Source organism: Citrobacter sp. CK185 (assembly GCF_030333565.1).
In the GTDB taxonomy this organism is placed as follows: Bacteria; Pseudomonadota; Gammaproteobacteria; order Enterobacterales; family Enterobacteriaceae; genus Citrobacter_B; species Citrobacter_B koseri.
In genome coordinates this window covers 57,672-115,342 of record NZ_JAOWFR010000001.1, presented here as the reverse complement: position 1 = coordinate 115,342, position 57,671 = coordinate 57,672, and the positions used below count along the sequence as shown (strand labels likewise).

At 54.5% G+C, this 57,671-nt stretch carries 52 protein-coding genes (2 of these 52 cut by a window edge); 19 read left to right on the top strand and 33 right to left on the bottom strand.

Annotation, left to right across the window (positions count from 1 at the left end; genetic code table 11):
• The 4 genes from lpxC to mutT all read left to right on the top strand — a co-directional run.
• Positions 1-38: the end of a UDP-3-O-acyl-N-acetylglucosamine deacetylase gene (gene lpxC / locus OGV79_RS00515; RefSeq protein ID WP_012134068.1), read on the top strand. The gene continues 880 nt to the left of window position 1, outside the view; 38 of the gene's 918 nt are visible here — the last part of the coding sequence; its start codon lies off the left edge, out of view; the stop codon is at positions 36-38.
• Positions 39-439: 401 nt separating this feature from the next.
• On the top strand, positions 440-946 hold the full coding sequence (gene secM / locus OGV79_RS00510; protein ID WP_024130709.1) for a secA translation cis-regulator SecM: 507 nt from the start codon (positions 440-442) through the stop codon (positions 944-946).
• A gap of 61 nt (positions 947-1,007) precedes the next feature.
• Complete coding sequence (gene secA / locus OGV79_RS00505) at positions 1,008-3,713, top strand: preprotein translocase subunit SecA (RefSeq protein ID WP_047458916.1); 2,706 nt, start codon at positions 1,008-1,010, stop codon at positions 3,711-3,713.
• A gap of 58 nt (positions 3,714-3,771) precedes the next feature.
• Positions 3,772-4,161, top strand: a complete 390-nt coding sequence (gene mutT, locus OGV79_RS00500) for an 8-oxo-dGTP diphosphatase MutT (RefSeq protein ID WP_115609614.1) — start codon at positions 3,772-3,774, stop codon at positions 4,159-4,161.
• 95 nt (positions 4,162-4,256) lie between these two features.
• Here mutT and yacG read toward each other — a convergent pair whose 3' ends face one another.
• From yacG to coaE, 3 genes are read right to left on the bottom strand one after another with little or no spacing between them, the layout of a single operon-like run.
• Complete coding sequence (gene yacG / locus OGV79_RS00495; protein WP_047458910.1) at positions 4,257-4,451, bottom strand: DNA gyrase inhibitor YacG; 195 nt, start codon at positions 4,449-4,451, stop codon at positions 4,257-4,259.
• A 9-nt stretch (positions 4,452-4,460) separates the two neighbouring features.
• A complete protein-coding gene (gene zapD, locus OGV79_RS00490) occupies positions 4,461-5,204 on the bottom strand; it encodes a cell division protein ZapD (protein ID WP_200076028.1) in 744 nt (247 codons plus the stop codon).
• The gene (coaE, locus tag OGV79_RS00485) at positions 5,204-5,824 is read right to left on the bottom strand and encodes a dephospho-CoA kinase (RefSeq protein ID WP_058668570.1); all 621 of its coding nucleotides are present in this window, start codon (positions 5,822-5,824) and stop codon (positions 5,204-5,206) included. The genes zapD and coaE overlap by 1 nt, the downstream gene beginning before the upstream one ends.
• A 225-nt stretch (positions 5,825-6,049) precedes the next feature.
• Here coaE and OGV79_RS00480 point away from each other — a divergent pair, with 225 nt between their 5' ends.
• Positions 6,050-7,093, top strand: coding sequence for a GMP reductase (locus tag OGV79_RS00480; protein WP_058668571.1), 1,044 nt, complete (start codon positions 6,050-6,052; stop codon positions 7,091-7,093).
• Between the two features lie 33 nt (positions 7,094-7,126).
• Here OGV79_RS00480 and hofC read toward each other — a convergent pair whose 3' ends face one another.
• The 4 genes from hofC to nadC form a co-directional block, all read right to left on the bottom strand.
• Entirely contained in the window at positions 7,127-8,329 is a 1,203-nt protein-coding gene (gene hofC / locus OGV79_RS00475) for a protein transport protein HofC (RefSeq protein ID WP_286466650.1), read from the bottom strand.
• Positions 8,319-9,704, bottom strand: coding sequence for a type II secretion system protein GspE (gene gspE, locus OGV79_RS00470; protein WP_200076026.1), 1,386 nt, complete (start codon positions 9,702-9,704; stop codon positions 8,319-8,321). Before gspE ends, hofC begins: the two co-directional genes overlap by 11 nt.
• A gap of 10 nt (positions 9,705-9,714) precedes the next feature.
• Positions 9,715-10,152: a prepilin peptidase-dependent pilin gene (ppdD, locus tag OGV79_RS00465; RefSeq protein ID WP_047458901.1), complete on the bottom strand. Its 438-nt coding sequence runs from the start codon at positions 10,150-10,152 to the stop codon at positions 9,715-9,717.
• A gap of 300 nt (positions 10,153-10,452) precedes the next feature.
• Positions 10,453-11,346: a carboxylating nicotinate-nucleotide diphosphorylase gene (gene nadC / locus OGV79_RS00460; protein WP_012134056.1), complete on the bottom strand. Its 894-nt coding sequence runs from the start codon at positions 11,344-11,346 to the stop codon at positions 10,453-10,455.
• A gap of 87 nt (positions 11,347-11,433) precedes the next feature.
• On the opposite strand from nadC, the gene ampD reads away from it, so the two are divergent.
• Positions 11,434-11,997 (top strand): 1,6-anhydro-N-acetylmuramyl-L-alanine amidase AmpD, encoded by a 564-nt coding sequence (ampD, locus tag OGV79_RS00455; protein WP_012134055.1) that lies wholly within the window; start codon positions 11,434-11,436, stop codon positions 11,995-11,997.
• Positions 11,994-12,848 carry a beta-lactamase regulator AmpE gene (ampE, locus tag OGV79_RS00450; RefSeq protein WP_200031222.1) on the top strand — a complete coding sequence of 285 codons (855 nt, stop codon included), beginning with the start codon at positions 11,994-11,996 and terminating at the stop codon, positions 12,846-12,848. The genes ampD and ampE overlap by 4 nt, the downstream gene beginning before the upstream one ends.
• A 98-nt stretch (positions 12,849-12,946) precedes the next feature.
• On the opposite strand, the gene OGV79_RS00445 is transcribed toward ampE, so the two are convergent.
• From OGV79_RS00445 to aroP, 3 genes are all read right to left on the bottom strand, one after another.
• The gene (locus tag OGV79_RS00445) at positions 12,947-13,897 is read right to left on the bottom strand and encodes a glycoside hydrolase family 43 protein (protein ID WP_115626358.1); all 951 of its coding nucleotides are present in this window, start codon (positions 13,895-13,897) and stop codon (positions 12,947-12,949) included.
• On the bottom strand, positions 13,897-15,303 hold the full coding sequence (locus tag OGV79_RS00440; RefSeq protein ID WP_101744240.1) for a glycoside-pentoside-hexuronide (GPH):cation symporter: 1,407 nt from the start codon (positions 15,301-15,303) through the stop codon (positions 13,897-13,899). Before OGV79_RS00440 ends, OGV79_RS00445 begins: the two co-directional genes overlap by 1 nt.
• A gap of 155 nt (positions 15,304-15,458) precedes the next feature.
• Complete coding sequence (aroP, locus tag OGV79_RS00435) at positions 15,459-16,832, bottom strand: aromatic amino acid transporter AroP (protein ID WP_012134051.1); 1,374 nt, start codon at positions 16,830-16,832, stop codon at positions 15,459-15,461.
• A gap of 539 nt (positions 16,833-17,371) precedes the next feature.
• On the opposite strand from aroP, the gene pdhR reads away from it, so the two are divergent.
• The 4 genes from pdhR (at position 17,372) to lpdA (ending at position 24,542) form a co-directional block, all read left to right on the top strand.
• A complete protein-coding gene (pdhR, locus tag OGV79_RS00430; protein WP_012134049.1) occupies positions 17,372-18,136 on the top strand; it encodes a pyruvate dehydrogenase complex transcriptional repressor PdhR in 765 nt (254 codons plus the stop codon).
• A 163-nt stretch (positions 18,137-18,299) separates the two neighbouring features.
• Positions 18,300-20,963 (top strand): pyruvate dehydrogenase (acetyl-transferring), homodimeric type, encoded by a 2,664-nt coding sequence (gene aceE / locus OGV79_RS00425; protein WP_012134048.1) that lies wholly within the window; start codon positions 18,300-18,302, stop codon positions 20,961-20,963.
• A 14-nt stretch (positions 20,964-20,977) separates the two neighbouring features.
• Entirely contained in the window at positions 20,978-22,915 is a 1,938-nt protein-coding gene (aceF, locus tag OGV79_RS00420; protein ID WP_286466644.1) for a pyruvate dehydrogenase complex dihydrolipoyllysine-residue acetyltransferase, read from the top strand.
• Between the two features lie 202 nt (positions 22,916-23,117).
• Positions 23,118-24,542 (top strand): dihydrolipoyl dehydrogenase, encoded by a 1,425-nt coding sequence (gene lpdA, locus OGV79_RS00415; RefSeq protein ID WP_047463778.1) that lies wholly within the window; start codon positions 23,118-23,120, stop codon positions 24,540-24,542.
• 125 nt (positions 24,543-24,667) lie between these two features.
• Here lpdA and OGV79_RS00410 read toward each other — a convergent pair whose 3' ends face one another.
• Together OGV79_RS00410 and OGV79_RS00405 are read right to left on the bottom strand one after the other, a co-directional pair.
• Complete coding sequence (locus OGV79_RS00410) at positions 24,668-25,459, bottom strand: DUF2950 family protein (RefSeq protein WP_114847951.1); 792 nt, start codon at positions 25,457-25,459, stop codon at positions 24,668-24,670.
• 12 nt (positions 25,460-25,471) lie between these two features.
• On the bottom strand, positions 25,472-27,034 hold the full coding sequence (locus tag OGV79_RS00405; protein ID WP_114847950.1) for a DUF3300 domain-containing protein: 1,563 nt from the start codon (positions 27,032-27,034) through the stop codon (positions 25,472-25,474).
• 400 nt (positions 27,035-27,434) lie between these two features.
• Between OGV79_RS00405 and acnB the strand changes: the two genes are divergently transcribed.
• Positions 27,435-30,032 (top strand): bifunctional aconitate hydratase 2/2-methylisocitrate dehydratase, encoded by a 2,598-nt coding sequence (acnB, locus tag OGV79_RS00400; RefSeq protein WP_047458888.1) that lies wholly within the window; start codon positions 27,435-27,437, stop codon positions 30,030-30,032.
• 176 nt (positions 30,033-30,208) lie between these two features.
• Complete coding sequence (yacL, locus tag OGV79_RS00395; RefSeq protein WP_012134038.1) at positions 30,209-30,571, top strand: protein YacL; 363 nt, start codon at positions 30,209-30,211, stop codon at positions 30,569-30,571.
• 33 nt (positions 30,572-30,604) lie between these two features.
• Here the strand turns inward: yacL and speD are convergent, their stop codons facing one another.
• The 3 genes from speD to OGV79_RS00380 form a co-directional block, all read right to left on the bottom strand.
• On the bottom strand, positions 30,605-31,399 hold the full coding sequence (gene speD / locus OGV79_RS00390) for an adenosylmethionine decarboxylase (protein WP_012134037.1): 795 nt from the start codon (positions 31,397-31,399) through the stop codon (positions 30,605-30,607).
• A 15-nt stretch (positions 31,400-31,414) separates the two neighbouring features.
• A complete protein-coding gene (gene speE, locus OGV79_RS00385) occupies positions 31,415-32,281 on the bottom strand; it encodes a polyamine aminopropyltransferase (protein ID WP_012134036.1) in 867 nt (288 codons plus the stop codon).
• Between the two features lie 118 nt (positions 32,282-32,399).
• Complete coding sequence (locus tag OGV79_RS00380; RefSeq protein WP_012134034.1) at positions 32,400-32,747, bottom strand: YacC family pilotin-like protein; 348 nt, start codon at positions 32,745-32,747, stop codon at positions 32,400-32,402.
• Between the two features lie 167 nt (positions 32,748-32,914).
• On the opposite strand from OGV79_RS00380, the gene cueO reads away from it, so the two are divergent.
• Complete coding sequence (cueO, locus tag OGV79_RS00375) at positions 32,915-34,480, top strand: multicopper oxidase CueO (RefSeq protein ID WP_286466641.1); 1,566 nt, start codon at positions 32,915-32,917, stop codon at positions 34,478-34,480.
• 91 nt (positions 34,481-34,571) lie between these two features.
• On the opposite strand, the gene OGV79_RS00370 is transcribed toward cueO, so the two are convergent.
• A complete protein-coding gene (locus OGV79_RS00370) occupies positions 34,572-36,962 on the bottom strand; it encodes a glucose/quinate/shikimate family membrane-bound PQQ-dependent dehydrogenase (protein ID WP_286466639.1) in 2,391 nt (796 codons plus the stop codon).
• A 205-nt stretch (positions 36,963-37,167) separates the two neighbouring features.
• Between OGV79_RS00370 and hpt the strand changes: the two genes are divergently transcribed.
• Positions 37,168-37,704, top strand: coding sequence for a hypoxanthine phosphoribosyltransferase (gene hpt, locus OGV79_RS00365; RefSeq protein ID WP_024130701.1), 537 nt, complete (start codon positions 37,168-37,170; stop codon positions 37,702-37,704).
• 86 nt (positions 37,705-37,790) lie between these two features.
• Here hpt and can read toward each other — a convergent pair whose 3' ends face one another.
• Entirely contained in the window at positions 37,791-38,453 is a 663-nt protein-coding gene (gene can / locus OGV79_RS00360; RefSeq protein ID WP_012134030.1) for a carbonate dehydratase, read from the bottom strand.
• Between the two features lie 232 nt (positions 38,454-38,685).
• On the opposite strand from can, the gene OGV79_RS00355 reads away from it, so the two are divergent.
• The 3 genes from OGV79_RS00355 (at position 38,686) to OGV79_RS00345 (ending at position 40,923) form a co-directional block, all read left to right on the top strand.
• Positions 38,686-39,612, top strand: coding sequence for an ABC transporter ATP-binding protein (locus OGV79_RS00355; RefSeq protein ID WP_012134029.1), 927 nt, complete (start codon positions 38,686-38,688; stop codon positions 39,610-39,612).
• On the top strand, positions 39,609-40,379 hold the full coding sequence (locus OGV79_RS00350) for an ABC transporter permease (protein WP_012134028.1): 771 nt from the start codon (positions 39,609-39,611) through the stop codon (positions 40,377-40,379). The genes OGV79_RS00355 and OGV79_RS00350 overlap by 4 nt, the downstream gene beginning before the upstream one ends.
• Before the next feature lie 103 nt (positions 40,380-40,482).
• On the top strand, positions 40,483-40,923 hold the full coding sequence (locus tag OGV79_RS00345) for a PTS sugar transporter subunit IIA (RefSeq protein ID WP_012134027.1): 441 nt from the start codon (positions 40,483-40,485) through the stop codon (positions 40,921-40,923).
• Positions 40,924-40,978: 55 nt separating this feature from the next.
• On the opposite strand, the gene OGV79_RS00340 is transcribed toward OGV79_RS00345, so the two are convergent.
• The 16 genes from OGV79_RS00340 to thpR form a co-directional block, all read right to left on the bottom strand.
• Positions 40,979-42,094 carry a fimbrial protein gene (locus OGV79_RS00340; RefSeq protein WP_286466637.1) on the bottom strand — a complete coding sequence of 372 codons (1,116 nt, stop codon included), beginning with the start codon at positions 42,092-42,094 and terminating at the stop codon, positions 40,979-40,981.
• Positions 42,095-42,102: 8 nt separating this feature from the next.
• A complete protein-coding gene (locus OGV79_RS00335; protein WP_012134025.1) occupies positions 42,103-42,711 on the bottom strand; it encodes a fimbrial-like protein in 609 nt (202 codons plus the stop codon).
• A gap of 18 nt (positions 42,712-42,729) precedes the next feature.
• Positions 42,730-43,296: a fimbrial protein gene (locus tag OGV79_RS00330; protein ID WP_012134024.1), complete on the bottom strand. Its 567-nt coding sequence runs from the start codon at positions 43,294-43,296 to the stop codon at positions 42,730-42,732.
• A 26-nt stretch (positions 43,297-43,322) separates the two neighbouring features.
• Positions 43,323-43,955, bottom strand: coding sequence for a fimbrial protein (locus tag OGV79_RS00325; protein WP_115181982.1), 633 nt, complete (start codon positions 43,953-43,955; stop codon positions 43,323-43,325).
• Between the two features lie 27 nt (positions 43,956-43,982).
• Complete coding sequence (locus tag OGV79_RS00320; RefSeq protein ID WP_047458871.1) at positions 43,983-46,583, bottom strand: outer membrane usher protein; 2,601 nt, start codon at positions 46,581-46,583, stop codon at positions 43,983-43,985.
• Positions 46,584-46,647: 64 nt separating this feature from the next.
• Positions 46,648-47,391 (bottom strand): fimbrial chaperone, encoded by a 744-nt coding sequence (locus tag OGV79_RS00315; RefSeq protein WP_047458866.1) that lies wholly within the window; start codon positions 47,389-47,391, stop codon positions 46,648-46,650.
• 80 nt (positions 47,392-47,471) lie between these two features.
• Entirely contained in the window at positions 47,472-48,062 is a 591-nt protein-coding gene (locus OGV79_RS00310; protein ID WP_024130696.1) for a fimbrial protein, read from the bottom strand.
• Positions 48,063-48,483: 421 nt separating this feature from the next.
• Positions 48,484-48,864: an aspartate 1-decarboxylase gene (gene panD / locus OGV79_RS00305; protein ID WP_012134019.1), complete on the bottom strand. Its 381-nt coding sequence runs from the start codon at positions 48,862-48,864 to the stop codon at positions 48,484-48,486.
• Positions 48,865-48,956: 92 nt separating this feature from the next.
• Positions 48,957-49,811: a pantoate--beta-alanine ligase gene (panC, locus tag OGV79_RS00300; protein ID WP_286466634.1), complete on the bottom strand. Its 855-nt coding sequence runs from the start codon at positions 49,809-49,811 to the stop codon at positions 48,957-48,959.
• A gap of 118 nt (positions 49,812-49,929) precedes the next feature.
• Entirely contained in the window at positions 49,930-50,721 is a 792-nt protein-coding gene (panB, locus tag OGV79_RS00295; RefSeq protein ID WP_047458863.1) for a 3-methyl-2-oxobutanoate hydroxymethyltransferase, read from the bottom strand.
• Between the two features lie 120 nt (positions 50,722-50,841).
• Entirely contained in the window at positions 50,842-51,321 is a 480-nt protein-coding gene (gene folK / locus OGV79_RS00290) for a 2-amino-4-hydroxy-6-hydroxymethyldihydropteridine diphosphokinase (protein WP_112001173.1), read from the bottom strand.
• Positions 51,318-52,715: a polynucleotide adenylyltransferase PcnB gene (gene pcnB, locus OGV79_RS00285; protein WP_204267647.1), complete on the bottom strand. Its 1,398-nt coding sequence runs from the start codon at positions 52,713-52,715 to the stop codon at positions 51,318-51,320. The genes folK and pcnB overlap by 4 nt, the downstream gene beginning before the upstream one ends.
• A 69-nt stretch (positions 52,716-52,784) precedes the next feature.
• Positions 52,785-53,681: a tRNA glutamyl-Q(34) synthetase GluQRS gene (gene gluQRS, locus OGV79_RS00280; protein ID WP_012134014.1), complete on the bottom strand. Its 897-nt coding sequence runs from the start codon at positions 53,679-53,681 to the stop codon at positions 52,785-52,787.
• Positions 53,682-53,826: 145 nt separating this feature from the next.
• Positions 53,827-54,282, bottom strand: a complete 456-nt coding sequence (gene dksA / locus OGV79_RS00275; protein WP_001155232.1) for an RNA polymerase-binding protein DksA — start codon at positions 54,280-54,282, stop codon at positions 53,827-53,829.
• Between the two features lie 177 nt (positions 54,283-54,459).
• A complete protein-coding gene (sfsA, locus tag OGV79_RS00270) occupies positions 54,460-55,164 on the bottom strand; it encodes a DNA/RNA nuclease SfsA (RefSeq protein WP_012134013.1) in 705 nt (234 codons plus the stop codon).
• Positions 55,165-55,198: 34 nt separating this feature from the next.
• The gene (gene thpR, locus OGV79_RS00265) at positions 55,199-55,729 is read right to left on the bottom strand and encodes an RNA 2',3'-cyclic phosphodiesterase (RefSeq protein ID WP_047458852.1); all 531 of its coding nucleotides are present in this window, start codon (positions 55,727-55,729) and stop codon (positions 55,199-55,201) included.
• A gap of 73 nt (positions 55,730-55,802) precedes the next feature.
• Here thpR and hrpB point away from each other — a divergent pair, with 73 nt between their 5' ends.
• On the top strand, positions 55,803-57,671 hold the 5' portion of the coding sequence (gene hrpB / locus OGV79_RS00260; protein WP_286466631.1) for an ATP-dependent helicase HrpB. It continues 561 nt past the right edge of the window; the window shows 1,869 of its 2,430 coding nt (coding positions 1-1,869); the start codon lies at positions 55,803-55,805; its stop codon lies off the right edge, out of view.

Below are 57,671 nucleotides of genomic sequence, written 5' to 3'. Positions count from 1 at the left end.
CGTTGGCTTTCAAAGCGCCTTCGACTGTACTGGCATAATAGCTATACACAAAATCATTCAAGTTGCATCAAGGCGGCAACTGAGCGAATTCCCGGAAACGTACGACCAGTACGTGACTGGGGTGAGAGAAGGCAGCCAACAAAGAGGCAGCTTGAAGGATGAAGTGTATACCTGTCGCATAAATTCGACTGGTTAATCTGGCACCCTCTCCGGCCAGGTAAGCCAGTCGTTTTTTTATCTCTTCCGTCCGGCGTTTGCCTTCGCCTTTTTCTCTGCCACTGAACCGAAATACAGTGCGTTCGCTGCTTTCTTAAGCATTTTTATCCTCAGCGCCATGTCATTACTGCTGTAGAGCGTACGCTTTAATGGTAAGATTTGTGCGCAAAAAACGTTTTGAATTCGTAAGCCCACATGCCGGGCATATCAGGGTGGCAATGACGTGAGTGGAATACTGACGCGCTGGCGACAGTTAGGTAGACGGTACTTCTGGCCGCATCTCTTATTGGGGATGGTCGCGGCTAGCTTTGGTCTGCCCGCTCTCAGTAACGCAGCCGAGCCTAATACGCCGGCGAAAGCGACCGCCAGTAATCACGATCAATCCGTTAAGGTTAACTTCAGCCAGCTCGCGCTGCTGGAGGCGAGTAACCGCCGCCCGAATTTTACCGTCGACTACTGGCATCAGCATGCGATTCGCACGGTTATCCGCCATCTATCTTTTGCCATGGCGCCGCAAACGCTGCCGGTTGTTGAAGAGTCTTCGCCACTTCAGGCGCACCATATTGCGTTACTGAACACGCTCAGCGCGATGCTGACGCAGGAAGGCACACCGCCAACGATTGTACGTCGCGTCGCCCGTGCGCACTTTACGCCTCAGGCCTCATTTAGCGTTCCCGCCTGGATAAGTCAGGCGCAGGGAATCCGCGCTGGCCCTCAACGCCTCAGCTAAAAACAAAAAACCTTCAACTAATTATAGAGACTCCGCATCGCGGGGCGTTTGAGATTTTATTATGCTAATCAAATTGTTAACCAAAGTATTCGGTAGTCGTAACGATCGTACCTTGCGTCGTATGCGTAAAGCGGTCGGCATCATCAATGCCATGGAACCGGAGATGGAAAAACTCTCCGATGACGAACTAAAAGGGAAAACGGCAGAGTTTCGCGCGCGTCTGGAGAAAGGCGAAAGCGTTGAAAGCCTGATCCCGGAAGCGTTCGCCGTGGTTCGTGAAGCGAGTAAGCGCGTATTCGGCATGCGTCACTTTGACGTCCAGTTGCTGGGCGGTATGGTGCTGAACGATCGCTGTATCGCGGAAATGCGTACCGGTGAAGGTAAAACTCTGACCGCAACGCTGCCTGCTTACCTGAACGCGTTAAGCGGTAAGGGCGTACACGTCGTCACAGTGAACGACTATCTGGCGCAACGTGATGCTGAAAACAACCGCCCGCTGTTTGAATTCCTCGGGATGAGCGTCGGTATTAACCTGCCGGGCATGCCTGCCCCAGCAAAACGTGAAGCTTACGCCGCCGACATCACTTACGGCACCAACAACGAATACGGCTTTGACTACCTGCGCGATAACATGGCATTCAGCCCGGAAGAGCGCGTACAGCGTAAACTGCACTATGCGCTGGTGGATGAGGTCGACTCCATCCTGATCGATGAAGCGCGTACGCCGCTGATCATTTCCGGCCCGGCTGAAGACAGCTCGGAAATGTACAAGAAAGTAAACAAGATCATCCCGCACCTGATTCGCCAGGAGAAAGAAGACTCTGATACCTTCCAGGGTGAAGGCCATTTCTCCGTTGATGAGAAAGCGCGTCAGGTCAACCTGACGGAACGCGGTCTGGTGCTGATCGAAGAACTGCTGGTGAAAGAAGGCATTATGGATGAAGGCGAGTCCCTGTACTCTCCGGGCAACATCATGCTGATGCACCACGTAACCGCCGCGCTGCGTGCGCACGCGCTGTTTACCCGCGACGTGGATTACATCGTTAAAGATGGCGAAGTGATTATCGTTGACGAACACACCGGTCGTACCATGCAGGGTCGCCGCTGGTCCGACGGTTTGCACCAGGCTGTGGAAGCGAAAGAAGGCGTGGAAATCCAGAACGAGAACCAGACGCTGGCATCCATCACCTTCCAGAACTACTTCCGTCTGTATGAGAAACTGGCCGGTATGACCGGTACAGCGGATACGGAAGCGTTCGAATTCAGCTCCATCTATAAGCTGGATACCGTTGTGGTTCCGACCAACCGTCCGATGATCCGTAAGGATATGCCGGATCTGGTCTACATGACCGAAGCGGAAAAAATTCAGGCGATCATTGAAGACATCAAAGAGCGTACCGCGAACGGCCAGCCGGTGCTGGTGGGTACGATCTCGATCGAGAAGTCTGAAGTGGTCTCTAATGAGCTGACCAAAGCGGGCATCAAGCATAACGTTCTGAACGCCAAATTCCACGCCAACGAAGCGGCGATTGTTGCACAGGCTGGCTACCCGGCTGCGGTCACTATCGCCACCAACATGGCCGGTCGTGGTACGGACATCGTGCTGGGTGGTAGCTGGCAGGCTGAAGTGGCGGAGCTGGAAAACCCAACGCCAGAGCAGATCGCGCAGATCAAAGCGGACTGGCAGGTTCGCCATGAGGCGGTGCTGGCGTCTGGCGGTCTGCACATCATCGGTACTGAGCGCCACGAATCTCGCCGTATCGACAACCAGTTGCGTGGTCGTTCCGGTCGTCAGGGCGATGCGGGCTCTTCCCGTTTCTACCTGTCAATGGAAGATGCGCTGATGCGTATTTTCGCCTCTGACCGTGTGTCGGGCATGATGCGTAAACTGGGTATGAAACCAGGTGAAGCCATTGAGCACCCGTGGGTGACTAAAGCGATTGCTAATGCGCAGCGTAAAGTTGAAAGCCGTAACTTCGATATTCGTAAGCAACTGCTGGAATACGATGATGTCGCGAACGATCAGCGTCGCGCCATTTACACCCAGCGTAACGAACTGCTGGATGTCAGCGATGTCAGCGAAACCATCAACAGCATTCGTGAAGACGTCTTTAAAGTGACGATCGATGCGTACATTCCGCCGCAGTCGCTGGAAGAGATGTGGGATATTCCGGGTTTGCAGGAACGTCTGAAAAACGACTTCGATCTGGATATGCCAATTGCCGAGTGGCTGGATAAAGAGCCGGAGCTGCACGAAGAGACGCTGCGTGAGCGTATTCTGGCGCACTCAATCGAAGTGTATCAGCGTAAAGAAGAAGTGGTTGGCGCAGAGATGATGCGTCACTTCGAAAAAGGCGTCATGCTGCAAACTCTTGATTCGCTGTGGAAAGAGCACCTGGCGGCGATGGATTACCTGCGTCAGGGTATCCACCTGCGTGGCTATGCGCAGAAAGATCCGAAGCAGGAATACAAACGCGAGTCCTTCTCCATGTTTGCAGCAATGCTGGAATCGCTGAAGTATGAAGTGGTCAGTACGCTGAGCAAAGTTCAGGTTCGTATGCCTGAAGAAGTAGAAGCGATGGAACAACAGCGCCGCGAAGAAGCCGAGCGTTTAGCGCAGATGCAGCAGCTTAGTCATCAGGATGACGACAGCGCAGCGGCTGCTGCTCTGGCAGCGCAAACGGGCGATCGTAAAGTGGGTCGTAACGATCCTTGCCCTTGCGGTTCCGGTAAAAAATACAAACAGTGCCACGGCCGTCTGAGCTAAGGTCTGAATAAAGACAATGAGGCGCAGGTGACTGCGCCTTTTTTATGGATGTAACCGTATGAAAAAACTGCAAATCGCTGTCGGGATTATTCGCAACCCGAACCACGAAGTTTTTATTACCCAACGTGCGGCCGATGCCCATATGGCCAACAAACTGGAGTTTCCCGGCGGGAAAATCGAAGCGGGCGAAACGCCGGAGCAGGCGCTGATCCGGGAGTTGCAGGAAGAAGTGGGGATTACCCCGCGTGAAGCGACGCTATTTGAAAAGCTGGAATATCAGTTCCCGGACAGGCACATCACACTGTGGTTCTGGTTAGTTGATCACTGGGAAGGGGAGCCGTGGGGAAAAGAGGGGCAACCGGGGCGGTGGATTGCGCAAAATGCTCTGAATGCGGAAGATTTCCCGCCCGCGAATGCGCCAGTAATTGAAAAGCTGATTGCTGGCTAATGGTGTTCGTAGTTCGTAGGCCGGATAAGGCAACGCCGCCATCCGGCAAATTATGGCGGGGGCGCTACGCTTGCCCGCCCTACGTTTTAGTTGAATTACTTCTGCTCTTCACTCCAGTCGTCGCTTTCTGACAAGTCGCCAGAGCTTGGAATACGCTTCTCTTCAGCGGCCCACTCGCCGAGATCGATCAACTGGCAGCGTTTAGAACAAAATGGACGGAACGGACTCACTTCGCCCCAGACAACGGTTTTCCCGCAGGTTGGGCAGCTAACGGTGATAGTTTCTGACATCTTTACTCCTTAACAACATGCCAGTTCGAAATCGAGGCGCTCAGGCACCAGCCCATTTTCGCTATCCAGCGGCATAAAGCGAATCGCAAAGCGGCTCTTATGCCCGGAAATTTGTGGATAGAGCTGTGAATCAAGCGCCAGTTGCAAACGCAGCAGGTCGGCATCATCGCCATTGTCCTGATAAAAACCATTCAGGCTGGTTTGCTTACGGAACGGCGAGGAATTACGAATCAAATCCAGGATCAGCGTTAATGCCTGATTGAGCGGGTTCAGGCTGGCAATCCAGGTTTCAACCTGCGCATCACGCTGTTCCTGCGGCAAATGCAGCCAGATATGCAGGGTCGGCAAATCAAAACTACAACAACCGCCAGGAATACTCAGGCGCTGACGAACCAGAGCAATCAGGCGATCTTCACGTAACTGCTGCCCGATACGCGGAGCAGAAATCAGAATGCTGCCCGCTGTCTTCAATTGCTGGCGCAGAGCCTCAATTCGACTCTGGTCAACCCCCGGCACTTCAACCCAGGCCTGAAGTTTGCGCTGCTGACGCTCAAGCTCTTTTAGCAACTCGGTCCGCACTTCACCACGTTCGAACACATCCAGCAAATCCCCGATGTTACGGAAAAAATGCAGAGCGCCCGCATGATCTGCAAGGGGCAAATTGACGGAGAGTTGCTGAATCAGAAACTCAATGCGCAGCCATGTACGCATCTTCTCATTGAGAGGGTGTTCAAAAAGGACCTGGGTGTGCATTACGGTTTTTCCTGTGAGACAAACTGCGACGCAAGCTGTAAATAGCGCGCGTGCAGGCGGGCGACATCCGACGCGATAGCGTCCGGTGCGCCATTATTATCAATAACATCATCTGCCACGGCAAGGCGTGCTTCACGCGTTGCCTGGGCAGCCAGAATTTGTTCAACATGTTCACGCGTCACATCATCGCGCTGCATGGTTCGCAAGAGCTGCGTTTCGGGCGTCACGTCGACCACCAGAACGCGATTGGCTTGTTTATACAGCGCATTTTCGACGAGCAGGGGCACAACCCATAGCACGTAAGGGGACGTTGCCTGCTGAAACTGACGCCGGGTTTCCTGCTGAATTAACGGATGGAGCAGGGCATTCAGCCAGGATTTCTCTTCAGGACTGGCAAAGATACGTTCGCGCAACATCCGGCGTTGTAGCGAACCGTCTGGCGCGATAAGTGCAGAACCAAAATGTTCAGCGATCGCCATAAGGGCGGGTTGACCGGGTTCAACCACCTGACGCGCAATAATATCGGCGTCGATAACGTTTATTCCGAGGTCAGCGAATGCATTCGCAACGGTGCTTTTACCACTGCCAATGCCGCCGGTTAAGGCTACTGTATACCTCATAAGTCCAGATCCTGGGATTTAGGTTTGATAATCAAATGGTTAAAAGTTGAGCGCGCGAAGGCGATATTACTGTAGGCATTATCTACTATTCGCCAGGTAAATTTATGGGATTGTAGCGTAAAAAAAGAGAATTTCGCAGTCTTGCGCAAGCCTGATTAGTGCGTATGATAACGTCACTGGAGTTGTGAGTTTCGCTTTTTTGCCATTAACCCCAGGAATCCGCACATGCGTATCGAAGAAGATCTGAAATTAGGTTTCAAAGACGTTCTTATCCGCCCTAAACGCTCTACCCTCAAAAGTCGTTCTGATGTTGAACTGGAACGTCAATTCACCTTTAAACATTCAGGTCAGACCTGGTCCGGCGTGCCGATTATCGCGGCAAATATGGACACCGTCGGGACTTTCGAGATGGCAAGCGCTCTGGCATCGTTCGACATTCTGACTGCCGTACATAAGCACTATTCCGTTGAGGACTGGAACGCCTTCACCAGTACCGCCTCTGAGGATGTTCTCAGGCATGTGATGGTTTCAACAGGCACCTCCGATGCTGATTTCGAAAAAACCAAACAGATTCTGGCGCAGAGCCCGGCACTGAACTTTGTTTGTATTGATGTGGCAAATGGTTACTCCGAACACTTCGTGCAGTTTGTTTCAAAGGCGCGTGAAGCATGGCCGACAAAAACCATTTGTGCCGGTAACGTGGTGACCGGTGAAATGTGTGAAGAGTTGGTTCTCTCCGGCGCGGATATTGTAAAAGTCGGGATTGGTCCTGGCTCCGTATGTACCACGCGTGTGAAAACCGGCGTGGGCTATCCGCAGCTTTCTGCGGTGATTGAATGCGCCGATGCCGCGCATGGTCTGGGCGGTATGATTGTCAGCGATGGCGGTTGCACCATGCCTGGCGATGTCGCAAAAGCGTTCGGCGGCGGCGCGGATTTCGTGATGCTGGGTGGTATGCTGGCAGGCCATGAAGAAAGCGGCGGTAAAATTGTTGAAGAGAATGGCGAGAAATTTATGCTGTTCTATGGCATGAGTTCTGAATCCGCTATGACCCGCCACGTTGGCGGCGTTGCGCAATATCGTGCAGCAGAAGGGAAAACCGTTAAGCTGCCGCTGCGTGGCCCGGTGGAATACACCGCGCGTGATATCCTCGGCGGTCTGCGTTCAGCCTGTACCTACGTTGGCGCCTCCCGTCTGAAAGAGCTGACGAAACGCACGACGTTTATTCGGGTACAGGAACAAGAAAACCGCATTTTCAATAGCCTGTAATCCCGTGCGCTGGCGCAGCACAATGCGCCAGCATTATCCCATACCGCTCATTGCATCCCCCAGATGGAAAACGGGCAAATACATTGCCACGACCAACGTACCAATAATGACCCCTGTGATAACAAGCAAGGCGGGTTCCAGTAGCGCCGCCAGGTTATCCGCCAGCGATAGCGTATTCTCACCGTGGTGCCGGGCAAGGTTATGCAACATTGCATCCAGCGCGCCGGAAGTTTCACCGGTCATGACCAACTGTATGCACAATGGGCTGAACTCACCGGCATTTTTAAGCGCCTGCCAGACCGGTTTTCCGGCATGAATATCGCGATGAACCTGAGCTAAACGCTGAGACCAGTAAGGGCAATTCAGGGTTTCTGCGACACTTTCCAGCCCTTGTGAAAAGGGGATTCCGGCGCGTTGCGTTAATGCCAGGATGGTGAAAATCTGCGTGAGTTTTTGGCCTCTGACCAGGCGTGCAATAACGGGACAGCGCAGCAGAAGACGCTGGCGTTGAATCTGCCAGTACGGTTTTTTTATTATCAAACCGTAGATTACCCCCGTTGCGATACCGAGCAGCGCCATCAGCCAGCCCCATTGGGCACTCCACTGCGCCAGTGTGATGATGCCCTGCGTCAGTGCCGGTAACGGCGTATTGAATGTCCGGTAGATAGCGGCAAACTCTGGCAGGACAAAGTGCAGCATGGCGAAAACAACCATCACGGCCATCGTCAGAATCATGATGGGATAACGCAGCGCTTTTTTGACTTTGTCAGCAAGCTGTTTTTGGGCATTTTGCTGACGCGCCAGCTCAAAGCAGCATTCATCGAGTTTTCCGGTAAGTTCCCCGGTACGGATCATCGCCTGATAGAGTGGAGGAAAGACCTGCGGCCATTGCGCCAGCGCGGAAGAAAGCGGGGCGCCTTGCTCCAGGTTATGGGCCAGCGTTTGCAACAGCGCCTGCCATTGTCTACTGGGATGCTGCCCGGCAAGCAACGTCAGTCCTTCGGAAAGCGTAAGCCCCGCTTTGAGAAGCGTCGCCAGTTGGTGGATGATCTCCGCGCTTTGCTCTGCGCGCCAGTGTGCCGCTTTAACGCTCAAGCGTTTTGCGCGTATCGGCATGATGTGCTGATGTTCCAGAGCAACGAGCAGTGCGGCACGATCGTCAGCCCATAAGGCCCCCTCTTCCGAATGGCCCGTGGCGTTAATCCCTTGCCAGCGCCAAAGCTGTTTAGCTGACATGGGGTAGCCCCAGAACGCGCAGGAGTTCTTCAAAGGTCGTCAATCCTTGTTCAACCGCATGACAGCCGTTCTCAAAAAGCGTACTCATCCCTTCCTGTCGGGCGCAGGACTCCAGCGCCTCAACGGTTGCATTGTTGATTAGCAACTGTCGCAATGCGGGCGTAACAGGCAAAACCTCGAAGAGTGCGGTACGCCCATAAAATCCGTGGTAGCAACGTTCGCAACCGGGCGCTTGCCAGCGGGGAAGCGTGGTAGGCCATAGCGCGGCGGGAAGCGAGACAGGCTCTGCGGCAAGATGACGGCAGTACGGACATAATTTTCTGACCAGTCGCTGGGCGACGACCAGCGTCAGGGCGGATGAGATCATCCAACGCGCGACGCCCATCTGTTGTAAACGTATCAGCGTTTCACTGGTGGAGTTGGTATGCAGCGTGGACAGCACCAGGTGGCCGGTTTGCGCGGCTTTAATCGCAATTTCTGCCGTTTCGCCATCACGGATTTCGCCCACCATTATAATGTCGGGGTCCTGACGCAGCAGCGCGCGTAATACGCTCTGAAAGGTAAGTCCGGCGCGCGGATGAATTTGTGTCTGATTAAGGCCCTCGACAGGGATTTCGACCGGGTCTTCTACGCTACAGAGATTCACATCCTGGGTGTTGCGCGCCTGTAGCGCGCTGTAGAGCGTTACGGTTTTTCCACTGCCGGTAGGGCCTGTCACCAGAACCAGTCCCTGCGGTTGCCGTAGCGCCTGCATGAGCAGGGCGAGTTGCGTATCAGGCATGCCTAACGCGTTGAGATCAAGCGCCTGCTCGACCTGGTGAAGTAACCGCAGTACCACTTTCTCACCGTCCCGGCAGGGGAGGATCGCGACACGAAATGAAACCGCATTACCCGCAATCGTCACGGTAAATTGCCCGTCTTGCGGGAGTCGATGTTCGGCAATATCCAGATTGCCCAGTACCTTTAACCTTGCCGTCAGTGCCGCGCCGGTGACGGATGACACGCCGGGCAAGGCATGAAGTACGCCATCCACGCGCAGCCTGATTCGGTAGTGGTTTTCCGCAGGTTCAATGTGGATGTCGGAAGCGCGTTTTGCCAGCGCGGATTCCAGCGTCTGCTGCAAAAGTTCCGCCGCCGTGCGGCTATCGTCGGCGATGACGGCCGGGAGCATTTTCCGCGGCTTATGCATATGGCCTTCCATTTGCTGACGAGTCCAGCAGACAATGTCGATCCGCTTTGTTGTGGCAAAGTGCAGGGCGTCCAGCAGTTCATGGGACGGTGAATCCACGACAGCGACGTGAACCACCTCGTTATCGGCATCGAGCAATATTCCCTGATGACGCAGGCACAGTGCCGTAAGTTGCGTGATGTTCATCGCGTTCTCCTTAGCTGGCGTCAAAGCGGAAAACATCTTCACAGGCCTGTTGCAGCGCGCTGTCGCTCTGGATGTTGCAACTGCGCGTCCAGCCGGTGATGCCGTTGGCGTTATCCCAGTTGGGCGTCATGGTGATGCTCAGACCGTTGAGGCTCTCCTGCCCGGTGAGCATTACCACGCCTTTTTCTATGCTCATGCCAGAGACGTAGCGGGTGGTGGTCGGAGAGGGGATGCCGTTGCTGCTGGCGTCGCAGGTTGCAATGCCGCCGTGTTCCAGCGCGCAGAGTTCGACGGCGGTACGGTAAGGTACGAATGTCTGCAACATATCCGTCAGTGCGGCTTTGCGCAGGTAGTTCTGGTAGGCCGGAATGCCGATGGCGCTCAGGATGGCGATAATGCCGATCACCACCATTAGTTCGATAAGCGTAAATCCGCGTTGTTTGTCCATTGTCTGCTCCTTGAGTTAACAGGCGCTACTTTGGCAAACGTAGGGGATAATTCGCGAGCGGCAAAAATCGAAACGGGAAAGGGTATTCAGAAGATTGTTAGCGGGTTGCATAGCAGGGCAGCAGGTTTGCGAGGCCGCCCGAAAAAATGTGCCGGATGGCGGCGTAAACGCCTTATCCGGCCTACGGATTTACATCATTTGTAGGCCCGATAAGCGGAGCGCCATCGGGCATTATCGGCAGGGATTTGCATCATTTGTAGGCCCGATAAGCAAAGCGCCATCGGGCATGACAATCCGGCGTTAGCGAAAACGCATAGAGAGATCGAGCGCTCTCACATGTTTGGTCAGCGCGCCAACGGAGATAAAATCCACGCCGGTTTCGGCAAATTCGCGCAGGGTTTCATCAGTGACATTGCCGGAAACTTCCAGCCGCGCCTGTCCGTTGGTGCGTTTCACCGCTTCACGCATCTGATCCGTTTCGAAGTTATCCAGCATGATGATGTCTGCGCCCGCTTTCAGCGCGTCGTCCAGCTCATCCAGATTCTCAACTTCAACTTCAACCGGCACATCAGGATGCAGCCAGAAGGCTTTCTCGACCGCCTGGCGCACTGAGCCGGAAGCGATGATGTGGTTCTCTTTAATCAGAAAGGCGTCGGAAAGCCCCAGACGGTGATTCGCGCCGCCGCCGCACAATACGGCGTATTTTAATGCGGTTCGCAGACCCGGCAGGGTTTTGCGGGTGTCCAGCAGTTGCGTTTTTGTCCCCGCCAGTAAATCAACGTATTTACGGACTTCGCTTGCGACGCCGGAAAGCGTCTGAACAAAGTTCAACGCGGTGCGCTCGCCGGTCAGCAGGATGCGAGACGGGCCGTCCAGTTCAAACAGCGGCTGGTTGGCTTTAATGCTGTCGCCGTCCTGTACGCGCCAGGTGATGCTGACATCATCGCCGGCCAGTTGAATAAAGACCTCTTCTACCCAACGTTTTCCGCAGAATACGCCATCTTCACGGGTAATCACCGTGGCGTGAGAACGGGTGTTCTCCGGTAAAAGCTGCGCGGTAATATCGTTATTTGCGTCAACTTCTCCGCCTAAATCTTCACGCAGCGCCTGGGCGACAGCGGTGGGGATATCCAGATTTATGCGTTCCAACAGCGCGTCACGTCGGTAGTCAGGGTTGTAGCGGCGAGGCGGCATGATAAAACTCCAAATTGGTAACGAATCATAAGGTAGAAACATGCTACTCTGAACCGGATAACTGCACCATATAAAAGGAGGTTCTGTATGCTGTTAGACAAGGGCTGGCTGGCGGAGGCGCGACGCGTCCCCTCTCCCCATTTTGACTGCCGCCCGGATGACGAAACCCCTTCTTTGCTGGTGGTGCACAATATCAGCCTGCCGCCAGGCGAGTTTGGCGGTCCGTGGATTGATGCGCTATTCACCGGAACACTCGATCCCGCTGCCCATCCTTTTTTTGCCGAGATTGCCCATTTGCGCGTTTCGGCACATTGTCTGATTCGCCGTGATGGCGAAATTGTGCAGTATGTCCCTTTCGACAAGCGTGCCTGGCATGCGGGCGTGTCGAACTATCAGGGGCGTGAGCGCTGTAATGATTTTTCCATTGGTATCGAGCTGGAGGGAACGGACACGCTGGCTTATACCGATGCGCAGTATCAGCAACTGGCCGCCGTGACGCGCACGCTGATTGCGCTTTACCCGGCGATAGCCGACAACATGACCGGACACTGCAATATTGCGCCTGAGCGTAAAACCGATCCCGGTCCGTCTTTCGACTGGGCGAAGTTTCGCGCGCTGGTCACCGCCTCGTCACACAAGGAGATGACATGACGCTGTTTACGACATTACTGGTGCTGATTGTTGAGCGCCTGTTCAAGCTGGGTGAGCACTGGCACCTCGACCACCGACTGGAGGTCCTGTTCCGCCGGACGACGCATTTTTCGATGGCGCGTACGCTGGGGATGACGATTGTTGCGATGGCGGTGACGTTCCTGCTGCTGCGTGCGCTGGAAGGTTTACTGTTTAACGCTCCCACGCTGGTGGTCTGGATACTGATTGGTGTGTTGTGTATTGGCGCAGGGAAGGTTCGTCTGCATTATCACGCGTACCTGAACGCGGCTTCCCGTAATGATGCCCATGCCCGTGAAGCGATGGCTAACGAACTGACGCTGATCCACGGCGTGCCGCCAGACTGCAATGAACGGGAGTTTTTGCGCGAGCTGCAAAATGCGCTGCTCTGGATAAATTTCCGCTTCTATCTGGCGCCGCTGTTCTGGTTTATTGTCGGCGGCCCGTGGGGGCCGGTGACGCTGGTCGGCTATGCGTTTCTGCGCGCCTGGCAGTCCTGGCTGGCGCGTTATCAAACGCCGCATCAACGTTTGCAGTCCGGCATCGACGCGATTCTTCATGTTCTGGACTGGATTCCGGTGCGTCTGGCTGGCGTGGTTTATGCGCTGCTGGGGCATGGCGAGAAAGCGCTGCCCGCCTGGTTTGTTTCGCTGGCGGATCTGCGCACGTCTCAGTACCAGGTGTTGACGCGTCTGGCACAGTTCTCGCTGGCCCGCGAGCCGCACACGGATAAGGTCGAAACGCCGAAAGCCGCTGTTTCAATGGCGAAGAAAACGTCTCTGGCGGTGGTGGTGGCGATCGCATTTCTGACCATTTACGGAGCGCTGGTGTAATGTCGTTTTGCCGGATGGCGCTGCGCTTATCCGGCCTACGGCATCACTCATTTATAGGTTTATAGGCCCGGTAAGCGCAGCGCCGCCGGGCAACGTGCTCAGACGGTATCCGCAGGCGGGATGCCAAAATCTGGCATTCCGTTTTCGTCCCAGCGAATCAGCTTCAGGCGGGTATGACGGTTCGGATCGTACAGCGGATCGCCTTCAATCTCCGTATAATTTCGCGCATGGTAGACCAGTACATCATCGCCTTCCGGCGTTTGGGTAAAGCTGTTGTGCCCTGGCCCATACTGGCGGTTTTCATTGCTGGTGGTAAAGACCGGACGCGGTGATTTGTGCCAGTTTTCCGGATTTTGCGGATCGGCATGCATATCAATCCACAGCAGACCCATACAGTAGTTTTCGTCGGTGGCGCTGGCGGAATAGCTGATAAACAGCTTATCGCCGTGCGTTATAACCGCAGGCCCTTCATTGACGCGAAAACCCCGGCACTCCCAGTCATATTCCGGCTTGCTGAGCATCACCGGCGCGCCTTTGATCGTCCACGGATTTTCCAGCCCGGCAAGATAGATATTGGAATTTCCGGCGATATCCGGCGCTTTCTGCGCCCACAAATACCACTGTTTTCCCTGATGGCTAAAAGTCGTGGCATCCAGCGCGAAGGTATTAAATGGTGTTTTGATCTGACCTTTTTCTTCCCAGACGCCGCTGAGCGGGTCGGCATCTGTACACTCCAGGACAAACATGCGGTGCTGGAACATTCCCAGTTTGTCGAGCGCCTGGGTATGCGCGGCGGCGAAATAGATGTACCACTTGCCGTCGATGCGGTGAATCTCTGGCGCCCAGATAAGCTCGCACATCGGGCCGCTTTCAGGTTTACGCCAGACGACGACAGGGGAGGCGGTGCGTAAGTTTTCCAGCGAGTTTGCCCGACGGATCTCCAGCCGGTCATACTCCGGCACCGAGGCGATAAAGTAATAATGGTTGCCGTCGCGAAGAATAAACGGATCGGCGCGTTGTTCAATAAACGGGTTGGGCCAGTTTTGCATCAGGCTTTCCTTACTGTTTCAGCGACGTTAAATTGCGGGTCATCGTTGAGCTCGCGGTAGCTGGCGCGGCGTTTTTCCAGGTCCTTCTGAATCTGTTTCATCAGTTCGCGATCCACTTTCAGCAGGCGAACCACGCCGGCGGTGATCAGATAGCCGACGCCGGGGATCACCGTGAAGAGCAGAACAATACCGCCGATTGCCGTGTCGCTCTGCGCTTTGGCGCCAGCGTCGTAGCCATACCAGGATAACAGGAAACCGACCATTGCTCCGGCAATCGCCAGACCCAGTTTCAGGAAGAACAGGTTGCCGGAAAAGCTGATGCCGGTGATGCGCTTGCCGGTTTTCCATTCGCCGTAGTCATCGACGTCTGCCATCAGCGACCAGTGCAGCGGGGAAGGGATCTGATGCAGGATGTTTAGCAGGAAGTAGAGCACCACGATAAGCGTAGTGGCTTTTGGATCGAAGAAGTAAAAGGCGCAGGAGAACAGCGCCAGCGCGATATTGGTCCAGAAGAAGACCTTCAGTTTGCACCAGCGGTCGGTCAGCACTTTCGCCAGCATACTGCCGATCATCATTCCCACCACGCCGAGGCTAATGAAAAGGGTGGCGAAGTGAGTGCTTTGCCCCATTACCCAGGTCACGTAATACATGGTTGCCGCCATGCGGATAAACCCCGGACAGACGTTGCACAACGTCAGCAGCAGGATGCGTACCCATTGATCGTTTTTCCATACGTCTTTGAAATCGTTCTTCATGTCATCATGGGTAGGAACGGCAGGACGAATGCGTTCACGAACGGTGGCGAAGCAGAACAGGAACATGCACATGCCGATAATCGCCAGTACGGTCATCGCCATCTGGTAGCCTTTGGCTTTATTATCGCCGCCAAACCACTCCACCATCGGCAACAGCGTTAATGACAACAGCAGAGTGGCAATCCCGACCAGCACAAAACGGTATGACTGGCAGGCCACGCGCTCTTGCGGATCGTTGGTGATGACGCCGCCCAATGAGCAGTAGGGAATATTGATGGCGGTGTAGGTAATCGACAGCAGAAAATAGGTGACAAACGCATAGATAACCTTGCTGTTATATGTCCATTCCGGGGTGGTGAACATCAGGATGCTGAACAGCGCATAAGGGAAGGCAATCCACAGCAGCCAGGGACGAAATCGCCCGTATTTGCTTTGGGTACGATCGGCGATTGCGCCCATAATCGGGTCGGTAACGGCATCAATCACGCGAACGGAGAGGAGTAATACGCCGACCAGAGCGGGAGCCAGCCCAAAAATATCTGTATAAAAATAGTTAACAAACAGCATTATGGCGCCAAAGATGATGTTGCATCCGGCGTCACCCATGCCATAGCCGATTTTTTCTTTTATCGACAGCTTACCCTTTTCCATTGAAACGTCTCCCATCAGATGATGTAGAGAATTATTCTGCGCAAGTGAAGTAATTGCGTTGCAGGATAACGCCGCTGATATGGATAAAATGGCTATACAGAGGAAAATGTGAGGCAGGTTGCAACCCTCACTCTTGCGAGTGAGGGCTGTGGGGATTAATGCGCTTTAACGGTTTTTGCGGTTTTCTGTTTACACAGATAGCCTACGCCCAGAATGACAATCCACACCGGAATCAGGTAGACCGAGATGGCCATGCCTGGCGTCATCAGCATAATGACCAGCACCGCCGCCATAAACAGCAGGCAGACCCAGTTACCCAGCGGGTAGAACAGCGCCGGGAAGCGAGTTTTCACTCCCTGCTGCTGTTTGGCGCGACGGAACTTTATGTGCGCGAGGCTGATCATTGCCCAGTTGATCACCAGAGCAGAGACCACCAGCGCCATCAGCAAGCCGAATGCCGAGTCCGGCGCCATATAGTTAATCAGCACGCAGAGCGCGGTAACCAGTGCGGAAACCAGAATGGTGTTCACCGGTACGCCGCGTTTATCCACGCTTAAAAACACTTTCGGCGCGTTGCCCTGCTGAGCCAGGCCGAACAGCATACGGCTGTTGCAGTATACGCAGCTGTTATAGACGGACAGCGCCGCGGTCAGTACCACGATATTCAGCGCGTTGGCTACGAGGGTATCGCCCAGTTCGTGGAAGATCAGGACAAACGGGCTGGTATCCGCCGTTACGCGCGTCCACGGCAGCAGAGAAAGCAGCACCGCCAGCGAACCAATATAGAAAATCAAAATACGGTAGATAACCTGGTTCGTCGCTTTCGGAATGCTTTGCTCTGGGTTGTCCGCTTCCGCCGCCGTGATCCCGACCAGCTCCAGTCCACCGAAGGAGAACATGATAATCGCCATCATCATGACCAGCCCGGTGAAACCATGCGGCAGAAAGCCGCCCTGTTCCCACAGGTTACGCACGGTCGCCTGCGGGCCGCCGTTGCCGCTAAACAGCAGCCAGCCGCCGAAGAGGATCATCGCCACCACTGCGATAACTTTAATGATGGCAAACCAGAACTCCATCTCACCAAACACTTTCACGTTGGTCAGGTTGATGGCGTTGATGAGCACAAAGAAGGCCGCAGCGGAGACCCAGGTGGGGATTTCAGGCCACCAGAACTGAATGTATTTCCCGACCGCCGTCAGTTCCGCCATCGCAACCAGCACATACAGCACCCAATAGTTCCAGCCGGAAGCGAAGCCTGCAAATCCGCCCCAGTATTTATAGGCGAAGTGGCTGAACGAACCGGCAACCGGCTCTTCAACCACCATTTCACCTAACTGACGCATGATCAGAAAAGCGATAAAGCCCGCGATGGCATAACCCAGAATAATCCCTGGCCCTGCTGACTGGATAACGGATGCGCTGCCCAGAAACAGCCCGGTACCGATTGCGCCCCCCAGGGCGATTAGCTGGATATGGCGGTTTTTAAGACCGCGCTTTAGCTGCTCGCCATGCTGTTGACCTTCCATCATGAAACCTCGTGTGTGGTTATTTTTGAACTACGCAGTGACGCGTGTGTAAGTTTGCAATTCCATTTGTTGTATTAATATGTTTACGCTGATGAAATCTTAATTGTTACCGAAAGTCTTTCGTCGGCTAAAGAATAATGGTATGCGGGCGTTAATGCACCTGCTTTATGAAGGGACGATGACGAGTTGAATAAAAAGAAACCATTTGTAAATACCACCTCTCCCACCTCAAATTTTAGCTGATAAATATTTATTCATTATTTATGAATATAAAAGCATTAAATAAGCAGTTGAATCGGTTCAGATAAAATTTTTCCTCGTTTCAATTACGTTAAATCTACTCCCAGGGGAGTAAATTTAACATTTGTGCATAGTTACATCTTTGAAACGTTATTTCTGTAATCTTGTTAAAATGTGCGTGGTTTACTGATTTCAATCAAAACCTGTATGGACAGAAGGTGAATACTTTGTTACTTTAGCGTCACGAACGTGAAATTGGTAAGACCAATTGACTCCGGGCAAATGGCTTAAGACAGGAAATCATGGCCTACAGCAAAATCCGCCAACCAAAACTATCCGATGTGATTGAGCAGCAGCTGGAGTTTTTAATTCTTGAGGGGACTTTGCGCCCCGGCGAAAAACTCCCACCGGAACGTGAACTGGCTAAACAGTTCGACGTCTCCCGCCCCTCTTTACGCGAGGCGATCCAACGTCTCGAAGCGAAGGGTTTGCTGCTTCGTCGCCAGGGCGGCGGAACTTTTGTGCAGAGCAGTCTGTGGCAGAGCTTTAGCGACCCACTGGTAGAACTGCTCTCCGATCATCCTGAATCCCAATTTGACCTGCTTGAGACGCGCCATGCGCTGGAAGGCATTGCCGCTTATTACGCGGCATTGCGTAGCACGGATGAAGACAAAACCCGCATTCGTGAACTCCATCATGCCATCGAGCTTGCACAACAGTCCGGCGATCTGGATGCCGAATCCGACGCGGTTCTCCAGTATCAAATCGCTGTCACCGAAGCGGCGCACAATGTGGTGCTGCTCCATCTGCTAAGGTGTATGGAGCCGATGCTGGCGCAAAACGTTCGTCAGAACTTTGAATTGCTGTATGCGCGCCGGGAGATGCTTCCGCTGGTGAGCAGTCATCGCACCCGTATTTTTGAAGCGATCATCGCCGGTAACCCGATCGATGCGCGTGAAGCGTCGCATCGTCACCTGGCGTTTATCGAAGAGATTCTCCTGGACAGAAGCCGTGAGGAAAGCCGTCGTGAACGCGCCTTACGCCGTCTGGAGCAACGAAAGAATTAGTGATTTTTCTGGCAGAACGTTAACCAGAAGATGTTGTAAATCAAGCGCAAATTATAGCGCGCGGCAACTAAACGCAGAACCTGTCTTATTGCGCTTTCTGGCGAAAGCTCAATGGGACAGGTTCCAGACAAATCAACGTATTAGATAGATAAGGAATACCCCCATGTCAGAACGTTTCCCAAATGACGTGGATCCGATCGAAACTCGCGACTGGCTACAGGCGATCGAATCGGTCATCCGTGAAGAAGGTGTTGAGCGTGCTCAGTATCTGATTGACCAGCTTCTTTCTGAAGCCCGCAAAGGCGGCGTGAAAGTAGCGGCAGGTGCAGGGGCTAGCAACTATGTAAACACTATTGCCGTTGAAGATGAACCGGAATACCCGGGCAATCTGGAACTGGAGCGTCGTATCCGTTCAGCTATCCGCTGGAACGCCATCATGACCGTACTGCGTGCGTCTAAAAAAGACCTCGAACTGGGTGGCCACATGGCTTCCTTCCAGTCTTCCGCAACTGTTTATGATGTTTGCTTCAACCACTTCTTCCGCGCACGCAATGAGCAGGATGGCGGCGACCTGGTATACTTCCAGGGCCACATCTCCCCGGGCGTGTATGCACGCGCATTCCTGGAAGGCCGTCTGACTGAAGAACAGATGGACAACTTCCGTCAGGAAGTTCATGGCAAAGGCCTCTCTTCCTACCCGCACCCGAAACTGATGCCGGAATTCTGGCAGTTCCCGACCGTATCTATGGGTCTGGGCCCAATCGGCGCGATCTACCAGGCTAAATTCCTGAAATATCTGGAACACCGTGGTCTGAAAGACACGTCCAAACAGACCGTTTACGCTTTCCTGGGCGACGGCGAGATGGACGAGCCGGAATCCAAAGGGGCTATCACCATCGCCACCCGTGAGAAACTGGACAACCTGGTCTTCATCATCAACTGTAACCTGCAACGTCTGGACGGCCCGGTAACCGGTAACGGCAAAATCGTTAACGAACTGGAAGGCATCTTTGACGGCGCTGGCTGGAACGTGATCAAAGTGATGTGGGGCGGTCGTTGGGATGAGCTGCTGCGTAAAGACACCAGCGGTAAACTGATCCAACTGATGAACGAAACCGTTGACGGCGACTACCAGACCTTCAAATCCAAAGATGGCGCTTACGTACGTGAGCACTTCTTCGGTAAATATCCAGAAACCGCAGCCCTGGTTGCTGACTGGACTGATGAGCAGATCTGGGCACTGAACCGTGGTGGTCACGATCCGAAGAAAGTCTACGCTGCACTGAAAAAAGCGCAGGAAACCAAAGGCAAAGCAACGGTAATCCTGGCCCATACCATCAAAGGTTATGGCATGGGTGACACTGCCGAAGGTAAAAACATCGCGCACCAGGTTAAGAAAATGAACATGGACGGCGTTCGTTACGTCCGCGATCGTTTCAATGTGCCGGTATCCGATGCTGACATCGAAAAACTGCCGTACATTACCTTCCCGGAAGGTTCTGAAGAGCACACTTATCTGCACGCACAGCGTCAGAAACTGCACGGCTACCTGCCGAGCCGCCAGCCGAACTTCACTGAGAAGCTGGAACTGCCGACCCTGGAAGACTTCGGCGCGCTGCTGGAAGAGCAGAACAAAGAGATCTCCACCACTATCGCTTTCGTTCGTGCCCTGAACGTGATGCTGAAGAACAAGTCGATCAAAGATCGTCTGGTTCCGATCATCGCTGACGAAGCGCGTACTTTCGGTATGGAAGGTCTGTTCCGTCAGATCGGTATTTACAGCCCGAACGGCCAGCAGTACACCCCGCAGGACCGTGAGCAGGTTGCTTACTACAAAGAAGACGAGAAAGGTCAGATTTTGCAGGAAGGCATCAACGAGCTGGGCGCAGGTTCTTCCTGGCTGGCCGCTGCGACCTCTTACAGCACCAACAACCTGCCGATGATCCCGTTCTACATCTACTACTCCATGTTCGGGTTCCAGCGTATCGGCGACCTGTGCTGGGCAGCAGGTGACCAACAGGCGCGCGGCTTCCTGATCGGTGGTACTTCCGGTCGTACGACGCTGAACGGCGAAGGTTTGCAGCACGAAGATGGCCACAGCCACATTCAGTCTCTGACTATCCCGAACTGTATCTCTTACGATCCGTCTTACGCGTACGAAGTTGCGGTCATCATGCACGATGGTCTGGAGCGTATGTACGGTGAGAAACAAGAGAACGTTTACTACTACATCACCACGCTGAACGAAAACTACCACATGCCAGCCATGCCGGAAGGTGCTGAGGAAGGTATCCGTAAAGGTATCTACAAACTCGAAACCCTCGAAGGTAAGAAAGGTAAAGTTCAGCTGCTGGGCTCCGGTTCTATCCTGCGTCACGTTCGTGAAGCAGCAGAGATCCTGGCGAAAGATTACGGCGTAGGTTCTGACGTTTACAGCGTCACCTCCTTCACTGAACTGGCGCGTGATGGCCAGGATTGTGAGCGCTGGAACATGCTGCACCCGCTGGAAACTCCACGCGTTCCGTACATTGCTCAGGTAATGAACGACGCGCCGGCAGTGGCATCGACTGACTATATGAAACTGTTCGCCGAGCAGGTTCGTACTTATGTACCGGCTGATGATTACCGCGTACTGGGTACTGACGGTTTCGGCCGCTCTGACAGCCGTGAGAACCTGCGTCACCACTTCGAAGTGGATGCATCTTATGTGGTTGTTGCGGCTCTGGGCGAGCTGGCTAAACGTGGCGAAATCGATAAGAAAGTGGTAGCGGAAGCCATCACTAAATTCAACATCGATGCAGATAAAGTTAACCCGCGTCTGGCGTAAGAGGTAAAAGAATAATGGCTATCGAAATCAACGTACCGGACATCGGGGCTGATGAAGTTGAAATCACCGAGATCCTGGTCAAAGTGGGCGACAAAGTTGAAGCTGAACAGTCGCTGATCACCGTAGAAGGCGACAAGGCCTCTATGGAAGTTCCATCGCCGCAGGCGGGCGTCGTTAAAGAGATTAAAGTCTCTGTTGGCGACAAAACCGCGACGGGCGCACTTATCATGATTTTCGATTCCGCCGACGGTGCAGCTGACGCTGCGCCTGCTCCGGCAGAAGAGAAGAAAGAAGCCGCTCCGGCAGCCGCTCCTGCTGCTGCTGCTGCGGCAGCGAAAGACGTACACGTACCAGATATCGGCGGCGACGAAGTTGAAGTCACCGAGATCCTGGTCAAAGTGGGCGACACCGTTGCGGCTGAGCAGTCGCTGATCACCGTAGAAGGCGACAAAGCTTCTATGGAAGTGCCGGCGCCGTTCGCGGGTACGGTTAAAGAGATCAAAGTCAACGCTGGCGATAAAGTGTCTACCGGCTCTCTGATCATGGTCTTCGAAGTGGCGGGCGCTGCGCCTGCTGCTGCGCCCGCTCAGGCGGCAGCACCAGCAGCGGCGGCTCCGGCAGCAGCGGCTGGCGCGAAAGACGTTAACGTACCGGACATCGGCGGCGACGAAGTTGAAGTCACCGAAGTGATGGTTAAAGTCGGCGATAAAGTGGAAGCTGAACAGTCGCTGATCACCGTAGAAGGCGACAAAGCCTCTATGGAAGTGCCGGCACCGTTCGCGGGCGTGGTTAAAGAGCTGAAAGTTAACGTTGGCGACAAAGTGTCTACCGGCTCTCTGATTATGGTCTTCGAAGTGGAAGGCGCTGCCCCTGCCGCGGCTCCGGCTGCTGCTCCGGCACCTGCCGCTGCCCCTGCCGCGGCTCCGGCTGCTGCTCCGGCACCTGCCGCTGCACCTGCTCAGGCCGCTAAACCGGCCGCTGCGCCTGCGGCAAAAGCGGAAGGCAAATCTGAGTTTGCTGAAAATGACGCTTACGTTCACGCGACCCCGCTGATTCGCCGCCTGGCGCGCGAGTTCGGCGTTAACCTGGCGAAAGTGAAGGGTACTGGCCGTAAAGGTCGTATCCTGCGCGAAGACGTTCAGGCTTACGTGAAAGACGCTATCAAGCGCGCTGAATCCGCGCCAGCGGGCGCAACCGGCGGTTCTCTGCCAGGTCTGCTGCCGTGGCCGAAAGTGGACTTCAGCAAGTTTGGTGAAGTGGAAGAAGTTGAACTGGGCCGCATCCAGAAAATCTCTGGTGCTAACCTGAGCCGTAACTGGGTGATGATCCCGCACGTTACGCACTTCGACAAAACGGATATCACCGATCTGGAAGCGTTCCGTAAGCAGCAGAATGCGGAAGCTGAAAAACGTAAGCTGGACGTGAAATTCACGCCAGTGGTCTTCATCATGAAAGCCGTTGCCGCTGCTCTGGAACAGATGCCGCGCTTCAACAGCTCTCTGTCTGAAGACGGTCAGCGCCTGACGTTGAAGAAGTACATCAACATTGGTGTCGCGGTCGACACGCCGAACGGTCTGGTTGTTCCGGTGTTCAAAGATGTGAACAAGAAGAGCATTACTGAGCTGTCCCGTGAACTGACGACCATCTCTAAGAAAGCGCGTGATGGTAAGCTGACCGCTGGCGAAATGCAGGGCGGTTGCTTCACTATCTCCAGCATCGGCGGCCTGGGCACCACCCACTTCGCGCCGATTGTGAACGCGCCGGAAGTGGCTATCCTCGGCGTTTCTAAGTCCGCAATGGAACCGGTGTGGAATGGTAAAGAGTTTACTCCGCGTCTGATGATGCCGATTTCTCTCTCCTTCGACCACCGCGTGATTGACGGTGCTGATGGTGCTCGCTTTATCACCATCATCAACAACACGCTGTCTGACATTCGCCGTCTGGTGATGTAAGCAAGCAAAAAAGTCGGCCTGACGGCCGGCTTTTTTCTGGTAATCTCATGAAGTGAGTGAGGTTATCGTGCGAAAGACAAATCGGTTGCCGTTTGTTGTTTCAAAATTGTTAACAATTTTGTAAAATACGGGCGGATAGAACGACCCGGTGGATGATGGGCGACAAGACCAGGGATCGCCGGGAATAAATTAAGAGGTCATGATGAGTACTGAAATCAAAACTCAGGTCGTGGTACTTGGGGCAGGCCCGGCAGGTTACTCTGCTGCCTTCCGTTGCGCTGATTTAGGTCTGGAAACCGTAATCGTAGAACGTTACAACACCCTCGGCGGTGTTTGTCTGAACGTCGGCTGTATCCCTTCTAAAGCTCTTCTGCACGTAGCAAAAGTTATCGAAGAAGCCAAAGCACTGGCTGAACACGGTATCGTTTTTGGCGAGCCGAAAACCGATATCGACAAAATTCGTACCTGGAAAGAGAAAGTTATCACTCAGCTGACCGGCGGTCTGGCTGGTATGGCGAAAGGCCGTAAAGTGAAAGTGGTAAACGGTCTGGGTAAATTCACCGGGGCCAACACCCTGGAAGTGGAAGGCGAGAACGGCAAAACCGTGATCAACTTCGACAACGCGATTATCGCAGCAGGTTCCCGTCCGATCCAACTGCCGTTTATTCCGCACGAAGATCCGCGCGTCTGGGACTCCACCGACGCACTGGAACTGAAATCCGTACCGAAACGCCTGCTGGTTATGGGCGGCGGTATCATCGGTCTGGAAATGGGTACGGTGTACCATGCGCTGGGTTCAGAGATCGACGTGGTTGAAATGTTCGACCAGGTTATCCCGGCGGCAGACAAAGACATCGTTAAAGTCTTCACTAAACGCATCGGCAAGAAATTCAACCTGATGCTGGAAACCAAAGTGACTGCCGTTGAAGCGAAAGAAGACGGTATTTACGTTTCCATGGAAGGCAAAAAAGCACCAGCAGAAGCACAGCGTTACGATGCGGTGCTGGTGGCTATCGGCCGTGTGCCGAACGGTAAAAACCTCGATGCTGGCAAGGCTGGCGTAGAAGTTGACGACCGTGGCTTCATCCGCGTAGACAAACAGCTGCGCACTAACGTACCGCACATCTTTGCTATCGGCGATATCGTCGGTCAGCCGATGCTGGCGCACAAAGGTGTTCACGAAGGTCACGTTGCCGCTGAAGTTATCGCCGGTAAGAAACACTACTTCGATCCGAAAGTTATTCCGTCCATCGCCTACACTGAGCCAGAAGTTGCATGGGTAGGTCTGACGGAGAAAGAAGCGAAAGAGAAAGGCATCAGCTACGAAACCGCCACCTTCCCGTGGGCAGCGTCTGGCCGTGCTATCGCTTCTGACTGCGCAGACGGTATGACCAAGCTGATTTTCGACAAAGAATCTCACCGTGTTATCGGTGGTGCGATTGTCGGCACCAACGGCGGCGAGCTGCTGGGCGAAATCGGTCTGGCGATCGAGATGGGCTGTGATGCTGAAGACATCGCGCTGACTATCCACGCTCACCCGACTCTGCACGAGTCCGTTGGCCTGGCAGCCGAAGTGTTCGAAGGCAGCATCACCGACCTGCCGAACCCGAAAGCGAAGAAGAAATAATCTTCTGAGTTGATAAAGAAAAAGCGGCTTAGCGGCCGCTTTTTTATTGGGTCAAATCCTGCCCCGGGTTTTGCCGGATGGCGGCATCAACGCCTTATCCGGCCTGTAATCTTTGATAACCGCTTTTACTCAACGGTCTGCCAGTGGGCATCGGCATTGAATTTATTGATTGTCGCGACGTTCTTCTCCGTCCCTTTTCCCAGGTTCGCCTGATACACCTTATCGTCCTGATTCACCATAAAGCTCATGACGCCCGTCTTCCCCCAAATTACCGGCCAGGCCAGCAGGGCGAAACCGTTCTCTGTGCTATCGGGAATAATGCGGAAATGGTAGCCGTGATAACCCTCACCGGGTGCCGAAGGACTGAATGCCGGGCCTAACGGGCTGGGCATCTCGCCGGGTTGTGCCGGCCAGTACAGTCCATCCTGCTGACCTTTGCTACTGATGAGTTTTGTCGCGAACCTCTGTTTGCGTTGCCAGTAATCGTATTGGGCATCCACATAGGCACGCATCGCTTCTATCGCCGACAGTTCATTGCGGCCGATGGCGCGGGTGAGGATCTCGTCCTGTGCGGCCGCCATATCAAAATGCCAGCCATCAGCATCTTTCATCATCGGTACAGGCAGTTGCCACTCGTCGCGCCCGACGTTCAGGTGCGCGGTATCGTCTTGCTGTACGATACGGTGGCTGATTTTCCAGTCGCGGTTAAAGCGGGCAACGGCTTCGGGGTCGGCGCCTTCCTGCGGCAGAAACTGTCGCCAGTTGTCGCCCAATAGCGCCGTCAACTGCGCCTCGTTTTGTGTGGCGACTGCGGTCGCGAACGCCGTTGCCGCGTCGTCAGGCGAAGGGAAGCGTTGTTGCGCGTAGCTCAACAACGGCAGCGACAGCAGCAGGGTGCTTAACAGGATTTTTTTCATCATCGACTCCGGTTAACGACGGCGAAATTCATGGCGCTCGGAAAGGTGTTCACGCGCAGCGGCACGCTGTTCAGTATTGAGATTGCCGACGTGACGACTCTGCTGGCCGCGCTGCTGCTGGGATTGCCAGGAGGGCGAACGGCTGTCGTTACCGCTGAACACATTGGCATGGTTCTGCCGGAAGGTCTGACGCTGCTGCGGCGTGGCGGATGCAACGCGCTGGTGAACGGTCTCCCGTTGCGGCTGTGACAGTGAATGTGACTGAGCCGACTCTCTGTGAACGCTGTCTTGCCGGGTGTCGTAGCCGCGATAGTTATTCCGCTGGGCAATCTGGTTTAGCTGCTGCGAGGCCGCTTTGCGCTGAGCATCGCGGGACGTCGCGCCAGGTGGTTGGGTTCGCGTGGCGGGAGACGCGTGGCTATGCTGCTGGAATTGCGCCATCGCCGCCTGACGCTGGCCGTCGCGGGAGGCTGGCGTCTGTTGAGTAGCGCTTAACCCGCCGCTGACATCGGTTTGATGAAAACGTTGGGACACCGCGTTGTTCTGATAGGGCACGCCGTTGCGATACGCCGGGTTGTGCTGCCAGGCCATTGTCTGCCCTTTGAGATTTTGCCCGGTAATGTGATTGAAGTTATTCACATTGATATTGATGTTATCCCCGTTGTGCTGGTAGCCATTGCCGCCGTGATGGTCGTTATCATCGTGGTGGTGATGGTCATCGTCGTGGTGATGATGATCGTCGTCCCAGTCGATGCTGCTGAACAACGCGTAGGTGGTGGCGACGCCGAGGCTATAACCAAAGCCTTTCACGAAACTGTCGGCGAATTGCTGTCCGGGAGGCGGCGGCAGATACACGGGCGGGTAAGCGGTGTTCGGCCAGGCGCCGTAAACGGTCGCGGGATTATAGTTGGGAACATAGACGACCTGTGGATCGGCGGGCTCAATTTTGATCACCGTCGGCGTCGTGCTCTGTACGTTAGCGGCGGCGGTCGCCTGCGTAGCTGCGGCGCTCTGCTTCGGCGTGCTGCTGACCGTTTGCTGCGGCGTGGATTTCAGCGAGCCGGTTTGCTGCGCCAGTAAACGCAGCCGTTGCACCGCGTCCATGACGTCCTGCGGCTGGGCCAGAAAAGCGTCGCCAAGGTTTTGCACCCACGTTGGGTTTTCGCCCATCAGCGCCATCAACTGGGGAAACGCCACCAGTGATTTCACGCTCGGGTCCCAGGGCTGACCGGAGACGGCCTGTATTGCCGCGTCGCCTTGCAGGGTTGGGTTGTCATGCGACCACTGCACCGCCTGAACCACGTTCGCCGGATAGGTGGCGGCCATCAGCACCTGAGAAAGCAGTGAGTCAGGGTAGAGCGCTATCGGGGCGACCCATTGATCGATTTGCGCTGCGGTAAACGCGGCTTTTGTTTCAGGTTCCGCGGCGGCGGTCGGCTGCGGCTGCACGGCAACGGGCGCGGGTTGAAGCGGGGCTTCGGGCGTGCGGCTTTTTACATACAACACACCCGAAGCGGCAAATAACCCTGCGCTGCATACCAGCGCAATTACATGGGGCTTAAAGGGCAACGTCATTTTATCTCTCCCGATTCCTGAAGAATCGTCATGGTCATTATGCCTGCCGCCAGCGGGTGCGGTGTTGCGTGAGTATAGGGCGGCGGGAGTTTAATTTTTGACTAATATTGGGATCGCTACCGTCAGGTGATGATTAGCGTTCGAAATAATGTGAGCAAACGTTACAGGGGAAAATGTCTCTTTCCTGAAAAGGCGAAGGGCAATAGACCATGCGTAACGATTCAGCCACTTTTTTATGTTGCTTTTTTGTAAACAGATTAACACCCCACTAAAATCCTGCTATTCTGCCCGTTGCGGTATCGGGCATTTACCCTACAAACTGCTGTCTCACAGGAGCGTGAAGAGAATCGCCCATATACAAAAGCGCCGCACTATGACAATGAGAGCGAGGAGAACCGTCGTGCTAGAAGAATACCGTAAGCACGTAGCTGAGCGTGCCGCCCTTGGGATTGTGCCCAAACCCTTAGATGCAACCCAAATGGCCGCACTTGTCGAGCTGCTGAAGACCCCGCCTGTGGGCGAAGAAGAATTCCTGTTAGACCTGTTAATCAACCGTGTTCCCCCTGGCGTCGATGAAGCCGCCTATGTAAAAGCGGGCTTTCTCGCTGCCGTCGCGAAAGGCGACACCACCTCCCCGCTGGTTACTCCAGAAAAAGCCATTGAACTGCTGGGCACCATGCAGGGTGGTTACAACATTCATCCGCTGATTGACGCGCTGGACGATGCCAAACTGGCGCCGATTGCCGCCAAAGCGCTGTCTCATACCCTGCTGATGTTCGACAACTTCTACGATGTAGAAGAAAAAGCCAAAGCGGGCAACGAATATGCGAAGCAGGTGATGCAGTCCTGGGCCGATGCCGAATGGTTCCTGAACCGTCCTGCTCTGGCTGAAAAAATCACCGTTACCGTCTTTAAAGTGACCGGTGAAACCAACACCGACGACCTCTCCCCGGCGCCAGATGCCTGGTCCCGCCCGGACATTCCGCTGCACGCGCTGGCGATGCTGAAAAACGCCCGTGAAGGCATTGAGCCGGATCAGCCTGGCGTGGTGGGGCCGATCAAACAGATCGAAGCGTTGCAGCAAAAAGGCTATCCGTTAGCCTACGTGGGCGACGTTGTCGGCACCGGTTCTTCGCGTAAATCCGCTACCAACTCCGTGTTGTGGTTCATGGGCGATGACATCCCGAATGTGCCGAACAAACGCGGCGGCGGTCTGTGTCTTGGCGGCAAAATTGCGCCTATCTTCTTTAACACGATGGAAGATGCGGGCGCGCTGCCCATTGAAGTGGACGTGAATAACCTGAACATGGGCGATGTGATTGACGTTTACCCGTACAAAGGTGAAGTCCGCCATCACGAAACCGGCGAACTGCTGGCGAGCTTTGAACTGAAAACCGACGTGCTGATCGACGAAGTGCGCGCGGGCGGTCGTATTCCGCTGATCATCGGTCGCGGCCTGACCACCAAAGCGCGTGAAGCGCTGGGTCTGCCGCACAGCGATGTGTTCCGTCAGGCGAAAGACGTGGCGGAAAGCGCTCGCGGCTACTCGCTGGCGCAGAAGATGGTGGGCCGCGCCTGCGGCGTTGCCGGTATCCGTCCGGGCGCTTACTGCGAACCGAAAATGACCTCCGTAGGCTCTCAGGATACCACTGGCCCAATGACCCGTGACGAACTGAAAGACCTGGCGTGCCTGGGCTTCTCGTCTGACCTGGTGATGCAGTCTTTCTGCCATACCGCAGCGTATCCGAAACCGGTTGACGTAACTACGCACCACACGCTGCCGGATTTCATCATGAACCGTGGCGGCGTCTCTCTGCGTCCGGGCGATGGCGTAATCCACTCCTGGCTGAACCGTATGCTGCTGCCGGATACCGTTGGTACCGGCGGCGACTCCCATACCCGTTTCCCGATTGGTATCTCCTTCCCGGCGGGTTCTGGCCTGGTGGCGTTTGCGGCGGCGACTGGCGTCATGCCGCTGGATATGCCGGAATCAGTGCTGGTGCGCTTTAAAGGCAAAATGCAGCCGGGTATCACCCTGCGCGATCTGGTACACGCGATCCCGCTGTACGCGATCAAACAGGGTCTGCTGACCGTTGAGAAGAAAGGTAAGAAAAACATCTTCTCCGGCCGTATTCTGGAAATCGAAGGGCTGCCGGACCTGAAAGTGGAACAGGCGTTTGAGCTGACCGATGCCTCTGCGGAGCGTTCTGCGGCAGGCTGTACCATTAAGCTCAACAAAGAGCCGATTATCGAGTACCTGAACTCCAACATCGTTCTGCTGAAGTGGATGATCGCGGAAGGTTACGGCGATCGCCGCACCCTGGAGCGCCGTATTCAGGGCATGGAAAAATGGCTGGCGGACCCGCAGTTGCTGGAAGCGGATGCGGATGCTGATTATGCGGCGGTGATCGAGATCGATCTGGCTGATATCAAAGAGCCGATCCTCTGCGCGCCGAACGATCCTGACGATGCGCGTCTGCTGTCTGATGTGCAGGGCGAGAAGATTGACGAAGTCTTTATCGGTTCCTGTATGACCAACATCGGTCACTTCCGTGCGGCAGGTAAACTGCTGGATGCGCACAAAGGCCAGCTGCCGACCCGCCTGTGGGTGGCGCCACCAACCCGTATGGATGCCGCGCAGTTGACCGAAGAGGGCTACTATAGCGTCTTTGGTAAGAGCGGCGCGCGGATTGAAATTCCAGGCTGTTCACTGTGCATGGGGAACCAGGCGCGTGTGGCTGACGGGGCGACGGTTGTTTCTACCTCAACCCGTAACTTCCCGAACCGTCTGGGAACCGGGGCGAACGTCTATCTGGCTTCTGCGGAACTGGCGGCGGTTGCGGCGCTGATCGGCAAACTGCCGACGCCGGAAGAGTACCAGACCTACGTTGCGCAGGTGGATAAAACCGCCGTGGATACCTACCGTTATCTGAACTTCGATCAGCTTTCCCAGTACACCGAGAAAGCCGACGGCGTGATTTTCCAGACCGCGGTGTAACGGCTCCGACCTGTTCTGCGTAAAAACGCATCAATGCCCGGTGAACCTTGCGTCACCGGGCATTTTTATTTCTATTCCTTCCGCCCGTTCCGCTTTTTTTCTTCCGTTGTGCTGCGATAATTACAGCATGGGCGCAATGCGGTAATGGCGCATTGCCGGGAGCAGAGGAACACATTATGGATTACGAATTTCTGCGCGATATTACCGGAGTGGTAAAAGTGCGAATGTCCATGGGCCACGAGGTGGTGGGGCACTGGTTTAACGAAGAAGTGAAAGAGAACCTGGCCTTGCTTGATGAAGTGGAACAAGCGGCGCGTGCGCTAAAGGGCAGTGAGCGTTCCTGGCAACGGGCGGGACATGAATATACGCTCTGGATGGATGGCGAAGAGGTGATGGTTCGCGCTAATCAACTGGAGTTTACCGGCGACGAAATGGAAGAGGGGATGAACTACTACGACGAAGAGAGCTTATCGCTCTGCGGCGTGGAGGACTTTCTTCAGGTTGTTGCGGCTTACCGTCATTTCATTCAACAACGCTAAATACGGTGGAGCCTCCGTGCTCCGCCGTTACGCTTATACCGCAGGGATATTGCGGCCGTAGTAAATCTCGCGCATCTCTTTCCACAGCGCAGCGGTAATCTCTTTGCGCTCGGTTTCCGTCAGATCTTCCGGTTTAGTGTGGAACATGTAGTGCTTAAGATCGAACTCTTTAAGCAGCATCTTGGTATGGAAGATATTTTCCTGATACACGTTCACATCCACCATGTCATACAGCGACTTCATGTCGTCGGACATAAAGTTCTGAATGGAGTTAATCTCATGATCGATAAAGTGTTTCATGCCGTTGACGTCGCGGGTAAACCCACGCACGCGGTAGTCGATGGTGACGATATCGGACTCTAACTGGTGGATTAGGTAATTCAGCGCCTTCAGCGGGGAAATCACGCCGCAGGTCGAAACTTCAATGTCGGCGCGGAAGGTGCACAATCCGCCTTCCGGGTGGCTTTCCGGGTAGGTATGCACGCAGATATGGCTCTTATCCAGATGGGCGACGACGGCCTCGGGCAGCGGGCCGGGATGCTCTGTTTTGTCGATAAGCTGCGGGTCGACCGGCTCTTCGCTTACCAGAATAGTGACGCTGGCGCCCTGGGGTTCATAATCCTGGCGGGCGATATTCAGGATATTCGCGCCGATGATGGAGCACGTCTCTGACAGAATTTCCGTCAGGCGATTGGCGTTATAGAGTTCATCGATATAGGCAATGTAACCATCGCGCTCTTCTGCGGTTTTGGCGTAGCAGATATCGTAAATACAAAAACTCAGACTTTTGGTCAGATTATTAAAGCCATGCAGTTTCAGTTTTTTCAATTTCTTATCTTCTCCTTAGGACGACGGTGTTGCGAGCGCGTCTTGCAAATACTGAGGTAAGGCAAAAGCTGCCGTGTGAACAGACGGATTGTAGTAACGGCATTTCAGGCCGGAGGTATGGAAACGCGCCTGAATAATCTCGGTTGACAGGTGGCGCAGCGCGTCATTGTCCGTCGCCCACGCGAAGGTCATAATGCCGCCGTAGTAGGTCGGAATGGCTGCCTGGTAGAAGCTGACATCGCCAAAGTAATGGCTGAGCTTGCGGTGGCTGTCAATGGCTTCATCCTGTTGCAGGAAGCAGACGCCGTTCTGTGCGACAAAGATCCCGCCAGGATTCAGACAGCGCTTGCAACCTTCATAGAAGGTTGAGGTGAACAGACTCTCGCCGGGGCCGATCGGATCGGTACAGTCGGAGATGATCACATCAAAGGTCTGGCTGGTCTGATTCACGAAGTTAACGCCATCGTCGATCACCAGATTAAAACGCGGATCGTCATAGCTGCCTGCGTTGTGATTCGGCAGATACTGACGGCAGAAAGAGACCACGCCTGCGTCGATCTCCACCATCGTGATGGTTTCGACATTTTTATGCCGTGTCACTTCACGCAGCATTGCGCCGTCGCCGCCGCCGATGATCAGCACATGTTTCGCGTGGCCGTGTGCCAGCAGCGGAACGTGGGTCATCATCTCGTGATAGATAAACTCATCGCGCTCGGTGGTTTGCACCACGCCGTCCAGCGCCATTACGCGGCCAAACGCGGCGTTCTCGAAAATAATCAGATCCTGGTGATCGGTTTTCTCGTGATACAGCACGTTGTCTACGGCAAAGTACTGACCAAACTGGTCGTGTAGCGTTTCATGCCACTTCGTATTTTCGGCCATTGGCTGATACCTCCATTGTTAACACCCGTAAAAAATGGGCGCAACATAATAGCTAACAATGACCGATGATGCACGGTCATTATTTCAGCAATAAGGTATCCGTTGGGTATAACGCGAGTTATTTTACGTAGGCCAGCAAACTCAGGGAATCGCGCGCCAGCGCTTTGCATTTTTTGGCGACGGGAATACCGATGCCGCTCAGATCGCGGTAGCTGTCTTCACCGAGGGATTTCATGTCGAAGGAGTCGTAATTGCTGAGGTCCCACTGGTTTTGCTGGGCAAAAAAGACCAGTGCGCGACGAATCTGACCGTTCGGGAGATTCTGGTAACCGCAGTCATTTTTCAGAAAGACGAACACCGCCGTTAAATCTGCCATATCTTCGGCTTCGGATTCACTGAGCGCATAGCTGTTTGCGCATACGGCCATCAGGCTGCCGAACAACACTGTTCTGAAAAACGTCTTCATTGCTTCTACCACTGCATCACGGAAATTAAACGTTAGCACACTGCGGGCGAGGCGACGACATTTATTATTGTATCCGACGGGCGTCTGTGACTTGACCTTCCCGTAAGGGGAGGGTCTATGCTCAAAGGTCAGATTGCGTCCCGCCGGTTGAAAATAAGGAAGTGATTATGCAACGTCGTGATTTCTTAAAATATTCTGTGGCGCTTGGGGTCGCATCGGCACTGCCGTTGTGGAGCCGCGCCGTGTTTGCTGCGGAACGTCCCGCGTTACCCATTCCCGATCTTTTAACCGCCGACGCGCGCAATCACATTTCGCTGATTGTCAAAGCCGGACAGTCGACCTTCGCGGGTAAAACGGCAACGACCTGGGGCTACAACGGCACGCTACTCGGGCCGGCGCTTAAGCTGCACAAAGGTCAGCGTATTACCGTGGATATTCATAACCAGCTTGCCGAGGAGACGACGCTGCACTGGCATGGGCTGGAAGTTCCCGGCGAGGTGGACGGCGGCCCGCAGGGGGTGATTGCGGCGGGCGGCAAGCGCTCCGTCACCTTCACGCCTGAACAGCGTGCGGCAACCTGCTGGTTCCACCCTCATCAGCATGGGAAAACCGGTCGTCAGGTGGCGATGGGACTGGCGGGCCTGGTACTGATTGAAGATGAAGACATTGGCAAACTGCTCCTGCCAAAACAGTGGGGGATAGACGATGTGCCGGTGATTATTCAGGACAAACAGTTTTCCCCTGACGGACAAATCAATTATCAGCTGGATATGATGACCGCCGCCGTCGGGTGGTTTGGCGACACGCTGCTGACCAACGGGGCGATTTATCCGCAGCATGCTGCGCCAAAAGGCTGGCTGCGTCTGCGTCTGCTGAATGGCTGCAACGCGCGTTCACTGAACATCGCCACCAGCGACAACCGTCCGCTGTATGTTATCGCCAGCGATGGCGGCCTGCTGGCGGAGCCGGTGAAGGTAAACGCACTGCCCATGTTAATGGGGGAGCGTTTCGAAGTGCTTATCGACATCAGCGACGGCAAAGCGTTTGAGTTGATGACGCTGCCCGTCAGCCAGATGGGGATGACGATCGCGCCGTTTGATAAACCGCACCCGGTTATGCATATCCAGCCGCTGGCGGTCACGGCCTCCGGCACCTTGCCGGATACGCTGACCACGATGCCTGCATTGCCTTCTCTTGATGGCCTGACGCAGCGAAAACTGCAACTGTCGATGGACCCGATGCTCGACATGATGGGTATGCAGATGTTGATGCAAAAGTATGGCGACCGGGCGATGGCGGGAATGGATCATGGGCAGATGATGGGGCATATGAATCATGGCTCAATGAATCACGGCAATGGTGGACATATGAATCACGGCGGGAAGTTCGATTTCCACAATGCCAATAAGATCAACGGCCAGGCGTTTGATATGACGACACCGATGTTTGCCGCCGCCAAAGGGCAGTATGAGCGCTGGGTTATTTCCGGCGAAGGCGACATGATGCTGCATCCGTTCCATATCCATGGTACGCAGTTCCGCATCCTGTCGGAAAACGGCAGCGCTCCGGCGGCGCATCGCGCAGGCTGGAAGGATACGGTGAGGGTTGAAGGCGGGATCAGCGAGGTGCTGGTGAAGTTTGATCACGAGGCATCGCAAGAACATGCTTACATGGCGCACTGCCATCTGCTGGAGCATGAAGATACAGGCATGATGCTTGGCTTTACGGTATAAACATGCCGGATGGCGCTGACGCTTATCCGGCCTACAGTAAAATGAGCATCCTGTAGGCCGGATAAGGCGAAGCCGCCATCCGGCATAAACGTTACTGCGCGTCGTCAGGCAGAGCGTACGCGACAATATAGTCGCCCATCTTCGTCCCGAACGAACCGTGCCCCCCGGCGGAAATCACGACGTACTGCTTACCGTTGACTTCATACGTCATCGGCGTTGCCTGACCGCCTGCGGGCAGACGGCCTTCCCACAGTTTTTCACCATTGCTCATGTTGTAAGCGCGCAGGTAGTTATCTGCGGTCGCGGCAATAAACAGCACGTTGCCAGCGGTAGAGATTGGGCCGCCCAGCATTGGCATCCCCATATTGAACGGCACTTTAAACGGCATCGGGAACGGCATGCTGTCCTGCGGCGTACCAATACGTTTTTTCCAGACAACTTCGTTGGTTTTCAGATCCAGCGCGGAGATGTAGCCCCAGGCAGGCTGTTTACACGGCAGACCAAACGGCGACAGGAACGGGTTCAGCGTCACGCCATACGGTACGCCATACTGCGGTTGAATACCCGATTCCGAACCGGTGCCTTTGGCATCTTCCGGCGGCTCCATCGGATTACCCGGGCCGCGTGGGATCAGTTTAGAGACAAACGGCAGCGCCATCGGGTTGGCAATCGCCACCTGACGGTTCGGATCGACGGAAATGCCGCCCCATTCGAACATACCGAGGTTGCCCGGGAAGACCAGCGTGCCTTTTTCTGATGGCGGGGTAAAGATCCCTTCATAACGCATCTGGTGGAACATCACGCGGCACACCAGCTGATCGAACATGGTGGCGCCCCACATATCCGCACCGGTCAAGTCTTTCGTTGGACGGAAGCTCAAATCAGAGAACGGCTGCGTTTTGGTGACGTGATCCCCTTTGGCCGCGCCCTGCGGCACCGGTTTTTCCGGGGCAGGCACCACAAGCTGACCATTGCGACGGTCCAGCACGAAAATATTACCGGTTTTTGCCGGGGCGTAGATGACCGGAACGGTTTGCCCTTTCACGGTGATATCCGCCAGCGTCGGCTGGGACGGCATATCCATATCCCACAGATCGTGATGAACGGTCTGATAGCTCCAGGCCAGTTTACCGGTCGTTGCATTGAGCGCCAGGATCGAGCTGGCATAGCGCTCCTGCTCTGGCGTACGGTTGCCGCCCCAGATATCCGGGGTGGTGACGCCCATCGGCAGATAGACCAAATCCAGCTTCGCGTCATACGCGGCTGGCGCCCAGGAGTTTGGCGAGTTTGGCGTGAAGTGGTGCTCATCCGACGGGATCGCGTTCGGGTCTTTCGCACCGGGATCGAATGCCCACAGCAGTTTACCGCTGTTCACGTCAAAGCCGCGAATAACCCCGGACGGCTCGCGGGTAGAGAAGTTATCGGTGACGGCGCCTGCAATGACGATCACCTTGTCGGTCACGACCGGCGGTGACGTGGGTTCATACATGCCCGGCGTAGTGACCGGCATATTGGTTTGCAGGTTCAGAATGCCGTTGTTGGCAAAGGATTCGCACAGCTTGCCGTTGTCTGCGTTGAGGGCGAAAATACGGCCATCGTTCACCGGCAGAATAATGCGGCGCGGGCAGTCTGAAACGACATCCGGCGAGGCGTTATCGGCCGTGGCTTCATGATAGGAGACACCACGGCAGGTGACATGCTGGAAGCTGGGATCGGTATTGAGCTGCGGGTCGAAATGCCACTTCTCTTTCCCGCTCGCCGCGTCCAGCGCGAACAGACGCTGGTGGGCGGTACACAGATACAGCGTATCGCCGACTTTAATCGGGGTCACTTCGTTGGTGATTTCACCCGGATCGTTCGGCTGCTTCAGATCGCCGGTACGGAACACCCACGCCTCTTTCAGGTTGTGGACGTTATCAGCCGTGATCTGCTTCAGCGGAGAGTAGCGCTGCCCTTCCTGATTGCGGCCATAGGCAGGCCAGTCCTGGTCCGCAACCGGAGAGATCGGTTCGGCAGGCACCGCGTCCGCGCTTAGCGTACCGTTGATCTCTTGCGGGTCGTTGAAGCCAGCCCAGGTGAGGATGCCGCCGCTTATCAGCAGGGCAACCACCAGTGCGCTGACAGCGCCGCTGGAAGGGACGCTCAGGCGATGCCAGACAAACGGTAAAATCAGCCAGATGCCGAAGAAGACCAGAATGTCGCTACGCGGGGTTAGCGCCCAGAAGTCGAAGCCGACTTCCCACACGCCCCAGATCATGGTGGCGAGGAGCAGGGCGGCATACAGCCACAGCGCGGAACGCTTGCTGCGCCATAATAGCCCGGCGACGCCAAGCATGACGATGCCCGCAATCGGGTAGTACCAGGAGCCGCCGATGGCGACCAGCCAGCCGCCGCCGATCAGCAGATACAGCCCGCAGAGTGCAGCGAAGAGGGCTGTCAGCGTCACGAGAAGCCGTGGCGCTTTTGCGTTGTTATTTGCCATAAAAAGATACCATCTCAATTTGTTAATTTTTTAGTAGCAATTAATTATAGGATTTAACAAGTGTGATCGTCATCACAAAATGAGCTTTATTAACAGATGCCGCGAATAAATACTTTTGCTGGTATACTGCGTGCCTTGCGCTTCGATGCTGTCTTATCAAGAGCAGGCATGAAGTGATTTGTTTTTAAATCATATGGTTAGAGATATGAAACATACTGTAGAAGTAATGATCCCCGAAGCGGAGATCAAAGCGCGCATTGCCGAACTGGGTCGTCAGATTACTGAACGTTATAAAGACAGCGGCAGTGACATGGTGCTGGTAGGTCTGCTGCGTGGCTCATTTATGTTTATGGCGGATCTGTGCCGCGAGGTACAGGTGTCTCATGAAGTCGATTTTATGACCGCCTCCAGCTACGGTAGCGGCATGTCCACCACTCGCGATGTGAAAATTCTCAAGGACCTGGATGAAGATATCCGTGGCAAGGATGTGCTGATTGTCGAAGATATTATCGATTCCGGGAATACGCTGTCGAAAGTACGGGAAATCCTGAGCCTGCGTGAGCCAAAGTCTCTGGCGATTTGTACGCTGCTGGATAAGCCGTCTCGCCGTGAGGTTGACGTCCCGGTTGAGTTTATCGGTTTCTCGATCCCGGATGAGTTCGTTGTGGGTTACGGCATTGACTATGCTCAGCGTTATCGCCATCTGCCGTATGTTGGTAAAGTGGTGCTGCTGGACGAGTAAGAACGTTGTGCCGGATGGCGCTACAGGTACTATGTCCGTAGAAATGTAGGCCGGGTAAGGCGTAGCCGCCACCCGGCAATACACGTTTACTTGTGGTTAATATGCTTTTTGCTGAGGTTTGAAACCCCCCGACGATAGCGCTGTTCCAGCGTTTCACGGTTGGTCGCCGTGACTTCCAGATCGCGTAGCAGGCCGTCGTGAATACCGTAGGCCCAGCCGTGAATCGTCACTTTCTGACCGCGTTTCCACGCGGACTGCATGATGGTTGAGTGGCCCAGGTTGTATACCTGTTCCATCACGTTCAGCTCGCACAGGGTATCGATTCGACGCTCCTGCGGCATTTCTCCGAGTAATGAGCTATGTTTGAACCAGATATCGCGAATGTGCAGCAACCAGTTGTTAATTAACCCCAGTTCCGGGTTTTCAACAGCCGCCTGGACGCCGCCACAACCGTAGTGACCACAAATAATAATGTGTTCAACTTCCAGTACATCGACGGCATACTGCACCACGGAGAGGCAGTTGAGATCGGTGTGAATGACCAGGTTGGCAACATTGCGGTGAACAAATAATTCGCCCGGCTCAAGGCCGGTTAAACGTTCTGCGGGAACGCGGCTGTCGGAACATCCAATCCATAGAAAGCGCGGTTTTTGCGCTTGCGCCAGTTTCTCAAAAAATCCGGGGTCCTCTTCCACCAGCATTTTTGACCATAGTGCATTGTTGCTGATGAGTGTATCTATGTCTTTCATGGAGGTTAACGACCTGTAACCAAATAAGTGCGTTGGGCTAATATAGGGCAACTCCGGGATTATTTAAACCATATACTCGTCATTCTTCACGTTGCAGGTGCGTTGGCTTCCTCGCTCACCCCGGTCACTTACTGGTGTAAGCTTCCGGGGATTCACTGCGTTGCCGCCTTCCTGCAACTCGAATTATTTAGAGTGTAAATAAAGTGTAAGAACGTAAGGTAAGTAAAAATTCATGACCATTGCACTGGAACTTCAGCAACTTAAAAAAACGTATCCGGGCGGCGTTCAGGCGCTCCGTGGGATCGATTTGCAGGTTGAGGCGGGTGATTTTTATGCGCTTCTGGGGCCAAACGGGGCGGGGAAATCAACCACCATTGGCATTATCAGCTCGCTGGTTAACAAAACCTCCGGGCGCGTCTGCGTCTTTGGTTACGACCTTGAAAAAGATGTGGTCAACGCCAAACGCCAGCTTGGCCTGGTGCCGCAGGAATTTAACTTCAACCCGTTTGAAACCGTCCAGCAGATCGTCGTCAATCAGGCGGGGTACTACGGCGTTGAACGTAAAGAAGCCGTTGCGCGCAGCGAAAAGTACCTGAAACAACTCGATCTGTGGGAAAAACGTAACGAACGTGCGCGTATGCTCTCCGGTGGGATGAAGCGCCGTTTGATGATAGCCAGGGCGCTGATGCATGAGCCGAAACTGTTGATTCTGGATGAACCCACCGCAGGGGTGGATATTGAACTTCGCCGCTCAATGTGGGGCTTTTTGAAGGATTTAAACGACAAAGGCACCACGATTATCCTGACGACGCACTATCTTGAAGAAGCGGAAATGCTGTGTCGCAACATCGGTATCATTCAGCACGGCGCGCTGGTGGAAAACACCTCGATGAAAAATCTGCTCTCTAAGCTGAAATCCGAGACGTTTATTCTCGATCTGGCGGCGAAAAGCCCGCTGCCGAGGCTGGAAGGCTATCAGTACCGTCTGGTGGATACCTCGACGCTGGAGGTCGAAGTATTGCGGGAACAGGGCATCAATAGCGTCTTTTCGCAACTGAGCAGCCAGGGCGTTCAGGTTCTCAGTATGCGTAACAAGGCAAACCGCCTGGAAGAACTGTTTGTCTCTCTGGTGCATGATAAAAAAGGAGATCGCGGATGATGCAGCTGTATTGGGTCGCGCTGAAAAGCATCTGGGCGAAAGAGATTAACCGCTTTATGCGTATCTGGGTGCAGACGCTGGTGCCGCCGGTCATCACCATGACGCTCTATTTTATTATCTTCGGTAATCTGATTGGCTCACGCATTGGCGAGATGCACGGTTTTAGCTATATGCAGTTTATCGTGCCGGGCTTAATCATGATGGCGGTGATCACCAACGCGTATGCCAATGTGGCCTCATCCTTCTTTAGCGCCAAATTCCAGCGCAACATTGAAGAACTGCTGGTGGCGCCTGTCCCGACGCACGTCATTATCGTCGGATATATTGGCGGCGGCGTGGCGCGCGGGCTGTGCGTAGGGGTTCTGGTTACGGTGATTTCGCTGTTCTTTGTGCCGTTCCAGGTACACTCCTGGGTGTTCGTGGCGTTAACGCTGGTGCTGACGGCGGTGCTGTTTTCGCTGGCAGGGCTGCTGAACTCGGTCTTTGCGAAGACCTTTGATGATATCAGCCTGATCCCGACGTTCGTGCTGACGCCGCTCACTTACCTGGGCGGGGTGTTTTATTCCCTGACGCTGCTACCGCCGTTCTGGCAAGGATTGTCGCATCTGAACCCGATTGTCTACATGATCAGCGGCTTCCGCTATGGTTTCCTGGGCATTCACGACGTACCGCTGGTCACTACGTTTGGCGTGCTGGCCGTGTTTATCCTGGCGTTTTACCTGCTGTGCTGGTACTTAATCCAGCGCGGACGCGGCTTGCGCACGTAATGTTTTTCCTCTCCTCCGCCGGGGGGAGAGGCAGACTTTGACGTTTATCACCCTTACTCATTTATCACACTGATAAACTACTTGCTTGCTAAGGAGGTAGGCTATGTTGGGTTGGGTGATTACCTGTCATGACGATCGCGCGCAGGAGCTACAGGATCGTCTGGAAGAAAAACATGGCCCGCTGGCGCAGTGCCGGGCGGTGAACTTCTGGCGCGGTCTGAGTACCAATATGCTCAGCCGTATGATGTGTGAAGCATTACACCAGGCGGATTCCGGCGATGGGGTGATCTTTTTAACGGACACGTCCGGCGCCGCGCCTTATCGTGTGGCGTCGCTGATGAGCCATAAACATTCCGGCTGCGAAGTGATTGCCGGTGTGACGTATTCATTGCTTGAAGAAATGCTTGCCGCGCGGGAATCCATGAGCAGCGCGGCGTTCCGTGACACCATTGTTTCTCTCGGCGCGCCCGATGTCACCAGTCTCTGGCATCAACAGCAAAAAAATCCGCCTTTTGTGCTGAAGCATGATTTGTACGCGTACTGACGGTCAATTCGTGGAGGCGATGATGCGGCTGACAGGCAGTCAGCCGCAGGGAACGTTATTCGTAGCTGAGGGTGAAAGTACCGACGGTTTCAAAAGTGCCGGCTTTAATTGTACCGATTTTGATTAACTGCCCGGTGAAATCCAGACCAATAGATTCATGATACCACTCACGATTTCCGCTGTAGGTGATACCGACACGCTCCGAACCGTCTACCTTCATTGTTTGTGTGTTGTTATTGATAATGGAACGAATTTTTACGCCCACGCCCTCGGCGCTCCCTGAAGAGTTGGTGAGAATCGTATTGTCTGCGCCATGATTGCCGGTCAGGGTGACGGTAACGGTCGTCAATGAGCAGCGGAATAAGTTAAACGTAAACGGCTTTTCTACCGACTCGCCCGTTTTTTCGAAATCGGAACGGTAAAAGTCGCCAAAATCCACGTCCCGATCGTATTCGTCATTATTTATCCCCATCCCCTGGCAGGTTGGCTCCATGACGGAAAACGCCATCGATGCTCCACTCATCATAAGGTCGAGATCGTTTTGCCCGGCATCTCCTATGTGCAGAGTACCGATTTTCCCTGGCAGCGCGTTCCCGTCCGTCTGACCATTTCGGGGGTGGTAGTCTGGCGTCTGATACATCGTGACGAAGATATCCCAGTTGCGTGTTGCGCTAGGCCCCGTCCAGGGGGCATCGCCATGGCTTGGGAAGGTTGACGTTCCTCCGGGCAGCGGCAGGTTTAAATCCAGATCGTTAGTGTTGTTGCCGTTGTGGCAGTTCCCGATACACCTCACGGAATAGGTGTAAACAATGCCGGGAATCGAGGTTTTGAGCAGCCCGGTAGGGCCATCTGACCCCTGAGTGGTATATTGATCCCACAAATTGGCGTCGGTAGGGCCGGTCAACGTTACGGCATTGCTCCCACTACCTCCGCATGTGATGGGCGCCGCTCCCTGGAATAAAGGGAAATCACCCTCCATAGACTGAGGGTTCATAATGATGAGCGGCGTATCGATGCCTCCGATGGGGCCAATGAGCGTTCTGGCAGTCCAGAAAGCAGGTATACTGGCCTGCTGTGTCGTAAAATGACATGCGGTGTCTGCTAACGCTTGCTTGGCGAAAATGGAGAGCACGCAAAATAATAGCGGCAGTAAATAGCGTAATTTCATCATAAATCCCTTTACTGATAGGTTACATTGACCACTACATTGCTGGTCACCAGTCCGTTGCCGACATCGCCCGTGTTCTGGTAGCGGGCGTAAAACACATAATCTGCTGGAAAGAGCGGTGCCGCTTGCCCGCTAAGGTCATACGCTACGTCGGAACTGCCATCGCTATTCAATACGTTCGTGTGGTGTGTGGCGGAAAAAACAACCACACCGACATTTCTGGCCTGATCGCTGACCGCGTTATTGATAAATACCTGGCTGTTGTCGGGGTTTATACCGAATTGCGGTTCAAATCGAAAATGAAGCTGCTGGCTTCCTTCGCTTCCTGCTGGCGGCACGTCGCAGTTGACAACCTGAATGGTAAACGTTGTACCGCCAGCGTCCGTTTCCGGCCGCAGGCGATCGCTGTTGTCCGTATTGTAAAACCAACTGCGCGTGACGGTTGGCAACTCGACATTACCGCCATTTTCCAGGCTTACTTGGCAGGTATTGGCCAGAATCTTCGCCTTAAAATTGACGTCCATTCCGCTGTCGTCAGCCTGACTGACGACAGGCCACAGTCCTGCCAGGCCCACCAGCAGGGCGAAAGTAAATCGCATAAAAAATAGTGTCTGTCGCATAGTTGCCCGCTGGCTACATTACTGGTAGGTGACTAAAAAGGTGATAAGCGACGTCGCTTCACCTGTTGTGATATCAGCGGCTGTTTTACCGTTCGCAACGACCCAGCGAGCCACCAGAGGATAGGTGTAGCTCTGGTTCATATTCTTCGAACCAAACGAATGCGTCAGTACATTCGAAGGGTTGCCCGTCTGGCAGGCTAACTGGGTGCCTGAGTCTGCGGCGGTTTCCCAGATCTCGACGGCGGTATTCGTGGCGCCTGTTGTCGCGTAGGAGTCGCCGGAACAGGTATTGCCCGCCCCTGGCTGAGCCGCCACGGTTGTGGTTAACACGCCCGCGCATTCGGTCAGTGCGATATTAAAGGATTCGGTACGCGTACCGACTTCGTTCTTATACAGATCGCCGAAGTCAATCGTGCTGGTCGGGCCATCTGCATCCGTCACCTGGGTGTTACAGGTGCCAGGGAGGATCTCAGTGGTAAAGATAGCCTGCAACTGATTGGTGCCTGTCACCGGGGCGGCGTGGGTCAGGCCGCTGAATAATCCACCAGCTACCGCCAGCGCGAGAAAAAGAGAATTAGATTTCATTATGATGCTCCGTTATATCGCAGGAATTATTCATAGCTAAAGTTAAAGGTTGCTGTTGCCTGGAAGGCGCCAACCGCCGGGGTTGTACCGGAGATCCTTGTCGTCACCAGACGCGCCACAAGGTCGACCTGTTTGCTGTCTATTTCAGCAGGACTCCATTTAATTACCTCGGCATCGTTATCTGAGGTCTCCGTTTCGTTGGCAAAAATAGCAAAATAGCTGGTTGGCGCACTGACACGAGAGAATTTCAGGCCAATCCCGGTGGGGCCTGTCTCACCCGTACCGGGGAGGAGGATGGTTTTCGGCGTACCGCCGTCGTAACCGGAGGTCGTGCCGCTGATGGAGGCTTTAATTCCGGTTACGGATTCCGGGCAGTTTTTAATTTTCAGGGCGAATTGCGCCATCGTTGGCCCTGACGCTGCCTCGCTGGTCTGGTATTTAATGATATCGCCCAGCGACACTTTGCCGTCGGCGCCGATGATGATGGTGGAGCTACTGTCCGAGTCATTAATCGTCATATCACAGGTTGTGTCCCGGATATTGGCTCGGAAGGTAATGTCGATGCTGTCGCCGTTGTCTGCATGAACGGATGAACACACCGCCAGCGCTAACATAGCGACAGGTAAACTGCGGAGATATTTATTACTTTTTAAAGTCATTAAGGGAACTCCCTGTAGAAAAATAACTTATTGCATATGACAGAGTTGATTGTTCAGGATTGTGGTTAATCCTGCCTTTTGTGCGCTGTCGGTAATGTGATAATTCACCGTACAGGCGCTACCTGCTTCTTTACCCCAGACAACTCGCAGGGTGCCCTGATCTTCTACGCCGCGCACATAAGCCTGCCCGGCCTGACCGACGGCGCCGACCAGCTCGCCTTTATCGGTCAGGACGTCTGCGCCGAGTGGAATAAAGCCTTTATCGTTGCGTAGAAGTTCAAGGATGAGAGAACGACCTTCGTCGGTTTCGAAGTTGACCAGCACCACGGCGCCATCACGCGGGACGATGGTTTCACTGGTGTTTTTGACCTCGACGTCGGCGTCCAGAGAACTGATATTCAGCCCAACGCGGTTCTCACGGTAAGCCGAGGCATACGGCATAATCGCGTATCCTGAACGGCCTATTTCACCTTTGCCGTAACCGAGCTGCGCGCCTTTTGCGCCGCTGGCATGAACCAGAATGATGGGGCCGGTGTCACTTAATGTTCCTGGTGCCATCGTCAGGCCGCCAGTGTGAACCACCATGCCGCCGCTATAGTTGGCGGAATATTGTTTGCTGCTGTCATCGCTAAAAGAGGTAGAGACTGACAGGGGGCCATACGGACTGCTCCACGAGCCGTAACCGCTGATCTGATTCAAATCGCCATAATCACCGGTATTGCTTGCCGTACTGATGGAGTAGTTAATCTTACCGTCTTCAGTATTACCGCTGGCGGTGTTGTTAAAGTTGGCGCTGCCTTCCATATCCGTACGCGCGCTCATATTGACGTTGTTAAAACCGGCAATATTTTTACGTTCACTGGAGAACGTGCTTAACGGAATGCTGACGTTGAGATAAACGCTGTCATCTTTTTCGCCATCTTCATCATAGGTACGCTGGAGCGAGATGCTGTAGCTGCCATAGCGGAAGTCATTGCTGTAACCTGCGCTGTAGTTTGAGGTGGAACCACTCTCATTCCAGTAGTCTTCCCAGGTGCCGGTGACATAGAGCGAGCCGTAGTTTTCACCATTGAACGCCAGCGGTTGACTGACGCTAATCTGAAACTGGTTTTTCATACGCTGATAGTCAGAATAGAGTTCGTCGCTGGACTCATATGACTGATTCTTATAGCTGCCGTATTTCACGTCGTCGTGCAGCGCGGCGGCGTCCCGCAAGCTGAGGTAGTCTTCCGTCGAGAAACGGTATGCCGCCACATTGAATGAGGTGTCGGTGGTTTCGATGACTTTGCTGTACGTCAGGCGATAGCTTTGGCCGGTCAGCGTTCCCAGCTCGTCAATTTGTGCATGTGACTGCGTGACGTCTAACGCGAAGGCGCCGATCGCGGTGTTCATCGCCACGCCAAGCAAACCGGCGTAAAAATCCATGTCGCTGTACTGCACGCCCGCGTAGCCGGTAAAGGTGTTGTTGAGACCGTAATACCAGGTGGCGTAACCAATGTTCGGTCTGTCATGCAGCGAATCGTCGTTCAGTTCGCCCGCGCCAAACTCCCAGCGTGAGGTTCCCGGACGCATCATCTGCGTAACCGAGGAAAAAGGAACCGTGAAGGTTCTCTTGCTGCCGTCAGACTCTTCTACAGTTACCTGTAGATCGTTACCGTAGCCGGTGGTGCTGAGATCGCTCAGTTCAAACGGGCCTGGCGGTACGGTGGTTTCATAAATTTTGCTGCCGCTTTGCATGACGGTGACTTTGGCGTTGCTGTTAGCGACGCCACGAATGACCGGTGAGTAGTTGGTACGGCCTTCCGGGCGCATGCGATCGTCGCTGTACAGGCGCATCCCGCGCAGGCTGACGGAGTCGAAGGTATCGCCGTTGGTGTAGGTTTCGCCCGCCACAACCTGCGCGGTTAACGCCGGAATGTCGCGCTGGAGGTAAATGTCCTGGCTGGAGTAATCCGAACCGTTGTCTTTATCCCAGTTGTAGGTGCCACGGGAGCGCAGCCGCCATGCGCCCAAATTCAGCCCATATTGCAGACCGGCGTAAGCCGTGTCGGAATTATTGCCATCGCTTTCGCTATGCCAGGCGTTGAGGTTGTACGACAGCAACGCCGCCGGAATACCTGCATCCCATAATGATGGATCGACATATCCCGCCGGGCGCTTGAGAACGTAAAGCTGCGGCATCGTCAATTCCAGGGTAAGTTTTGAGGTATCGAAATTCACCGACGAGTGGGGATAATATTTTTTGATATCAATACAGGTTGTATCATCGTCGGAAATAGTATTCCCCAGCACGCTACTATCAACGCCCGCTTGTTTCAGCAACAATGCGGTAATACACGGCGTGGCGCGTGGCGTTCCGTTATCTTTAAATTCGATGTTTTGCGTCGATTTATTTTCACCGTTCAGGCTTATTTTCGCCCGGTAGGTTCCCGGTAATATTGGATTACCCTGAGCATAACGGCTTACATCGACTGCACTCCCCATATTCAGCAGGAATTGATCGTTAAACTCTACCATTTCCTCTGAGTCGGGAGCAGAGGACTGTGCAGGCGTATTTCCCGTCGCATGAACAGAGAACGGCAATGCCGCACTAATGGCGAGACATAATAGAGATCGTCGAAAAATCATAACAAGTCCAGTCGATTAAAGCGGGTTGCCGTTATATAAGAAGAAAAAATATATTTTTAATTTATTAATTAACGTTGGCGGTGAGTTTTTCCGTTCCGCCAAAATCATTGATAGCGATATACACCACTTCTCCGCTGGCGCTATTCGTTAATCCTTTAACCGTCATGGTTTCGCTGGAGAACGGCTTAATCGACTTACTGTCAATTTCATACTCTTTGGCGCCGACCTTAAACGTTGCGCTGGAGAGTGAAACGTTATAGGGCGAGTCGTTACGGCCAACTAAAGACAGGGTGTTGCCCTGGCGCGTTTGCGACCATTTAACCTGCTTCATCGCCTCACCTGGGGTGCCTTTTAAGCCGTCCGGGCGGAAAAATAGCTTAATACGGGTACGGAAAGCGAGTTGCAGTTGGTTCTGGCTTTCGCCGTCTTTCGCCGTTGCTTTTTTGGGAATTTCCAGCACGTTAAACCAGAATAAGGATTCCCGATCCTGCGGCAGCGGCTGCTGTAAATATGTCACACGCACAGACTGGCCTTTCCCTGGATCGATGCGTGAAATGGGCGGGGTAATGACAAAAGGCAGTTTTAATTCCTGCGGGTTAACGTTCGGGCTCCCGTCATCCAGCCAGATCTGAAGTAACAGCGGGTTTTTGCCTCGGTTATCCAGGTTCACAATCACATCTTTCATGGATTGTTGATATACGATGCGTGTGCCGGAGATAACCACGTCGGCGCATGCCTGAAAAGAGGCGATGCCGATCATGGCGGCGGTGAGGGTTTTTAATCCGGTTTTTAACGTCAGGCTGAACATAATGCTACCCACTCCCTGTTGGATGTAACGAAAACATCCTCTGGCTTAAGCCAGAGGATGAAGAACAACAGTCCTGTTGCTTATTGGTAGTTCATGGTGAAGGCAACCTGTGCCTGCACGGAACCGCTGGTTACGCCAGTAGCCGGGCCCATATAAGCGACGGTGTAGTTCAGTTCGCCTTTGCCATCAGTCAGCGTGGTTGACTGAGTGTTGTTAGGATGATCGATTTTGATCAGATCGGTCTTCGTGTTGCCATCGTTGTGCAGAACCAGGCTTACGTTGGTTGCTGAACCTTGCAGGCCAGTTGGTGGAACCAGTGCGCCTTCGTTGTTTGCGGAAGAACCGCCCCAGGAATCAAACTGCGCATCAGCAGACTGCAACTCAGTATCCGCACAGGAAATAGACAGCGCGAACTTAGCCTGGCCCAGGGTACTGTTAACGTCGGCAGCAGTACCTGGGGTGAAGTCTTCTACTGACACGGTCGGCAGAGTGACGTTGAAGTCTTTAGTTGTCTGGGAGCTCAGTGGATCATCTTTCAGCGTGATGTTACAGGTATTCGGGGTGACCAGGCCGTGGAAGGTGATGGTGCCACGATCTGCGTCTGCTGCGAATGCTGAACTGGAAATAGTTGCCAGAACTGCCGCAGCTAATGCGTATTTTTTCAATGCCATTTTGATAAACATCCGTATTAGATAATAAGTGTACTTTACGTTTTTAGAAAAAGTACTTCGTCTGTTAAGCGTAAAGGCCGGCCGGGGAATTACATTAACTTTGCGGAGTATAGGAAAATATTTATTGATAATTGTAATTATCTTTACTTAAATGGTGTTTAAGTAAACTTAACTGATGGTTATTTCGTTGAAAGGTAAGTGTTTTTATTTTTGGTTATTCATCTGATGAATTTGTGAGGAAAAGAGTTTAATGATATAAATAAATATAACGATGGATTGTTGAACGTTTGTTTAAATTTTCTGATAACGCCTCAACTAATATTATTAGTTGTCCTGATAAGAAAGGCCAGAATTATTTAAAATAAAAGGAGCTGAAGTTTTTCGGCTCCTTTTATTAATATAATAATATATTTGGGAAATATCAGGCAACCTGTACCGGGATCGCTTTCGCGGTGCGCTTCATTTCATTATCGCCTTCAAAATAGGCGACGTTGGGCTGCCAGCGACGCGCTTCTTCGTCTGACATGGTAACGAAACTTGCGATGATCACGATATCGCCCACCGCAGCGCAGTGCGCCGCTGCGCCGTTCACGGAGATGATTCTGGAACCACGCTCGGCGGCAATCGCATAGGTTGAGAAGCGCTTGCCGTTAGTCACGTTCCAGATATCAATGGCTTCGTTTTCAAGAATACCGGCTGCGTCCAGAAAATCCTGATCAATGGCGCAGGAACCTTCGTAGTGCAGGTCCGCCTGAGTCACTTTCACGCGGTGGAGTTTGCCCTGCAACATAGTGCGAATCATAACTTCTACCTTTAAATCTTAGCGATAACGAAGCAGGCGTCGCCTGCTTTGAGGAAATTCTCAGGCAGTATTGCCTGATTTTTAACCCCTGTCTACTGGGTTAATGTAACGGACTGATTGTCGATCAGGCGAGCCTGACCCAGCCATGCCGCCATCAGGATCACCGCGCGTTTGCTGCTATCGGTGAGTTCCAGCAGCGTGTCCGCGTCGCGAATCTGAATGTCATCGGCGCGGAAGCCTTTTTCATTCAGCTCCTGCTCGGCGACGGCGATCATCTCTTCCTGATCGCGATTACCCGCCAGCAATTTCTCGGCGACGCTGTTCATCACCTTATTTAAGCCAGGAGCAATTTTGCGCTGTTCGGCGGTCAGGTAACCGTTACGCGAACTCAGCGCTAAACCATCTTTGGCGCGAATAATCGGTACGCCGACGATCTCGATGTCGTAGCCCATATCGGCCACCATCTTGCGGATTAAAGCCAGTTGCTGGAAGTCCTTTTCGCCAAAGCAGGCGATGTCCGGCTGGACGAGATTGAAGAGTTTGCTGACGATGGTGGAAACACCACGGAAATGACCCGGACGGCTGGCGCCTTCCAGCATGGTGGACAGCCCAGGAACATCAACGTAAGTCTGGCCGTCGGTGCCTTGCGGGTAAATTTCCGCTGGCGCCGGCGCGAACACGAAATCCACTTTGCGTTTGTTCAGCTTTTCGCAATCTTCCTGCAACGTTCGTGGGTAGCGTACCAGATCGTCCGGGCGGTCAAACTGCATTGGGTTCACGAAAATACTGACCACCACGACGTCAGCGCGCGCTTTCGCTTCCTCAACCAGTTTCATATGACCATCGTGCAGGTTGCCCATCGTTGGTACCAGCGCAATGCGTTTACCGTCCTGGCGCAGGCGGCGAATATGCTGTCGCAGCAGCGGCAGGGTTTCAATAATTAGCACAACAAGACTCCTTAAGTTGCCTGATGGACCGTGGTTTGTAGGCCTGATAAGCGTAGCGCCATCAGGCATTTTGCCGGATGGCGACGCAGGGCGTTTTATCCGGCCTACAAGCACCCCATTAATGGAAGCTGTGTTCTTCGCCCGGATAGACGCTGGACTCAACCTCGGCAATATACTGCCGCACGGCGGCGCGCATGTCGCCTGCTTCCGCCAGGAAATTTTTAGCAAATTTCGGAATGTGGCCGCCGGTAATGCCGAAGGCGTCGTGCATCACCAGGATCTGACCGTCGGTTACGTTGCCTGCGCCAATGCCGATGACCGGAATGGAGAGCGCTTCGGTGACGCGTTTAGCAAGCTCAACCGGTACGCATTCCAGCACCAGCAACTGCGCGCCTGCCGCTTCCAGCGCCAGCGCATCATCCAGCAGTATCTGCCCCGCATCGCCGCGCCCCTGGATCTTATAGCCGCCAAAGATATTGACGGACTGCGGCGTCAGGCCCAGATGGCCGCACACCGGCACCGCGCGTTCGGTGAGCATTTTTACCGTATCGACCAGCCAGGCGCCGCCTTCGATTTTGACCATATTCGCCCCCGCGCGCATCACCACGGCGGCGTTTTCAAACGCCTGCTCCGGGGTGGCATAGGCCATAAACGGCAGGTCGGAGAGCAGGAGACAGTTAGGCGCGCCACGGCGCACCGCACGCGTGTGGTAAGCGATATCTTCTACGGTAACAGGCAGGGTGGAATCGTGTCCCTGAACCGTCATGCCCAGCGAGTCGCCTACCAGCATCACGTTGATACCCTCGTCAGCGAAGAGTCTGGCAAAGCTGTAATCGTAGGCGGTGATAGTCGCGAAGCGCTTTTTCTCTTGCTTACATTTTTGCAGCAAGGCGATAGTCGTCGGTTTCATAACGTTTCCTGATGGTGGAGGTCATATTAACCGGCATTTTAACAGCAGCATTGATGGGGGCAATGGATTTAAGCAATCGATTAACCCGAAAGCAGTAAACGCTAAAGAGGGGCGGGCAATTTACCAGTGGGCAGGTTTTTCTGCTGCGAGGCGCGTGAGGTAATGATGCAGCGTGACGCCGTCCGGGAACACCAGGTTGGGGGCGATTTCAAAGAGCGGCCACAGCATAAAACCGCGATTTTTCATGTCGTAGTGCGGTATCGTCAGACGGGGCGTGTTTATTACGTTATCACCAAACAGCATGATGTCGAGATCGAGCGTGCGCGGCCCCCAGCGTTCGGCTTTGCGAACGCGGCCCTGTTGTAACTCAATACGCTGCGTGTGGTTGAGCAGTTCTTCCGGCGCCAGTTGGGTTTCCAGCGCAACGGCGGCGTTCAGGTAGTCGGGCTGATCCTGCGGGCCTAGCGGGGGAGTGCGGTAAAACGAGGAAACGGCAACAATGCGGCTGTCCGGGATGTCGCCGACAGCCTTCACGGCAGCATTAACCTGCTCCAGCGGAGAGGCTAAGTTGCTGCCGAGCGCGATATAGGCAACCGTCACGCGGTTCCCTCGCGGCGTGGCGCGCGTTTGCGCGGACGACGATGGCGGCGGCGCGGCGCGGGGTCTTCATCCAGTTCATTCAGCATGCCTTTCTGATCGGGCGGCGCTGAAACCTGGAACTCGCCCCACCACTGCGCCAGACGTTGCAGTTCAGCGTTGTTTTCCACCTCGGCGCGCAACGCCAGCAGATCGTATGCGGCGCGGAATTTCGGGTGCTCCAGCAGCTTCCAGGCGCGTTTGCCCTGGCGGCGGGACATCCGCAACTGGAGTTGCCAGATATCACGGGTTAACGTGGTGAGGCGTTTCGGGATCGCCAGCGAACGGCACGCTTCGTCCAGCACCTCGTTCATGGCCAGCGCAAAGGCGTCGTAATAGGCCAGGCCGCTCTCCTGAGCGATTTTCTGCGCCATTTCCAGAAGCGGATACCAGAACATGGCGGCAAACAAGAACGCCGGGTTAACGCGCATGTCGTTATGAATGCGGTTATCGGTATTTTTCAGCACCTGCGCAATGATGCGCTCCATCGCGCTGTCGCCGTTTTCGGTGAAATAACGCGTAATGGTGGGGAACAGGGGCTGGAACAGGCTGTATTCACGCAGCTTTTTGTAGGTTTCGAAACCATATCCCGCTTGCAGAAGCTTCAGGGACTCTTCAAACAGACGCGCGGGCGGAATATCGTTGAGTAAGGTCGCCAGGCGCGGAATCGGCTCTGCGGTTTCCGGGCTGATGCGCATATCGAGTTTTGCGGCGAAACGGACTGCACGCAGCATTCGCACCGGATCTTCGCGGTAACGCGTTTCAGGGTTGCCGATCAGGCGAATCACGCCGTCTTTCAGATCCTGCATACCGCCGACGTAATCGCGCACGGTGAAATCCGCCACGCTGTAATAGAGGCTGTTAATGGTGAAGTCGCGACGCTGGGCGTCTTCTTCAATGGAGCCGAAGATGTTATCGCGCAACAGCATGCCGTTTTGCCCGCGCTGGGAGGTGGCGCGGTCGCTGTCGTTGCCTTCATGGTGACCACGGAATGTCGCCACTTCAATAATCTCCGGGCCGAACATGACGTGCGCCAGACGGAAACGGCGACCCACCAGACGACAGTTACGGAACAACTTCCGCACCTGATCCGGCGTTGCGTTGGTGGTGACATCGAAATCTTTCGGTTTTTTGCCGAGCAGAAGATCGCGCACGCCGCCGCCAACCAGCCAGGCCTCATATCCCGCTTTATTGAGCCTGTACATTACTTTCAGAGCATTTTCACTGATATCTTTGCGGGAAATAGCGTGCTGCTCACGCGGGATTACCGTCATATGTGGACGGGCGACGGCAAGCTCGGCCTCGCTCTCCTCGCGGTTTAGCACCTTGCGGCAAAAATTAGCGACTCGGGTAAAAATAGTGCACCTCGGTAGTGTCAAACATCAATCAGGACAAGTTACTGCGTAAAAATAGCGGCTAATCATAGCTCAGCAAGACGCATTTGAGAATGCTGGATTTACACTTGCCGATTCCGGCACCGTCGTAAGCGTCCAGTTATCCACCGCATACTGCAATAATTCGTCGGTATGCATATCCTGCCATTGCGCCGTGGCGTTCTGGCCCAGAAAGCGCAACGCGGCAATGAGTACGGGGCGTGGATCGCCCTCCGGCAAGGCTGGGGCATGATTCTGTTTGGAAAGTTTAGCGCCTTGTTCGTTGAGCGCCAACGGCAGATGAATATAGTCCGGCGCGCGCCAGCCGAACTGCTGGTACAACGAAATTTGCCGTACCGTGGGTTCGATTAAATCCGCGCCGCGCACGATTTCCGTGACGCCCTGAAAATGATCGTCCACGACCACCGCCAGGTTATAGGCGAACAGACCATCGCGGCGATGAATAATAAAATCCTCGCGCGCCAGCAGCGGGTCGGCCTGGATATCACCGCGCAGCACGTCATGAAATTGCATCACCGGACTGAACTGTTTAATCCGCACGGCGGCATTTTCCGGCCCATGCTGCAAGGTTCGGCAATGGCCGTCGTAAACGCCGCCGATGCGTTGAATACGCGCGCGCGGGCAGGTGCAGTAGTAGCTTAAATTCTGCTGGCGCAGCCAGGCGAGCGCGTCGCGGTAGGCGTCATGGCGTTGGGACTGCCACAATATATCGCCATCCCAGTGCAGGCCATAATGTTCCAGCTGACGCAGAATTGTCTCTGCGGCACCGGGAACTTCACGAGGGGGATCGATATCTTCAATGCGTACTCGCCAGATCCCATGCTGAGAGCGGGCTCGCAGGTAACTACCGAGGGCGGCGATCAGTGAACCAAAGTGCAGCTCGCCAGAGGGGGACGGGGCGAAGCGGCCAATATAGTGTGCGTTGGTCATACCGGTGGACAATATAAAAGAATAAGGCGGGAAATAACCCCGCCCGGATTTTGCCGGATGGCGGCGCAAACCCCTCATCCGGCCTACGAATTGTTGCCAGGCAGGATAAGCGTAGCGCCATCCGGCGTTCTACGGTCTGACGGGATTAGCCCGCCATTTGTTTTTCGCGGATCTCAGCCAGCGTTTTGCAGTCGATGCACAGATCGGCTGTTGGACGCGCTTCCAGACGGCGAATACCAATTTCGACACCGCAGGATTCGCAGTAGCCAAAATCTTCGTCTTCCACTTTCTTCAGCGTTTTCTCGATCTTTTTGATCAGTTTGCGCTCACGGTCGCGGTTACGCAGCTCAAGGCTAAATTCTTCTTCCTGCGCGGCACGGTCAACCGGATCAGGGAAGTTAGCCGCTTCGTCCTGCATATGAGTCACAGTGCGATCGACTTCATCCCTGAGTTGATTACGCCATGCTTCAAGAATACGCTTGAAGTGCGACAGCTGGGCTTCGTTCATATACTCTTCGCCCGGTTTCTCCTGGTACGGCTCCACCCCAGCGATGGCGAGAATACTCAGGGACGATGTTTTACGGTTTTGCCCTTCTTGCATGTTGCTTCTCCTTAACACGCACTATCGATCCCCATTGTCGGGGGAAAAATCAGGTCGCTATAAATAGCAGATGCTTTTCAGGATAGCAATTATCTAAACGTAACACTTGACAACCCTGTGAGGAAAAGCGTATTTGCGTACGCGACCAGAATACTAATTAACCGATTGTTTACGCCATTATAAAGTCATGGGTAACGGTTCTTTTAGAGTCATACCTTCGGCAGAAAGTTCGGCTTTATAAACCAGAATTTCTACCCCCTTTAGCTGTGCTTCAATCAATAGTTGCGCATATTTTGCATCGATATGCCGCGCGGGTGAAAACCGTGTAATGGCTGAATGCAGCACCGCGAATAACACCACGGCGCGATGGCCTTCAGCCGCTACGCTCATCAGTTCCCGAAGGTGTTTTTGCCCCCGTAAGGTGACGGCATCGGGAAAATAACCATACTCTTGTTCCGCTAATGTGACCGATTTCACTTCAATATAGCAGTCGGGTCGGGAATCTGCCTGTAACATGAAATCAATACGGCTGCGTTCCGCGCCGTATTTTACTTCGCTTTTTAACAGGCTGTAGCCTGAAAGTTCTGAAAGCTGCTCATTCTGAATCGCTTCCTTCGTTAATCTGTTTGCCCATAGGGTGTTAACGCAGATAAGTGCGCCTGTCCGGGTTTGCGTTAATTCCCAGGTGTGCGGATATTTGCGTTTAGTATTTTCTGATGTCGAATACCAGACGGTATCGCCCGGCGTGGCGCATCCGGTCATCGCACCGGTATTTGGGCAGTGTAACGTTAATTCCGTGCCGTCCGGCGTAATGACATCGGCTAAAAAACGTTTGTAGCGCTGAATTAAGGTGGCACGCTGTAATGGCGGAGAGAACTGCATGTGATTTCCTTAAAGCCTGCTTTTGCAGACTATTTTATTCGGCAAGCGTCCAGCGCTGTAGTTGTGTGTAACGTGTGCGGCCGCGTTCGAACGACGAGGCATAAAGCGCAAATTCATTGACCGGAAACGACCAGCAAAAACCCGGCGCTGGAATGGCGACCGCATGGCTGGCGTCGCGCAGCAGCGTAATATGCGGATGAAAAGGCTGCGGGCTTTGATAACAACCGCTGCGCGCCGCCTGGGCGCGTAACATGTTCGCCAGTTGCAGCAGCCCGCGCGGCGGCTGTCGCATCCCCAGCCAGACGACCCGCGAACGTAGCCACTGGCCCGCGTCATCCAGCCTGAGCGTAAAGCCCGGCTGACGGATGCGTCCGGCAAGCTGTGATAACGCCTGTTGCTTGCTCGCGCTCACCTCGCCTAAAAACGCCAGCGTCAGGTGCAAATTCGCTGCGGCGACCGGCCTGCCGTCGTCCGGGGAAAAATGACCGGCGCGCCAGGCGATGATCTGCTCACGAACCTCGTCGGGCAATTCAATGGCAAAGAACAGCCTTTTCGGCTCAGACATGATGGGTACTCGGTTATGAATTAACGCGATGCTACAATGCAGCGCGAAGAATGTTAACCCTCTGGAGCCATTTGTGACGTCGTTGCCCGTTGCCGCCGTACTGCCCGAATTACTTGCCGCGCTTGAAAGCGCGCCCCAGGTTTTGCTCACCGCCCCAACCGGCGCGGGGAAATCGACCTGGCTGCCGTTGCAGTTTCTGACGCATAAAGGCATTCAGGGGCGAATTATCCTGCTGGAGCCGCGCCGCCTGGCGGCACGCAATGTGGCGCAGCGGCTGGCGGAACTCCTGAACGAGAAGCCCGGCGAAACGGTCGGTTATCGGATGCGCGCGCAAAGCTGCGTTGGCCCGCAGACGCGGCTTGAAGTGGTGACGGAAGGGGTGCTGACAAGAATGATCCAGCGCGATCCCGAGCTGAACGGCGTCGAGCTGGTGATCCTTGATGAATTTCATGAGCGTAGTTTGCAGGCGGATCTGGCGCTGGCCCTGCTGCTGGACGTGCAGCAAGGGCTGCGTGACGATCTGAAACTGCTGATCATGTCTGCGACGCTGGACAACGGGAAGCTGCAACAGCGCCTTCCTGATGCGCCGCAGGTGGTGTCTGAGGGGCGTGCCTGGCCCGTTGAGCGTCGCTACCAGTCACTTCCGGCCCAACTGCGTTTTGATGAGGCGGTGGCCATCGCCACGGCAGATTTGCTGCGTCACGAAACCGGCTCTCTGCTGCTGTTTTTACCGGGCGTTGGGGAAATTCTGCGCGTACAGGAACACCTGGCCGCGCGCGTGGCGGATGATGTGCTGTTATGCCCGCTGTATGGCGCGTTGTCTCTGGAGGCGCAGCGTAAAGCGATACTGCCTGCGCCGCGCGGGATGCGCAAAGTCGTGCTGGCGACCAATATTGCCGAAACCAGTTTAACCATCGAGGGTATCCGTCTGGTGGTGGACAGCGCGCAGGAGCGCGTGGCGCGCTATGACGTGCGAACCGGCCTGACGCGGCTGATTACCCAGCGCGTCAGCCAGGCCTCCATGACGCAGCGAGCCGGACGCGCCGGGCGTCTGGAACCGGGCGTGTGTGTTCACCTGCTGGCGAAAGAGCAGGCGGAAAGGGCGGCGGCGCAAAGCGAGCCGGAGATTTTACAAAGCGATCTGTCCGGTTTGTTGCTGGAGCTGCTGCAATGGGGATGCAGCGATCCCGCGCAGCTCAACTGGCTGGACCTTCCCCCGGCCGCCAACGTGCAGGCAGCCCGGCGGCTGTTGCAGATGCTGAATGCGCTGGATGGTGAGCGGCTGAGCGCGACGGGGCAGAAAATGGCGCGGCTTGGCAACGACCCTCGTCTGGCGGCGATGCTGGTCAGCGCCGGTAATGACAGTGAAAAGGCGACGGCGGCGAAACTGGCGGCGATTCTGGAGGAGCCGCCGCGCGCGGGCAATACCGACCTCTGCGTGGCGTTTTCGCGCCAGCAACCGGGCTGGCAGCAGCGTAGCCAGCAGCTCCTGAAACGGCTCAACGGGCGAGGCGGCGAAGTGGACGGCACGATGCTGGCGCCGCTGCTTGCGCAGGCGTTTGCCGATCGTATCGCGCGTCGACGCGGTCAGGAAGGGCGCTATCAACTGGCGAATGGCATGGGCGCGGTGCTCGACGCCGATGACGCGCTGGGTCGCCATGAGTGGCTTATCGCACCGTTGCTGTTGCAGGGGAGCGCGTCGCCGGATGCCCGTATTCTGCTGGCTTTACCGCTGGATATCGAGGCGCTTATTCAGGCGTGTCCGGCGCTGTTGCAGCAGTCCGACACGGTAGAGTGGGACGACGCGCAGGGAACATTAAAGGCGCTGCGCCGAATGCGTATCGGGCAACTGACGGTAAAAGTTCAGCCGCTGGCTAAGCCTTCGGAAGAGGAACTGCACCAGGCGATGCTCAATGGCATTCGCGATAAAGGGCTAAGTGTG

Excerpts from the sequence above, each read along its gene's own strand:
- gspE (WP_200076026.1), bottom strand. The coding sequence starts at position 9,704 with ATGAACATCACGCAACTTACGGCACTGTGCCTGCGTCATCAGGGAATA.
- lpdA (WP_047463778.1), top strand. The coding sequence starts at position 23,118 with ATGAGTACTGAAATCAAAACTCAGGTCGTGGTACTTGGGGCAGGCCCG.
- dksA (WP_001155232.1), bottom strand. The coding sequence starts at position 54,282 with ATGCAAGAAGGGCAAAACCGTAAAACATCGTCCCTGAGTATTCTCGCC.
- OGV79_RS00340 (WP_286466637.1), bottom strand. The coding sequence starts at position 42,094 with ATGATGAAATTACGCTATTTACTGCCGCTATTATTTTGCGTGCTCTCC.
- pdhR (WP_012134049.1), top strand. The coding sequence starts at position 17,372 with ATGGCCTACAGCAAAATCCGCCAACCAAAACTATCCGATGTGATTGAG.
- coaE (WP_058668570.1), bottom strand. The coding sequence starts at position 5,824 with ATGAGGTATACAGTAGCCTTAACCGGCGGCATTGGCAGTGGTAAAAGC.
- OGV79_RS00350 (WP_012134028.1), top strand. The coding sequence starts at position 39,609 with ATGATGCAGCTGTATTGGGTCGCGCTGAAAAGCATCTGGGCGAAAGAG.
- mutT (WP_115609614.1), top strand. The coding sequence starts at position 3,772 with ATGAAAAAACTGCAAATCGCTGTCGGGATTATTCGCAACCCGAACCAC.
- ppdD (WP_047458901.1), bottom strand. The coding sequence starts at position 10,152 with ATGGACAAACAACGCGGATTTACGCTTATCGAACTAATGGTGGTGATC.
- aceE (WP_012134048.1), top strand. The coding sequence starts at position 18,300 with ATGTCAGAACGTTTCCCAAATGACGTGGATCCGATCGAAACTCGCGAC.
- OGV79_RS00345 (WP_012134027.1), top strand. The coding sequence starts at position 40,483 with ATGTTGGGTTGGGTGATTACCTGTCATGACGATCGCGCGCAGGAGCTA.
- yacG (WP_047458910.1), bottom strand. The coding sequence starts at position 4,451 with ATGTCAGAAACTATCACCGTTAGCTGCCCAACCTGCGGGAAAACCGTT.
- panD (WP_012134019.1), bottom strand. The coding sequence starts at position 48,864 with ATGATTCGCACTATGTTGCAGGGCAAACTCCACCGCGTGAAAGTGACT.
- OGV79_RS00335 (WP_012134025.1), bottom strand. The coding sequence starts at position 42,711 with ATGCGACAGACACTATTTTTTATGCGATTTACTTTCGCCCTGCTGGTG.
- cueO (WP_286466641.1), top strand. The coding sequence starts at position 32,915 with ATGCAACGTCGTGATTTCTTAAAATATTCTGTGGCGCTTGGGGTCGCA.
- zapD (WP_200076028.1), bottom strand. The coding sequence starts at position 5,204 with ATGCACACCCAGGTCCTTTTTGAACACCCTCTCAATGAGAAGATGCGT.
- aceF (WP_286466644.1), top strand. The coding sequence starts at position 20,978 with ATGGCTATCGAAATCAACGTACCGGACATCGGGGCTGATGAAGTTGAA.
- OGV79_RS00315 (WP_047458866.1), bottom strand. The coding sequence starts at position 47,391 with ATGTTCAGCCTGACGTTAAAAACCGGATTAAAAACCCTCACCGCCGCC.
- ampE (WP_200031222.1), top strand. The coding sequence starts at position 11,994 with ATGACGCTGTTTACGACATTACTGGTGCTGATTGTTGAGCGCCTGTTC.
- ampD (WP_012134055.1), top strand. The coding sequence starts at position 11,434 with ATGCTGTTAGACAAGGGCTGGCTGGCGGAGGCGCGACGCGTCCCCTCT.
- OGV79_RS00405 (WP_114847950.1), bottom strand. The coding sequence starts at position 27,034 with ATGACGTTGCCCTTTAAGCCCCATGTAATTGCGCTGGTATGCAGCGCA.
- hofC (WP_286466650.1), bottom strand. The coding sequence starts at position 8,329 with ATGTCAGCTAAACAGCTTTGGCGCTGGCAAGGGATTAACGCCACGGGC.
- nadC (WP_012134056.1), bottom strand. The coding sequence starts at position 11,346 with ATGCCGCCTCGCCGCTACAACCCTGACTACCGACGTGACGCGCTGTTG.
- OGV79_RS00330 (WP_012134024.1), bottom strand. The coding sequence starts at position 43,296 with ATGAAATCTAATTCTCTTTTTCTCGCGCTGGCGGTAGCTGGTGGATTA.
- OGV79_RS00370 (WP_286466639.1), bottom strand. The coding sequence starts at position 36,962 with ATGGCAAATAACAACGCAAAAGCGCCACGGCTTCTCGTGACGCTGACA.
- OGV79_RS00410 (WP_114847951.1), bottom strand. The coding sequence starts at position 25,459 with ATGAAAAAAATCCTGTTAAGCACCCTGCTGCTGTCGCTGCCGTTGTTG.
- OGV79_RS00480 (WP_058668571.1), top strand. The coding sequence starts at position 6,050 with ATGCGTATCGAAGAAGATCTGAAATTAGGTTTCAAAGACGTTCTTATC.
- secA (WP_047458916.1), top strand. The coding sequence starts at position 1,008 with ATGCTAATCAAATTGTTAACCAAAGTATTCGGTAGTCGTAACGATCGT.
- gluQRS (WP_012134014.1), bottom strand. The coding sequence starts at position 53,681 with ATGACCAACGCACACTATATTGGCCGCTTCGCCCCGTCCCCCTCTGGC.
- hpt (WP_024130701.1), top strand. The coding sequence starts at position 37,168 with ATGAAACATACTGTAGAAGTAATGATCCCCGAAGCGGAGATCAAAGCG.
- panB (WP_047458863.1), bottom strand. The coding sequence starts at position 50,721 with ATGAAACCGACGACTATCGCCTTGCTGCAAAAATGTAAGCAAGAGAAA.
- thpR (WP_047458852.1), bottom strand. The coding sequence starts at position 55,729 with ATGTCTGAGCCGAAAAGGCTGTTCTTTGCCATTGAATTGCCCGACGAG.
- OGV79_RS00320 (WP_047458871.1), bottom strand. The coding sequence starts at position 46,583 with ATGATTTTTCGACGATCTCTATTATGTCTCGCCATTAGTGCGGCATTG.
- OGV79_RS00325 (WP_115181982.1), bottom strand. The coding sequence starts at position 43,955 with ATGACTTTAAAAAGTAATAAATATCTCCGCAGTTTACCTGTCGCTATG.
- yacL (WP_012134038.1), top strand. The coding sequence starts at position 30,209 with ATGGATTACGAATTTCTGCGCGATATTACCGGAGTGGTAAAAGTGCGA.
- sfsA (WP_012134013.1), bottom strand. The coding sequence starts at position 55,164 with ATGCAGTTCTCTCCGCCATTACAGCGTGCCACCTTAATTCAGCGCTAC.
- OGV79_RS00355 (WP_012134029.1), top strand. The coding sequence starts at position 38,686 with ATGACCATTGCACTGGAACTTCAGCAACTTAAAAAAACGTATCCGGGC.
- OGV79_RS00445 (WP_115626358.1), bottom strand. The coding sequence starts at position 13,897 with ATGCAAAACTGGCCCAACCCGTTTATTGAACAACGCGCCGATCCGTTT.
- OGV79_RS00310 (WP_024130696.1), bottom strand. The coding sequence starts at position 48,062 with ATGGCATTGAAAAAATACGCATTAGCTGCGGCAGTTCTGGCAACTATT.
- can (WP_012134030.1), bottom strand. The coding sequence starts at position 38,453 with ATGAAAGACATAGATACACTCATCAGCAACAATGCACTATGGTCAAAA.
- aroP (WP_012134051.1), bottom strand. The coding sequence starts at position 16,832 with ATGATGGAAGGTCAACAGCATGGCGAGCAGCTAAAGCGCGGTCTTAAA.
- speE (WP_012134036.1), bottom strand. The coding sequence starts at position 32,281 with ATGGCCGAAAATACGAAGTGGCATGAAACGCTACACGACCAGTTTGGT.
- OGV79_RS00380 (WP_012134034.1), bottom strand. The coding sequence starts at position 32,747 with ATGAAGACGTTTTTCAGAACAGTGTTGTTCGGCAGCCTGATGGCCGTA.
- OGV79_RS00440 (WP_101744240.1), bottom strand. The coding sequence starts at position 15,303 with ATGGAAAAGGGTAAGCTGTCGATAAAAGAAAAAATCGGCTATGGCATG.